The following is a 53,949-nucleotide window of genomic DNA, read 5'->3' as shown; positions in this document are numbered from 1 at the left end:
GCTGGGCCTCATGGCCGCTGGTGACCGGGCGATCGGCGCGGCGGCCGCCCTCATCTGCCCGCTCTACCGGCCGCCGACCGCCGAGGTGACGTGGCGGATGCTCGACCGCTCCCACCACACGTTCGTGGAGAACATCCGCGAAGGCGTCCGCGCCCGGCTCGGCCCCCGCGCCGCGCGCACCGACGTCGAGGTGCTGGACGGCATGCTGGCCAAAGCCGTGGACCGGGTTGGCCCGCTGGGGCTGCTGGCGACGTTCGACCAGTTCGTGGCCAGCGCCGACCTGCCGCTGCACGCAGTGGAGCAGCCCACCATGATCCTGGCGGGCGGTGCGGACCCCGTCCTGTCGACCGCCACCGCCGAACGGCTCGCCGAGCGCATCCCGCGGGCCACCCTGCGCACCCACCAGGACTTCGACCACTACTGCCACATCCGCCAGCCGGCCCGGGTGGCCGAACTGCTGGGCGGGTTCCTCGGCACGCTGCCCGTGCTCGGACCCGCGTTCAAGCCCGTGCTCAAGCCCGTGCTCAAGAATGCCCGTGCTCAAGAATGAAGGAAGGGCGAGATGACCAGTGCCGCCGCACCGCCGGTGACGGAGAGCATGCACCGGCCGCGCTACGAGGGCGCGAACATCCGCACCTGGATCGGCTTCAAACACTTCATGTACATCGTGGAAGAGGCGGTCCTCGACTGGTTGCGGGAGCACACGCCGGGCGCGCGGCGCCTCTACCACGAGCACGGGCTCGGGGTGGAGATCGTGGACTGCAGCGTGCTGCTGCCCTCCGTCATGGAGGTGGACGACGAGGTGCGGGCGCGGGTGACGCCGGCCGGGCCGGGACGGTTCGCCGTGCAGCTCCACGTCGATCGGCTGGTGCTACGCGGCAAGGTCACCGTCGCCCTGGTGCCCGAGGCCGATCCGCCCGCGCGCCTGCCGTACTCCGGCGACCTCCCGATCGCGAACCTCGATGGCGCGGGGGAGCGGGTGGAGCGGTTGCCGGACGGGTTCGCGTGGTCGTGGCGGGCCCCGTACTTCTACTGCCACTTCTCCGACCGGGTCCAGCATTCCGGATATGTCAGGGCGTTGGAGGAGGTGGTGGACAGGTTCCTGGTCGATCGCGGCATCTCGGTCGGCAGGCTGCTGGCCGAGCGCGGCTGGATCCCCGTCGTCTCCAGGGCCAGAGTGACGATGCTCGGCGCCGCCCATATGGAGGAAGAGATCCACACGACGTTCACGGTCGAGGAGATCCTGCGCGGCTCCGTGTTCGACGGCAGGATGGACTGCTTCGTCCGGCGGGGCGAGGAGGTGGTGCGGGTGGCCACGGCCAAGATCCTGCACGGCTACGCCCTCAGCAGGGGGCCGCGGGCCGGGCAGATCGCCGAGCTGGATGACGCCGTCATCGCCGCCCTCACCGGGGGTGGCCCGGCGTGAAGCGGCGGCCCCGGCTCTACTTCTCCTTCCGCAGCCCCTACAGCTGGCTCACCGTGCACCGGCTGCGTGCGGCCGTGCCCGACGCGTTCGACAGCCTCGACTGGTTCCCGTACTGGGACCCGGACAAGCGGACCGAGGACGCGCTGGCCGAGCGGCAGGCCGAGTTCCACTACGTGCAGATGAGCCGGGCCAAGCACCTCTACCTGCTCATGGACACCAAACGGCTCGCGCAGCGCCTCGGCCTGGCGATGGCCTGGCCGGTCGACGTGGACCCGTGGTGGGAGCTGCCCCACCTGGCGTTCCTGGCCGCCAGGAGGCAGGGCCTGGCCGCGCCGTTCTACGACGCCGTCATCCGGGCGCGCTGGCAGCGCGGCGAGAACATCTGCACGCCCGAGGTGGTGGCGGCGGCCGCCGCGAACGCCGGGCTGGACCCGCTCCTCGCCACCGGCGCACCGCAGGACCCCGACATCCGGGCCGAGGCGGTGGAGTGCCTGGTCACGGCGTACGAGGACGACGTGTTCGGCATTCCCTACCTGAAGTGGGGGCGGCACCGATTCTGGGGCTACGACCGCCTGGACGACTTCCTGGACGCGTGGCGCCCACCCGCCGCCGAGGGCGCGCCGTACGACACCGACACGGCTGGAGGCTGCGGATGACACGCAGGACGCGCACCCCCGAGGAGGAACGGCTGCACCGCAGGCAGCGGCTCGCGGCGGCGCTGCGGATCTTCGCCGACCGCGGGTTCGACGAGGGAGTGGGCGGCCACATCACCGCGAGGGACCCCATCCTGCCCCACTGCTTCTGGGTCAACCCCTTCGGCATGCACTTCGGCCATGTCAGGGTGAGCGACCTGCTCCTGGTCGACGAGACGGGCACAGTCGTGCAGGGCGACGGCAAGGTCAACCCCGCCGGGTTCGTCATCCACTCCCACGTCCATGCCGCCAGGCCGGACGTGGTCGCGGCCGCCCACACCCACTCGACGTTCGGCAGGGCCTGGTCGACGCTCGGCCGGCGGCTTGACCCGATCACGCAGGACGTGTGCGCCTTCTACGAGGACCACGAGCTGTACGACGACTACACGGGCGTGGTGCTCGACGACGAGGAGGGCAAGCGCATCGCCCAGCGGCTGGGCGGCGCCAAGGCGGTGATCCTGCGCAACCACGGCCTGCTCACCGTCGGCGGCAGCGTGGAGGAGGCCGCCTGGTGGTTCGTCACGATGGACCGCTCGTGCCAGGTCCAGCTCCTCGCCGAGGCCGCCGGCGAGCCGCGCCTCATTCAGCCCGCCGAGGCGCGCACGGCCAGGGAGCAGATCGGCACACCCGGCATCGGCCGGCTCAACTTCCGCCCGCTCTACGCCGACATCGTCCGCCGCCAGCCCGACCTGCTCGACTGAACCAGAGGAGTGCCCAGCCCATGGCCGTCCTGCTGACCGGTGGCCCCGCCGACCGGCCCACCATCGCCGACGAGGACCTCGCGCTGACCAGAGGCGAGCTCAACGCCAGGGTGAACCGGTGGATCCGGTTGCTCCCCGGGGGAACGGCGCCGGTCGCCGTCGTCGCCGGCAACCGCGTCGACACCATGGGCGTGGTCCTGGCCTGCCTGCACGCGGGACGCACCGCCGTGCCGATCAACTGGCACCTGACCGCGCCCGAGATCGCCTACCAGCTGGACGACTCCGGCAGCGCGGTCGTGGTGTGCGACGAGACGCGGGCGGCCGTGGTCGCGGAGGCCATCCGGCGGACCGAGACAGCCGCGCCGGCGATGCTGGTGCTCGGCCGGGTGGACGCCGAGCTGGCCACGCTGCCGGACGCCGAACCCGCCGCGCAGGTCTGCGGGGCGCTCATGCTCTACACCTCAGGGACGACCGGGCACCCCAAGGGCGTGGTGAACGGGCTGTTCGCCACCGGCGCCCCGTTCCGGCGGGTGGACAGCCTGCTGGCCTTCTCCGAGAGGGCGCTGGGCGTCCCGGGCGACGGCACCATGCTGCTCGCCGGCCCGTGGTACCACTCCGCGCAGCTGTTCTTCGGCCTGCTGCCGCTGCTGCGGGGCAGCAGGCTGCTGATGACCGACCGGTTCGACCCGGAACGGACCCTGGAGTTGATCGACAAGGAGGGGGTGACCGAGACCCACCTCGTCCCCACCCAGTTCGTCCGGATGCTCCGCCTGCCCGCCGACATCAGGAACGGCTTCGACGGCCGCACCCTGCGGCGCGTGTGGCACGGCGGCGGCCCGTGCTCCGTCGAGGTCAAACGGCGGATGATCGAGTGGTGGGGCCCGTGCCTCGTCGAGTACTACGGGGCCACGGAGGGCGGGGTGGCCACGCTCATCGACTCCGCCGAGTGGCTCGCCAGGCCGGGCAGCGTGGGCCGCGCCGTGCCCCCCACTGAGGTGCTGGTCGTGGACGACGACGGCAGGCCCGTCGCGCCGGGGGTCGAGGGGCGCGTGTTCGTGCGCAGGCCGCCCAAGAACGACTTCCACTACCACAACGCCCCGGACAAGACCGCCTCCGTCCACCTGGCTCCCGGCGTGTTCACCTACGGCGAGCTGGGCCGCCTGGACGAGGACGGCTACCTCTTCTTGACCGGCCGCCACCAGGAGCTCATCGTCTCGGGCGGGGTCAACGTCTATCCGGCCGAGGTGGAGGCCGTGCTGCTCACCCATCCCGCCGTGCGGGACGCGGTCGTCGTGGGCGCGCCGGACGAGGAGTACGGCGAGCGGGTCGTCGCCTTCGTCCAGCTGGACGCCGACGTCCCGGTGGCGGAGCTCGACGCGCACTGCCGTACCAGCCTGGCCGGGTTCAAGGTCCCGCGCGACTACCGCAAGCTGGCGGAGCTGCCCCGCGAACCGACGGGCAAGGTACGCAGGCAGGTCCTCGCCGAGGTGCTGACGTGACGGGGATCGCGCATCCGGCCACGTTCGCCGCGGGCGTGCCGCACGACACCTTCGCCCGCCTGCGCAGGGACGAACCGGTCGCCTGGACGGAGGAGCCCGTCCTGGTGCGCCACAGCGCGGCCGGCCGCATCGCCGAGCGCGGCAGCGGATACTGGACGGTGACCCGGCACGCCGCGGTGGCCGAGGCCTCGCGCCGGACGGATGTCTTCTCCTCGGGCGAGCGCGGCGCGTTCCTGGTCGATCCCCGGACCAAGGCCGACTTGGCCAGGACGCGGGAGCTGCTGGTCAACATGGACGCGCCGCGGCACACGCGCATCCGCCGCCTGGTGACGTCCGTGTTCACCCCCAGGGCCGTGCGCGCTCTGGCCGACGGGATTCGCGCGCACGCCCGTGGTCTGGTGGCCTCGGTGGTGGAACGCGGCCGGTTCGACGCCGTGGACGACCTGGCCGCCGAGCTGCCGCTGCTGGTTCTGGCCGACCTGCTGGGCATGCCGCGGGCCGACCGGCACCTGCTGTTCCGGTGGAGCAATCACCTGGTGGGCTTCGACGACCCCGAATACGGCGGCGGCGACATCGACGCCTACCGGCAGGTCTTCGTCGAGGCGTTCTCGTACGCGCTGGAGCTGGCGGCCCAGCGGCGGGCCAGGCCGGGCGAGGACCTGGTGAGCCTGCTGGCCACGGCGGAGGTCGACGGCCGGCGGCTGTCCGACCGGGAGTTCTGCCACTTCTGGATGCTGCTGGTGGTGGCGGGCAACGAGACGACACGCCACCTCATCTCCGGAAGCCTGCACGCCCTGGCCGAGCACCCCGACCAGCTCGCCCGCCTGTGCGCGGAGCCGTCGCTGGTGCCGGCGGCGGTGGAGGAACTGCTGCGCTGGGTCACCCCGATCATGCAGTTCCGCCGGACCGCCACCTGCGACACCGAACTGGACGGGCAGAAGATCGCCAAAGGCGACAAGGTGGTGCTCTACTACGTCTCCGCCAACCGCGACCGCGCGGTCTTCGCCGACCCTGACCGCCTCGATCTGGGCCGCGACCCGAACCCGCATCTGTCTTTCGGGGTGGGGGCGCATTTCTGCCTGGGCGCGAGCCTGACCAGGCTGGAGGCCAGAACGCTGCTGGAGGAACTGCGCCCCCACCTCGCCGGGCTGGCGCTGGACGGCGCGCCGGAGCGGCTGGAGTCCAACTTCGTCAACGGCCTGAAATCGTTGCCCGTCCGCCTGTGAGGAGCCGGGCGGCCGGCCGCTGGGCAGGCATCGCCACCGCGGGGGGAGACCGGTTGCTAGGAAGGGACGACGCCGCGCTTGCGGAGCCGGCCGATCCAGCCCTGTGCGGTGTGCGCGGGGACGTTGTAGTGCTTGGCCACCCCGGCGATGCTGCCGACGTCGCCGTAGACGCGCTGGAGTTCGTCGGGGTCCGGCATCTTGCGGTAGGCGCGCGCTCCGGGCACCGGTGTCTTGGGCCGCGAGACGGTGCGCTTGGAGCGGTGCGGGCGCTCAGCCTCCTTGTCCTGCGGCTCGGGCACAACCGGTTGGGACACGGCCGGCTGAGGCGCAGCCGCCTGGGGCGCAGGCACCTCAGGGGCGGGGACCTCAGGGGCCGGGACCTGGGGCGCGGCCGGGGTGGAGACCGTCGGCTGGGCCGCGGTGACCGGCACAGGGGCGCGGGACGCCGCCTCGCCGGCGAAGGCGCGCGCGAGGCACTCCAGATCCACCGAGGGAAACGGTCCACTGGTCAGATCGGCCCCCGCCTGGGCCCGCATGGTCATCTCGACGACGTGAGCCTGGCCGTCCACCACCTCGATCCGGACGGTCATCTGCGGACCGGCCTTGAGGACCGACCCCTCGTCGGTCTCCTGGGTGATCGCCACTGAGTATTGCTTCACCACGACCTCTTCCACTATGGCAGCAGAGCGTAAACCTGGACAGCGACCCTGCTGCGAGGGGTGGCGGGGAACCTCAACTCAACTGCACGGTGGGGCTACTATTCAAACATCAATCATGATAGTAGCGTGCGTCAGCCTTATGTCAACGCTACATACCCAAGAACCCATCAGGGCTGCTAGGAACACGAGGCGCACTGCGGGGCGACCAGCGCGGAAGCCACATGGGTGCACTCGTATTGCTCCGCCGGCCGGCACTGCATCGAAAGCAGGCCCGCGCTGGTGAGAGTGGTCAGGTGCCTGCGCGTGCTCTGCGGGTCCATGTGGTGGCGGTTGGCCAGCTCGTCGGCCGTGCGCGGCTGGCGCAGGTCCTCCAGAAGCGAGAGGCGGCAGTTTCCGACCAGCCTGTGCAGGTGGTCCAGGGAAGCCCATCCGGCGGCCCCGCGCGCGGGATAGAGGAGGACGGCGGGCTTGGGCGGCTCCGCGGCCAGCAGCACGACCCGGTTCGACAGGAGCGTGGGCATCAGGATCAGGCCGTTGGTGCAGGCGCTCGGCTCGGCGTCGCAGCGGGTGTCCACCCGCAGGATCTCGCCGTCGAAGTGGACCCACGGGTGCAGGTCGGCGAAGAAGTCAACCAGCCCGCCCTCGGCCAGCCGCCGCATCCGGTGTCTCAGGTCGGCTTCCAGGAGGTCGCGGAGCCTGTCCCAGAGAGGGGGCGAGAGGGGCACGTCGTCGGGGCGCGGCACCCTGCCGTGGTGCTGGTGAGGGCGGGGCGGCGCCGGGCGCTGCCGCTTGAGCCGCCTGGCGCAGCCGAGGCGGGCGACTCCTGATGGGCGGCGCAGGGTGATGTGAACGAGCGACGACCTGTGCGTCGCGCTCTCGCCGCTCGCCAGGGGGAAGATCCGCGGGCTGTCGGCGAAGCGCATGCCGGTGAGCGCGGCGACGATGGGCGAGACCTTCAGCTGGATGCTGGCGGGCTGCCGGCGGTCGAGGAGCAGGCGTACGGCCATCGTCACCGCCATCGGGCGACGAGAGAACGCATAGCAGAAGCTACAGTGCCTTTCGCGCGAGGTAAGAAGACGTCGCAGGCCTTCACCATTCCCCCTTTTGTCAAGTGGCGCTCTCCCCGTCGGCCAGGCTCTCACCCCTACCAGCCACGGGTCAATCCCCTATAAAGGGCACACGTCTCCAGCATGTGTGTCGTTCTCGGGTTTTGGGGCATATCGGTCTGCATTCTTCGATGTCTCGTCAGATACGGCAGCCGTAGATCGTAACTTCCAAGGCGTTGCCGCTGGTCGTGTGCCGTGACGTGAAGAGCCGCCGCGATAATGTCAAGGTGTGACTCAAGATAGGCCGCGGCGGCTCGTGCCGTCACGGTAGCGCATGACGACCACACCGCTCTGGTAAGGCGTGCTGGTGTCCTGGTTCGTGCCTGTTTCATCCGGAAGGACTCGCCCTCGGTGGCCACGACGATGCTGTGGTGCAGCAGCCGGTCGAGCAGACTGACGGCGGTGGTGTGTTCGGGCAGGAAGCGTCCCCATTGGTCGAAGGGCCAGTGCGAGCCGATGCCGAGGGCGCGGCGTTCGTAGGCGGCGGCGACGAACCGGAACAGCAGCTGGGCGCCGGTGTCGTCGAGCGGGGCGAAGCCGACCTCGTCGATGACGATCAGGTCTGCGCGTAGCAGGTTCTCGATCACGCGGCCGACGGAGTTGTCGGCCAAGCCCCGGTAGAGGGTTTCAACGAGTTCGGCGGCGGTGAAGTAGCGGACTTTGTGCCCGGCCTGGATCGCGGCGATGCCGAGCGCGATGAGGCTGTGGGATTTGCCGGTGCCGGCCGGGCCGACCGCGCAGTAGTTCTCCGCTGCCCGAATCCACTCCAGCGAGGCGAGGTAGTCGAAGGTCGCTTTCGGGATCGAGGAGGCCGCGACGTCGAACTCCTCGATGGTCTTGAGCACGGGGAAGGCGGCGGCCTTCATCCGGGCGCGGGCGTTGGAGGCATCACGCGCGGCCAGTTCGGCGTCGATGAGCGTGCGCAGGAACTCCTCCGGATTCCAACGCTGTGTGCGGGCGGTGATCAGCAGCTCGGGAGCCAGCCGGCGGATCGCCGACAGCTTCAGGCGGCGCAACCCGCCATCGAGATCGGCGGGCAGCGGGGCGGGCGCGGTCATGACACCTGTCCGATCTTGTCCAGGGTGTCCTCGGCCAGCGAACGGGTCGGGACCGGAGGCAGTTCCAGAACCAGCGCATCGCCGGCGGGTGCCGGGTGCGGTGTTCCGGACCCGGCGGCCAGGATCGAGCGCACGTCCTCGGCCCGCCAGCGGCGAAAGGTCACCGCCCGCTCCAGTGCTGCGGTGAGTGCCTGCTCGCCGTGCGCGGCCTGCAGCGCGGCCAACTCGACCAGGTCGCGGCGGAGGTCGAGCGTCGGCTGCAGGTTCTCCTGCGCCACATCGGATACCAGCCCTGATCTCCTAGGCTCGATCTTCGCCTCTCATGCTCCCCGCCTCCGGCCCGCCGCCCTCAATTGTCAACAGCGGCCCATGCAGCGGCGCGATAGCGCTACCTGGGCGCGGGCGAGCCCGCGGGTGGCGAGCAGCAGCGCCGCGACGGCGAGCAAGGCTGCGGCGTCGGGGAAGATGGCGGCCGGCGTCTGGAAGAGTCGCGTCCCGTCGTCGGCATCACACTCCTCGCGCCGAGTGCCGGGCAGGAAGTTCTCGAGACGCGGTCGCGACCAGCGAACCTTCCGGTGGGACTTTGACGAAACGGCCCTGACTCGGCGGGTTTCTCAATCTGCGCATCGCGTGGCAGCCGCATCGTGTGGGCAAGCTGTTCAACGAAGGTCGAGGATACGTTCGCCACCCTTCGCAGAGCGCCGGGTTGGCGATGAAGCTGGCCACGCGACGTCGTCGATCGCGAGCCACGGCGCGCCGGCCAGGGCCGTGGGTGTGAGCCCGGCAAACGTCGTGACCTCGCGGTGAAGGTGGGACTGGTCGACGTAGCCGCTCTCGGTGGCAACGTGGGCGGCGGCGTGACCCGCCGCGAGCAGGTGGGCGGCGTGGTCGAAGCGCACCAGTCGGGCGGCGCGTTTGGGTGTGATGCCGAGCTGGGACCGGAAGCGGGACCACAGGCGCTTGCGGCTCCAGCCGACCTCGTCCGCCAGGCCGTCGACCCGCACCCGCCCCCGGCTGGTGAGCGTCCGCCGCCAGGCGTAGGCGACCTGCGGATCGACCGGTGGGTGGGCGCCCAGCCGTCGGGCGAGGATGTCCACCGCGATCGTGAACCGTTCGTCCCACGACGCGGCGGCGCGCAGCCTGTCCTCGGCTCGCCCGGCGTCGCGGCCCCAGACATCCTCAAGGGCTACCACCGTCCCGCTGAGCTCGGCCGATGCGCCGAACAACGCAGCCGCCGTGACCGCCTCCAGCCGGATCTGGAGGCACTCGCCGACTCCCCGGCCAGTTGCCCGGAGATCGCCGGGGAGGAGCCCGACGACGACACTGCCGCGCTCGTACCGGCCATGGCTTTCGTAGACGACGCCTTCTCCCTCGCTCAGATCGACGAGCAGGGTGACGGACGGGTACGCGACCATGTCGATGTCCACATCGGCCGGGGCACGATGGCGGAAGCCGGCCATGCTGACCCCGGGCAGCCGAACCGACGGGCGCGGGACTGCGACGTCCACCCACGCCCAGTCAGGTGGCGTCCCGGTCGACAACACGTGACCAGTCTAGGCCTCAGGGATCACGGGTGGGCTGTCAGCGGCCCGTTGCCGTGAAGCCCAGCAGCAGTTTGCCGGTCGTCTCGGGCGCTTCCAACATGGGTAGGTGCCCGACGCCGGGCAGCAGCTCGACCCGCGCGTTCGGCACCGCGTCGTACTGGCGCGCCGACGACGGCTCCCAACGGGGGTCGGCGGCGCCGAAGATCGCCAGCACGGGGACCTCGAGGGCGGCGAGACGCTCGGGCACGCTCCGCTCGGCGATGTACGCGGTGTTCCGGCGCAGCACCGTCCTCATCACGCGGTAGGTGATGCCCCGTACGTCGGCGACCACGTCGTCCGGGACGTCCACCGGGCGAGCGGCCGTCGCGCTGATCCCCCTGCGGATCATCGCGTCCGAACGCCTCGACCACAGGAGCGGGCCCAAGGGCGGGGCCAACAGGACCCGAAGGATGAACGGCTGCCGAAGGAGCGCATCCGGACTTGGGCCACTACTGATCAGTGCAAGCGAACCCACGAGGTCGGGACGTTGTTCGGCAAGCGCGGTGGCGACGTAGCCGCCGCTGGAGTGCCCGACCGCGGCGAGGTGACGAAGTCCGAGGTCGTCCAGCAGCGCCGCCACCCGGCCCGCCTGCGCAGGCACGTCGTACGACGGCGCGGGCGGTGACTTGCCGCAGCCCGGGAGGTCGACCCGGATGACGTGATGGTGGCCGGCCAGTGCGGGGACCACCGGGTTCCAGAAGCCGCCCGAGGCCCCCGATCCGTGGATGAGCAACAACGGCGGCGCCTGCCGCGGGCCGTCATGGACCACGTGCATCCCATGCGAGTGCTCAATGTCGTACTCACTCATGCGGAGACTATGCACGGGCGGTCGACTATCAGTCTTGGACAAATGTTCCCGCGGAGGTGACGACCTACGTCCGTCGAGCGAGCCGTTCACGTGGAAGGCGAAGAACACATCCACGGATTCGACGGTTAAGGTGGCGGGCAGGTCGGTGCGCGCGGTCGTTCGCCTCTGGTCGCTTCAACCCCAAGCTGTTCCCGCTGATCAAGCGCCTGTCCCTGAGCAAGTACTGCTGACCCGTCGCGCTCCCTCACGAGGCGTAGCTGCGCGCCACGGCCCAACGGCGGGCGTTCGAGCGGATCGCGTCGCACGTCCGCCGTCCTACGCGCATCACGGCCCGCTCGTACAGGACGAAGGTCCCGGCGCCTGACACCCTACGACCCTGTCCCTCCCGGCTGCCGGACAAGACGCTGGAGGCCCGAGGGAGAGGAACCCGAGATGTCCGCAGTGGTGGTCACAGGACTGCGCAAGGAGTACGGGACGGTCAAGGCCGTCGACGGAGTGAGTCTCACCGTCGAGCGGGGCGAGGTGTTCGCGCTGCTCGGCCCGAACGGGGCGGGCAAGACCACGACCGTGGAGATCCTGGAAGGGCACCGGCGCCGCGACGGGGGAGAGGTGTCGGTGCTCGGCTTCGATCCGGCCACCGGCGGCCGGGCCTATCGTGAGCGCATCGGGATCGTGCTGCAGGAGGCCGGGTTCGAGGAGGAGTTCTCCGTCGTCGAGCTGGTCCGCCTGTACGCCGGCTTCTATCCCCGGCCTCGCGACCCGGACGAGGTCATCGAGCAGGTGGGACTGAAGGACAAGCGTGACGCCCGGGTACGGGCGTTATCCGGGGGGCAGCGGCGCCGCCTGGACCTGGCGCTCGGCCTGGTCGGCGCGCCGGAGCTGCTGTTCCTGGACGAGCCCACCACCGGCTTCGACCCCTCGGCCCGGCACCACGCCTGGGAGCTGATCGACGGCCTGCGCTCGTCCGGCACCACGATCCTGCTCACCACCCACTACATGGACGAGGCCCAGCACCTGGCCGACCGGGTGGCGGTGTTGCGCGCGGGCCGCCTGGTGGCGGTCGGCGCGCCGGACACCCTCATCGCGGCCGAGCGCACGAGCGTGCTGTCCTTCCGGCTGCCCGAAGGGACGGCTCTCGCCGATCTGCCGCCGCTGACCGGTCACATCGAGGCGCACGGCACGGCGGTGTCGGTCCAGACCGACCAGCCCGCCCGTGACATGCATGCCCTGACCGGCTGGGCGCTGGAGCGCGGCACCGAGCTGACCTCTCTGACGCTGGCCCGGCCGTCGCTGGAGGACGTCTATCTCGACCTGGTGAACGAGGCGACATCATGATCGGCAGGCTGGTCTGGCACGAGACCCGATCCTTCTTCCGCACGCCGATCGCGGCCGGCTTCACCGTCGCGATGCCGCTGCTGATGGCGGTGATCGTGGGTGCCGCGGTGGGCAACCAGGTCGTCGAGCCCCGGACGGGCGTGCGGGTGATGCAGTTCGTCATCCCGGTCATGGCCGTGTTCGGCGTGGCGCAGGGGTGCTTCGGCGCCCTCGCCATTCACCTGGCCGACCTTCGCGACCGCGGCTGGCTGAAGCGGCTGCGCGGCACGCCGGTGCCCGCCTGGGCCGTGCTGGCCGGGCTGGTGGGCGCGTCGCTCGTGATCGCGGCGGCGACGGTCGCCGTGCTGCTGGTGGTGGGTGTGGTCTTCTACGATCTGCAGATGGTGTGGCGGACGCTGCCCGCGCTGCTGGTCACTTTGCTGCTGGGAGCGTTCTGCTTCACCGCGCTCGGCTTCGCCGTGGTCGCGCTGGTGCGCAGCGCGGCGGCGGTGCAGTTGATCGGCACCGGGCTGCTGCTGGCACTGGCGTTCATCTCCGACATCATCCTGATCGGTGCCCGGTTGCCGGCCTGGCTGGACACGGTGGGCTGGGTGTTCCCGCTGCGGCACCTCGGCAACGCCGTCCGCGACGACCTCAACCCGTTCCTGACCGGGTCCGGTTTCTACGGCGATCACCTGGCGGTGCTCGCGGCGTGGGGGATCGGCGGCGCCGCCGTGGCCGTGTGGCGCTTCCGCTGGGAACGGCCCCCGGCTCGGACGACAACCGGCCGGGCGGCGCGCGGACGCGTTGCGCGACGGGAGGGCCGGCCGGCGCCGTGGCGGCTCCTGGCCGGTCAGGCGGGGCACGCGGTGATCCGGCTGCGCCGTGACCTGTCCACGGCGTTCTTCACGGTGATCCTGCCGGTGCTGCTCCTGGCGCTCATCTCGCTGATCTTCGGCGAGGCCCGGGTCTCGGGTGTCCGGCTGCCGGTGTTCATGCTCGCCGCGATGATCACGTACACGGTGGGGGTCGCGTCGTACGTCAACATCGCCGAAGCCGTCGCCGGCGACCGCGAGCGCGGCGTGCTCAAGCGGCTGACCGGCACGCCGCTCCCGCGCTGGGCCTACCACGCGGGCTATCTGACCACCGCGCTCCTCGTCACCGTGGCCACCGCGATCGTGCTGGCGCTGGTCGCCGCGCTCGGGTACGACGTCACGATCGAACCGGCCATGATCCCCGGGATGCTCGCCGCGATCGTGCTCGGGGGCGCGTGCTTCGCCGTCTTCGGTGCTCTCGTGGTGGCGTTCGTGACCAAGCAGCAGACCGCGAACGCGGTCACACTGGGCACCTTCCTGCCGCTGGCCTTCGTCTCCGACGTGTTCGTCATCGGCGGGGAACTGCCCGGGGTGCTGCGTACGATCGGCGACGTCTTCCCGCTCAAGCACATCTCCCACACGCTCCTGGCCGTGCTGGATCCGGCGGGCCGGCCGTGGCCCTGGACGGATCTCGCCGTGGTGGCGGCCTGGACGCTGGCCGGCGGCGCGGTCCTCGCCCTCAAGGAAGGACGTTAGACCCCGTTCGGTGCCGTGCCTCCAGCATGCTGATGCGGTGATGTGCGGTACGACAGGCGCTCCGGCGGCATGAACGGCCGAAAGCTCAAAGGACCGTCCGCAGTGGACTGTCTGATGTCCGCTTCAACCCGGGGACCGTTCTGAGCGCGTCCCCAGCCGTGGGTGGCGGGGGAGAGGGGGCAGGTGATCCGCATCCGCCCGGAGATCATCACCGAGCTGGTTCGCGCCGCCGTCCCCGGGTGATCCGGCGCGGGGACTCAGGGACGGTCCCACGTGAAGGGCAGCTCCAGGATGTCGTCCTCCCGCCAGTCGAAGGCCCCCTGGACGTCGACGACTCCGTCGAGCCGTTCGGCCGCGTGGACGGCGGCGGCCGCCTCGCTGCGTCGACCCGGGTATCCGGACAGCGTGACGATGCCGTCGCGGACCTCGACGATGATCCCGTCGCGATCGTTCCACCTGGCATGCGCCGGGATCCCCTCGACGACGCGGCGCCGGAGCTCGTCGTCGTCGCGCAGGTACATCCTGAGCAGGTCCCGCCGGCTGACGATGCCCTGCAGCCTGCCCTCGGCGTCGACGACGACCAGCCGCTTGACGCCGCTCTCGTCCATGACGCGGGCGGCCCTGACGGTGGAGGCGGACGCGGGGACCGTCACCGCGGGCGTGGCCATCAAGTCCGCGGCGGTATGCCCCGCCGCCTTCCTGCCGTCCGCTTCACCTTGGCCGGTGACGCGGCGGCGCAGCCGGGCGCGCAGCGGCGGCTGGTAGCTCTCGCCGCAGTACTGCTCCCGGAACTCCTCCTTGCGCATCAGGTCTCCCTCGGAGACGACGCCGACGACCCGGCCGTCCTCATCCACCACGGGCACGGCGCTGATCGCGTTCGTCACCAGCACCTCGGCGACGTCCTTGAACGGAGTGTCCGCCTTGACCGAGGTCACCTGCGCGGTCATGACCTCTCTCACCGTGATCCGCATCATGGTCCTCCTTTTTCGGTTCTCCCCTCCATCACATCGCCGTCTCGGGCCGATTCGTAGGGACGGAAGCCCTTGGGCACCTGGACTTTTGGAACGCAGAAGGTCCCGGAAGCTCGTACCAGCGTGAGGTCCGGCATTCGGCGAGGAGGCGACGAACCGGAACCGTGTGGTCCACGAAGTACGGGACCAACGCCCCTAGGGCGCGGGGACGGATGCGGACATGATCTGCATCATGACGACGATGCAGCACATCGACGCCTACCGGCGTGCCGCGAACCACCTGTCGGTGGGGCAGATCCACCTGCTGGACAACCCGCTGGACCTGGTCATGATCTGAAGCGGTCGATGACGTCCCTGGTGCGGGCGGCTGGGCCGGGAGGCTCCGATGAGTGATGCTCAACTGCACGAGGAGACGCTCGCCCGGCTCGATGAGGATCGGGCCGGCGTGGGCGACGTGTTCAATCTGGCCGTCGACATCGGTCCCGTCCCCATGCAGGTCGGCGCCTGCCTGATCCTGGACGCGGGGCCGGGCTTCGACCTGACGCGGGTGCGACGGTCGATCGCCGAGCGGGTCTGCGCGGTGCCGCGGCTCCGCCAGCGGCTGGTCCCCACCCCGCTCGGCTGCGGCCGGCCGCTGTGGATCGACGACGCGGCGTTCGACCCGGACCACCACATCCACACCGCGGTGTGCCCGTCACCGGGTGGCGAGGACGTACTGCTCGACCTTGCCGCCACGACGATCGGCCGGCCGCTGGACGCGTCCCGGCCCCTGTGGTCGATCACCCTGGTGACAGGTCTGGCCGATGGCCGGATCGGCATGATCGTCTGCTTCCACCACGTGCTCGCCGACGGCATCGGCGGTCTGGCCGTGCTCGGCCGCCTGGTCGACGGGATGGCGGCGCCGGCGCCGCGAGCGTTCCCCGTCCCCGCGCCATCCCGTCGCCGGCTCGCCGCCGACGCGTGGAGAACCCGGCTGCGCGCGCTCACCGGCCTGCCCCGGGCGTGGCCGGCCGTCAGGCGCGCCGCCGCCGAGTTGGGAGCCCCGCGGCCGTTGACGCGCTGTTCGTTGAACGCGCCCGCAGGTGTGCGTCAGCGGCTGCTGACTGTCACCGCGAGCCTGGCCGACGTCCGCCGGTTCGCGCACGTCCATGGCGGTACGGTCAACGACGCCGTGCTCGCCGCGATCACCGGTGCGGTGCGCACGCTGCTGGCCCGCCGTGGAGAGAGCATCCCCGATCTGGTGGTCTCCGTGCCGGTGTCGGCACGGGCATCCGCCACCACTGCCCGGCTCGGCAACCAGGTCGGCGTCATGCCACTCCGCCTGCCCACCCGAGGCGCTCTGGGGCAACGACTCGAACGCACCGCGACGATCACCCGGGCCAGGAAGTCCACGACCCCGGGAGCCTCGTCCCACCTGCTCGCCAGAGTGGGCGCAATCCTTGCCCGCGTGCACCTCATGGGCTGGCTTCTCCAGCACCAGAATCTGATTCATACCGTCGTCACCAACGTGCGAGGACCTGAGGAGCCGTTGTTCTTCGACGGCGCAAGGGTGGAAACGATCATTCCGATCTCGCTCGTCCGGGGGAACGTGACCGTCGCCTTCAGCGTGCTGTCCTACGCCGGAAGCCTGGTCGTCACCATCGTGGCCGACGCGGAGCGCGTGCCTGACGTGCCGTGCCTCACTCGCGCGCTGGAGGAAGAGTTCGCCGCGATGAGCTGACGCCTCGACAGCGCGCCCCCTGGCACGGACAGAGGACCAAGGTCCTGGCGCATCAGTGGCATAAGCCTCGATCCCCCGACCGCCCCGGATTGATGTGCTGGCGGTGATCATACGAGAGGGGATCCCACCATGTCCGTCACCGCGTTACCACGACGCCGCAAGCTGGGGCCGTGGATGGCGACCGCGCTGGTCGTCGGCAACATGATCGGCTCAGGGGTGTTCCTCCTGCCCGCGTCGCTGGCCACCTTCGGCAGTGCGAGCCTGCTCGCCTGGGCGCTCACCGCGACCGGAGCGCTGCTGCTGGCGATGGTCTTCGCCCGGCTCGGCCGCGCCTACCCCCAGACGGGCGGCCCGTACGCCTACGCCCGCCGCGCCTTCGGTGACTTCATCGGCTTTCAGACCGCGTGGGGCTACTGGATCGCGGTGTGGGTGGGCAACGCCGCCATCGCAGTGGCGTTCGTCAGCTACCTCGGCTACTTCTGGCCCGGGCTCGCCGACACCGCCCTGGCGGCCGCGAGCGTGGCGCTGGCGGCGATCTGGCTGCTGACCGCCGTCAACGTCCGGGGAGTACGCCTTGGCGGCTGGATCCAGGCCGTCACCACCGTCGCCAAGCTCCTGCCGCTGGTCGGACTGGCCGTGGCCGCGCCGTTCTTCATCGACGCCGCCGACTTCACCCCGTTCAACCCGAGCGGCCAGAGCACGTTCGGGGCCGTCACGGCCGCCGCCACGCTGACCCTGTGGGCGTTCATCGGCATCGAGTCGGCCACTGTCCCCGCCGAGGACGTCGAGGACCCGGAGCGAACGATCCCGCGCGCCACCGTCATCGGCACGATCGCCACCGCGGCCGTCTACATCCTGGGCACCGTCGCGGTGTTCGCCGCCGTGCCCCGTGCGCTGCTGATCGAGTCCACGGCGCCGTTCGCGGACGCCGCCGAGGCGATGTTCGGCGGCTGGGCCGGCACCGCGGTCGCGATCGGAGCGATCGTCAGCGCGTTCGGCGCGCTCAACGGCTGGATCATGCTGCAGGGCCAGGTCCCGCTGGCCGCGGCCCGCGACGGGCTGTTCCCGCGGGTGTTCGCCAAGACCTCGCGCTGGGGCACTCCGGCCGTGGGGCTGGTCGTCTCCAGTGTCCTGGTCACCGGGTTGATGCTGCTGAACTACAACGCGGGCCTGGTCGAGCAGTTCAACTTCGTGATCCTGCTGGCCACGCTCACCACTTTGATCCCGTACGCCTACGCGGCGGCGGCGCAGCTCCTGCTGGCCCTCACCGACCGGGAGCGCTTCTCCGGCAGGCGGCTCACGGTCGACGGCACGATCGCCGTCGTGGCGTTCGGCTACGCGCTGTGGACCATCGCCGGATCCGGCTACGAGGTCGTCTACAAGGGCACGCTGCTGATGCTCGCCGGCGTCCCGGTGTACGTGTGGCTGAAGTATCGCGACCGTGACGACAGTGTCAGCATCGACAGGAAGGCGGCATGAGCGTGTTTCACGTTGACAGCGAGGTGGGCACGCTTCGGCAGGTCATCCTGCACCGCCCCGGGCTGGAGCTGATGCGGCTCACGCCGTCCAACTGCGATGAACTCCTCTTCGACGACGTGCTGTGGGTCAAGCGGGCCCGCCAGGAGCACGACGCCTTCGCCGACGCCCTGCGCGAGCGTGGCGTGACCGTCCACCTGTTCGACGAGCTGCTGGCCGAGACGCTCAAGCTGGCCGAAGCCCGGGCGTGGGTGCTGGACCGGGTGGTCACCGAGCCCGCCTTCGGCCCCACGCTCGCGCCGCCGCTGCGCCGGGAGCTGGAGGCGATGCCGGCGGACGTCCTGACCCGCCATCTCATCGGCGGGCTGACCAAGCGCGAGCTCGGCCTGGCGGCCGACAGCCTGTGCCTGGCCGGGCTCGGCGAGGACGACTTCATCCTCCCGCCGCTGCCCAACCACCTGTTCACCCGCGACGCCTCGGCCTGGATCTACGGCGGGGTGTCCCTGCATCCGATGGCCAAACCGGCCCGCCGCCGCGAGACCACGCACGTGGCCGCCGTCTACGCCTTCCACCCCCTGTTCGCCGGACAGGCGCCGTTGTGGTTCCCGGCGGAGGCCGAGCAGCCGGCCAGCATCGAGGGTGGCGACATCCACGTCGTCGGCGACGGCACGGTCCTGGTGGGGATGAGCGAACGCACCACACCACAGGCGATCGAGCTGCTCGCCCGCCGCCTGTTCGAGGCGGAGGCCGCCGACCGGGTCATCGTCGCCGCCCTGCCGCGGAAACGGGCCTTCATGCACCTGGACACCGTCATGACCATGGTCGAGCGCCGCGTCTTCGTGGTCTACCCGGAGCTGCCGCCGCTGCGCTCGTTCACCCTCACGCCGGGCCTGCGCGTCCGCGAGAACGACGACCTGTTCGCGGCGCTCGGCGCGACCCGCGTCCTGCGCGCCGAGCAGGACGTGTGGGCGGCCGAGCGCGAGCAGTGGGACGACGGCACCAACGTGCTGGCCATCGCCCCCGGCGTGGTCGTCGCCTACGAACGCAACGTCACCACCAACACCATGCTCCGCAAGCACGGCATCGAGGTCATCACCATCCCCGGCGCCGAGCTCGGCCGCGGCCGCGGCGGCCCCCGCTGCATGAGCTGCCCCATCGAAAGGACCGCGTCGTGAAAGACCTGCTGCGCATCGCCGACCTGACCCCGGACGCCCTCGTCCACCTGCTCGACCGCGCCGGCCACTTCCAGCGGCATCCCCACGACTCCGGCGAGCTGCTGCGCGGCCGGACCGTGCTGCTGTACTTCGCCAAGCCCTCCACCCGCACCCGCCTGTCCGCCGAGACCGCCGTGGTACGCCTCGGCGGGACGCCGCTCACCGTCGGCCCCGCCGAGCTGCAGCTCGGCCGCGGCGAGACCATCGCCGACACCGCCCATGTCGTCAGCTCGTACACGGCCGCCGTGGTCATCCGCACCTTCGACGACGAGGAGGTGCGGAGCTTCGCCCACGCGGCGCACGTCCCGGTGATCAACGCGCTCACCGACGGCCACCATCCGCTGCAGGCGCTCGCCGACCTGATGACGTTGCGTGAGGTCTTCGGCGACCTGCGCGGGCGGAAGATCGCCTACGTCGGCGCGGCGACCAACGTCACGCACAGCCTCATGGAGGCCGCCGCCCTGGCCGGGCTCTCGATGGCCGTGGCCACCCCGGCCGGCTACGCGCCCGATCCGGCCGTCGAAGCCATGGCCAGGAAGCTCTCCACCGGAGGGGAACTGGTGCTCACCGACGACCCCCGCGAGGCGGTCCACGGGGCGGACGCCGTCTACACCGACGTGTGGCTGTCCATGGGCGACCCGCCGGAGGAGAAAGCCGCCCGCGTGGCCGCGCTGGCCCCGTACCGGGTCACCGCCGGCCTGATGGCCGCCGCCCGCCCCGGCGCGATCTTCCTGCACTGCCTGCCCGCCCACCGAGGCGAGGAGGTGACGGCCGAGGTGATCGACGGGCCGGCGTCCCAGGTGTTCCGCCAGGCGGCCAACCGGCTGCCCACGGCACAGGCCGTACTCGAGGCACTGCTCACCCGCGGCCTGGCAGGGGCGCTGTGAGGATCGTCATCGCGGTCGGCGGGAACGCGCTGCTGCACCGCGGCGAGCGCGCCGACGCCGCGACGCAGCAGCGCAACATCGCGGTCGCCGCCGAACAGCTCGCGTGGGTCGCCGAGCGGCACCAGCTCCTCATCGTGCACGGCAACGGTCCCCAGGTGGGGCTGCTGGCCGAGGAGAGCGAGCACGACCCCACCCTGGAGCGGGGTTACCCCCTGGACACGCTGGTGGCCGAGACACAGGGCATGATCGGTTACTGGCTGGCGCAGAGCATCGGCCGCCGCCTGCCGGACACGCCGGTCGGCGCGCTGATCACCCAGGTCGTCGTGTCCGCTGCGGACCCCGCCTTCGACCGGCCGGACAAGCCCATCGGGCCCTACTACCCGGCGGAGGAGGCCAAGCGGCTGGCCGACGAACGCGGCTGGGAGTTCACCGAGGAAGAGCTCGGCATGCGGCGCGTCGTCCCCTCGCCGCGTCCGATCCGGGTCGTCGAGCTTCCCATCATCAGGCGCCTGCTGGACGACGGGTGCGTGGTGATCGCCGGCGGGGGAGGCGGAGCGCCCGTCACGGCCGACCGGACAGGGGTGGAGGGGGTGGTGGACAAGGACCTGGTCACCGCGCTGCTCGCCGAGCAGGTCGGGGCCGACTCGATGGTCGTCCTGACCGACGTGCCGTACGTGTACGCCGACTACGGCACTCCGCGCGAGCGCCCCCTCGCGCTCGCCTCGCCGGACGAGCTGGACGCCATGTCGTTCGCGGCAGGTTCCATGCGGCCGAAGATCGAGGCGGCCTGCGCCTTCACCCGGGCCACCGGGCGGCCGGCGAGCATCGGCTCTCTGACCGAGCTCGCGGCCGTGATCGCCGGCACCCGCGGCACGCACATCCGCGAAGGGGGAGCGATCGGGCCGAGGTAACGATCCAGGACGAACGCGCGCTGCCCCACGGCGGCTGAAGTTCCGGACCGGGTGCCCCTTTCGGACTGCTCGTCCGATCACGGCGGGACGAAGGTCCTTGCGCCCTGGGGGCGTCCGGCACTGCTCTCAGAACGCCGCAGACGGTGTGCTTGAGGCGCGACAACAAGGACGACGAATCAGCACAGAAAGGGGGCCGTCATGACCGCCACCGTCAACAGGCCCATCAACGAGACGAGCGCCACCGCCGCACGCCGCCCGGTCGACTACGTCTGGGCGATCGCCCGGATCTCGATCGGCTGGATCTTCCTGTGGGCGTTCCTCGACAAGACCTTCGGCTGGGGCTTCGCCACTCCGGCCAAGCGCGCCTGGATCGAGGGCGGCAGTCCTACGACCGGCTTCCTCAAGGGCACCGGCGAGAACGCGCTCGGCGGCTTATTCAGCTCGCTGGCCGGCCAGGTCTGGGTTGACTGGCTGTTCATGGCCGGCCTGCTCGGCATCGGCCTGGCGCTCGTTCTCGGCGTCGGCACCCGCATCGCCGCCGTCACCGGCAGTCTGATGCTGGTCCTGATGTGGGCGGCCGAGCTGCCCCTGCCCAACAACCCCTTCATGGACGACCACATCATCTACTCGATCGTCCTCGTCGGCCTCGCCCTCGCCAACGCGGGCACCACGCTCGGACTCGGCAACCTGCCGATCGTCCAGCGCAACCCCTACCTGAAGTAGTCCCAACGGCCAAGCGCCCACCTCCGGCCACCTCGGTGGCCGGAGGTGGGCGCCGCCTTGTCCGGTCACGGGGTACCGAGCTGAACGTGCAGGAGGCCCGGCACCGGCTCGCCCGGAAGATCGCCTTCGGCGACCACGACCGGCGCGCCCTGGTAGGAGGCCAGCGCCTCCTCCAGTTGCTCCGCGAGCATCGGTGACAGGTGGTTGGTCGGCTCGTCGAGCAGGAGCAGGTCCACGGGCTCGCTCACCAGCCGTGCCAGCTCGATCCGGCGCCGCTGCCCGTAGGACGGCTCCCGAATCGCAGCCCCAAGGTCGGACAGCCCCAGGGCGAGCAGCGCATCCGCGTGCTCGTCCAGGCTTCCCGGACGCCCGTGTGTGTAGGCCTGCAGCACGGGCCGGTGCGCCGCGCCGATCGGCAGGTCCTGCCGGAGGGCCCATCGCATGTCGTCGGTGTCGGGTTCGTCCTGCCGGAAGAACCCGACCCGGCCGGTCCGTCGTACCTCGCCCGCGTCCGGTCGTAGTTCTCCGGCGCGCACCCGCATCAGGGTGGTCTTGCCCGCCCGTGCCGGCCGCTGCCCGGCACGGGACCCTTCGCCTCGCAGGGGTGGTGGCCACGTCGGGCGGATGCTCATGGCACGGCGGTCCAGGGCGGGGGGTTAGGTGCTTTCCGTGGTGGGCGGGGCGCTGTCCGCGGGTTCCTGAGCGTGGAGAGCTCTCCGACGAGTGCGGTGAGGTCGTCCTTGAGCGGGTCGCGTCCGGCTTCGAGCCGCAGCATCGCGGCGGTCATTCTGCGGGCAAGGGGCCAGTCGACGTAGAAGTCCCGAGCGCGGGGGTCGAGGAAGACGAACCGGGCCAGGTTCGGCTTGTCGGCCTCGAAGTGCGGGGCGAACAGCGCGCGGCCCATGAGGTTCGCGGCGATGAGGTCCTGCTGCGCGTTGAGCACGACAGCAGGCACGGCCATGTTGTCCAGGACCCGTTGCACCGAGGCCCGCACCGACGGCTTCGCCCGTCGCCGGCCGCGCGTGGCCGGCGTCACCCGGGAGATCATTACTGTCGCCCGGCGTTCCGGGCGGCCAGGCTCTGCCGCCACTGCTCCATGACCTGCCGGAAGGCCTCGCTCAGGAGGACAAGAAGTGCGGCGGAGGACTCGAAGCGGGCACCCGCCGGGGTTGTGACCCCGAGAATCTCGGCTCCGCGCTGCGATGCGGCCGCCAGGGCGTCGTTCATCTGCCGAGCTGCGAGGAGAGACGGGAGCCAGATCTCATCGTCGATGACATAGCGTTCGCGCCGCGCGCCGGGAACCCGTTCGCGTCTGAGCATTCCCTGCTGTTCGAGGAAGGCTACGGCGTGCGAGATCGACGCCGGGCTGACGCGAAGCCGCTGGACCAGGTCGGCGGCGGTGAGAGCGCCGGAGTCGGTGATGTACAGGCAGGCCAGCACCCTGGCCTCCATCCGGGGCAGGCCCTGCTGGACGAGAAGATCGGTGAAGGACTGCGTGAAGTCCTGCACCGCCTGGGGGTCACGCCCATGGCCGCTGTCGGGGATCGGCGGCGCCGGAGGCTGAGTCTGCTTGTGCCGGCGCGCACGATGGCGTGTGGCCTCCTGCGCCCGGTCCGCCCCGTAGCCGTCGGGTCCGCCGTTCCGGGTGACCTCGCGCATGATGGTCGAGGCGGGCCGCCCCAGGCGCCGGCCGATCTCCGCGTATGCGAGACCCTCGGCCAGCCACGCGGCGATGTGCTGTCGATCCTGGCCGGTCAGTCTGTCTCCGGGCATCGGTGCTTGGCTCCTGTCTGTCGACGTGCGCGAAGCTCGGCGCCCCGGCACGCTCCGCTGCACAGTATGCATTCACACCCAGCCCATTGCAATGTCCATCCTGATCCACCATTGCATTCAGTGTCATAGTCATTGCAATGCTAGTCCAGCAAGCCGGATTTAACAGGCAAGATGCACCTTCTTCGTCTGTTGACGAATTTATGAATGCAATGTACCGTCGCAGACGTTCAGCGATTCCCGAACGTTGTTGAGTGCCGGTGGCGCCGCGGAGGGAGTCCTGTGACCGAGCTTCAGCTCGCCGAGGCCATGAGCGCCACGCCGGGACGGGTCTCGCAGATCGAACACTGTGCGCAAGGAGATCATGATGGAAAAGGGCAACAGCGGCTTCTCAGAAGCAGGGCTGCGCAGACTGCGCGAGGTGCTGGCACGGCATGTCGAGTCCGGGAAGATCCCCGGTCTGGTCGCCCTGGTCAGCCGGGGCGAGGAGACGCACGTCGAAGCGATCGGGACGATGCGCCATGACGGTGGCGCGCCGATGCGCCGCGACACGATCTTCCGGATGGCATCCACGTCCAAGCCGGTCGCGATGGCGGCGGCGATGGTCCTGCTGGATGAGTGCAGGCTGCGGCTGGACGACCCGGTGGATTCGTGGCTGCCCGAGCTGGCCGACCGGCGGGTGCTGACGCGGGTCGACAGCCCGCTGGACGACACCGTGCTGGCGCGGCGGCCGATCACCGTGCGGGACCTGCTGACCTCCACGTTCGGGCTCGGAATAGATCTGACGGCGCTGAGCTTTCCGATCATGGCCGCAGTTTTCGAGCGGGGCGTCTTCACCCAGGGAGCGGAGCCGGCGCCCGAGCCCGACGAGTGGATGCGCCGCCTCGGCACGCTTCCGCTGATGCGCCAGCCCGGTGAACACTGGCAATACCACATCAGCCACGACGTACTCGGCGTGCTCGTCGCCAGGGTCACCGGCCAGCCGTTCGAGACGTTCCTGCGCGAACGCATCCTCGATCCGCTGGGGATGCAGGACACCGGTTTCCACGTGCCCGTCGGCAAGATCGACCGGCTGCCGCCCAGCTACGCCCCCGACCCGCAGACCGGACAGTTCATCGTGTGGGACGAGGCGGCAAGCGGACAGTACAGCCGGCCGCCGGCGTTCCAGTCAGGCGGCGGTGGGCTGGTCTCCACCGTCGACGACTATCACGCCTACTTCCGGATGCTGCTCAATGGCGGCATGCACGGGAACCAGCGGATCCTGTCCCGGCCCGCCGTCGAGCTGATGACCACCAACCGCCTCACGCCCGAGCAGCAAGCCACCCGAAACGCCCTGGCCCGCAACAACATCCATGTGTCGCACGGCCAGGGGCTGCACGGCGGCTGGGGCTTCGGGATGGCGGTGCGCACCTACCGCGGCGACTACGCCCCCATCGGCCAGTTCGGCTGGGACGGCGGAACCGGCACCACGACATACGCCGACCCGCACAACCAGCTCACCGGAACCCTGCTCACCCAGGTCGGCATGACCACCCCGGATTCGGCGCGGCTCATCCACGACTTCTGGACCACCCTCTACCAGGCAATCGACGACTGACACCGAGCCCGCGCCCGGTACGCCCACCTGGCCTCAGCGATCGAGACACCCCGGGCACCAGCCGGACCGCATTCCACCATCCGTCCGTTCACCTGACTTTCAGAACAGCTGTAAAAGGGAGCACACCACCATGTCCATCACCCTTACCGACCAGGACAAGCTCACCCTGCGCACCGCCGCTTACGGCGCCGTCTCCTTGCTGGCCGCCGCCGATGCCGCCGGCAAGCCCCACAAGATCGCCACCACCGGTTCCATCGCCCTGGCCTCCGCCACCGGCCTGGTCGGGCACGTGCTCGCCGACAAGTCGATGGGCGTCAATCTGGTCGGCAAGTCCGTGGCCGAACTCGCCGATCACGTGCTGCCGGCCCTGACGGCGGCCATGAGCCTGCTCAAGCAGCAGGCTCCGGCAGAGGCCGGCAACTTCCGCAGCACCGTCATCGTCGCCATCGAAGCAGCCGCCGGCACCCACCAGGGCCGGCCCAGCCCCACCATGGCCGAGATGACCCGCAAGATCACCGAAGCCCTCGACGCCGCTTGAGGGCATGTCGACCCGTGCCGGATCCGGGCGAGGCCGCGTTGGAGCATCTCGTCGCCGCCGTAGTGGCCTTCAGGGGCGGGGCGTCGGTGCGGTGTGCGTGGTCTCAGGGACGGGGCTTCCGGTCAGGCGGATGCCGAACAGGATGAGCACGACGCCGGAGATCAGCAGGATGCCGGTCGCGACGAACAACCAGGTGGTCAGCCCGTCCAGCCACGGAAGCGTGGCGGACAGCCGGAGGTCGGCCGAGATCGTGGGGCTCGCGTCCGCGTTCATGATCACGATGGCCCACTCACCTGGCTCGATGTCCCATTCGAGGCTCCCGGACCCCGTCGCCGTCCAGAAGGTCTGCGTGGCGGGAGGCGTGGCCGGCTGCCCTCCCGGGTGCCACGTGTAGGCGGTGTCGTCGGGACCCGGGCCGAAGGTCAGGCGGGTGATGCGGTCGTGGCCGACGCCCTTCAGGTAGGTGTCGACGTCGGCCCGGGGACCGATGCCGACGAACAGCGGGTTACCGGCGGTTGACGTCTCGATGCGTACCTTGCCGGTGAAGCTGCGCAGGTACTCCACGCCCTGGCCGCTGATGGCGATCTGGTCGGTGGTCAGCGCGTACGCCGGGGTGGAGACACGCTCGCTGGTCGTGCTGACGAAGCCGCTGCCGGCGCGGGACTGGGCGAGCACCGCCGAGAGCGAGCCGGCCGCGGCGGTGCCGATCCCGCCGAACGCGAGCAGCGCGCCCACGACGATCGCGGCGATCGAACCGGCGCCGTGCCGCACCGGCGCGTGTCGCGGTTGCGGCGGCGGCTCCAGGCGCGGCAGCTCGTGGCCGCCCTGTTCGAGCCGGAACGGCGGGTAGGCGTCGGTCATGAGCGTCGCGTACGCGGCCACCCTGAGCGCCCACCGGTTCATCCCGAGCACGAGGTCGTAGAGGCCGTGCGGGTAGCGGCCGGTGAACAGCAGGGACAGGGCGGCGATGAGAACCAGCAGTCCGATGAGCCCGCCCCAGTCGAGCGTGTAGAGCACGCCGCCGCCGTCAGGCAGGCCGCCGCGCCAGGAGATGACGCTGCCGCTGGTGAACAGGCCCACGATGAGGTAGTGCGGGATGGCCAGCAGCCACCACTTGATCAGCACCAGGCCGCGCGAGAGCCGTTCGGGGTAGTCGATCTCCAGCGTGGCCGGGTAGTCCGGCGCCGGGCCGAGGGTGAAGGGCGGATAGCGGTCGGTCCCCAGGGCGCCGTAGGTGTAGTAGGCCACCCGCCAGGTCCAGCGCAGCACGCCGAGATTGAAGTCGAACAGCACGCGAGGGTAGTGGCCGGTGAACAGGATCGCGAAGAACGCGATGACGGTGAGGACGCCGAAGGCGATCCACAGGAAGCCGAGCACGATGTAGTGGGGGATCGCCAGGAACCATTTGACGATCCAGAGGCCCCGGTTCAGCGGTTCCTCGAGCCGGGCCTCGACTCGTACGGGATGGGTAGCCATAGCTCCAGCGCATCATCATCCCGCACGCGCGCCTGCGGTCGAAAGTCCCCGCCTACGCGCCGATGGACACCTGTCACGGCGGGCGGCGCGGGTCCCGGCGACCTCGCGTATTCAATGCCGAGGGCGATAGCGACGGCGCGGTGCAGGGCGGGTTGACTATCCGGACCGCGGTCCGTTAGTTTGAGTACGCCAACAAGCGGACCATAGTCCAGTTAGGAGCGAGTATGTTTCGGATGGCCATCGCGGCCGCGGCGCTCGCCGTCATGACGGCGGGACCTGCGGCGGCAGTATCGGACCCTGCGTCGGCCCAGGACCGGGTCGTCTTCAAGCACGCGGGCAAGCGTGGCACACCCTGCGAAGGACTCCCCGGCTGCACGTTCGTGCAACTGAAGGGCAACCCGAGGACCGGCCCTTCGGAGGCGATGTTCACGCTCAAGGCCGGTACGCCGTTCGCCCCGCACTGGCACACCAGCCCCGAACACGTCGTCGGCGTCTCCGGCACGATGCTGTGGAACGTCAAGGGCCACAAGACCTACAGGGTGGGCGCGGGCGACTTCCTGTACTACCCGTCCAAGGCGGTGCACTCGGGCCGGTGCGCCCCTGGAGCCGACTGCGTCTACTACGTCTACGACTCCGAGCCGTACGACATCCACCCCGCCGAGCGATAAGCGGCTCACCCTTCGCCGGGCAGTCGCTGGCGCAGCGCGAGGTACTCGCAGCTTGCGGTCCCGCCTGTCCCGAGATCCGGGGAAAGCCGGCCATGAGTCGATCTTGAGTGCGGTTTCGCGGTAGAACCGCGATGAGCGGTCGATCGTGATCAGGTTGAGGACCTCTTCCTTGTCCTTGTCGGAGGGCAGGCTGTAGCGGCGGGTGGTTTCCAGGCGGGCGTGGCCGAGGATCTCGGCGACCAGGACCAGGTCGGTCTTGCCGCGGACCAGCGTGGTGGCGAGCGTGTGGCGCAAAACGTGCGCGGTGGTGAGGTCGCCCAGCCCGGCCGTCTGGGCGATCGTGGCGATGATGCCGCCGGCGGCGCGGGTGGTCAGCCTTCCGCCCTTGGCGTTGAGGAACAGGGGTGGGGCCAGTTGGGGCGTTCGTCGAGCCAGAGTCGCAGCCGCCGCTTCGTAGTCTCGGAAGCACCATGGCGAACGCGGCCGGGCGTGGCTGGCGCCGCAGTCGCCAGGGCGGCTTCGGAGCGCAGCCGGTCAGGGTTGTCGCTGGCGGTGGTGAGCAGTTGCGTGGCTGAAGACCCTCGGGTTCATCCTGAAGAGCCTTGAGCGGGCCTGACCTCTGGTTCGGCGCGGGTGGCGGAGCCCCTTGCCGGCTCCCGGTCCCGCAGCGTTGCCAAGGCCTTCTCGATCCGCCGTATGCGCGTCTCGGGCTTCTTCGCGCTTTCGACGGCGATCACGTGCTCGCGCTTGCGGCTGTAGGCCAGGCGGTCGTAGGCGGCGCGGGCGACCGGGTCGGCGTCCAGGGCGCGGGCGAAGTCCGCGGGCTCGACCACGACAGGAGGCTCGGCATCGATTTCCAGCTCGACCTCGACCTCGTCGCCGGTCACGACACCGGCGGCTTGCCGGTTGGCGTTGCTCAGGCCGAGCAGGTAGCGGCCGCGCATGATGGCGACCCTGCTCTTCCACGAATGCCCGTTGATCGTGATGGTCACCCTCGGCCGCCTGCCTCCACCGAGCGCCTCCACGACCTCTTCGGGAACTTCCAGCCCCATCATGGGCTCCGCAGGCTCGACGTAGGCTCGAAACTTCATGATCTGCTCCCGCTGTCATGCCGGCTCAACTGCGGATCCAGCCAGCCCTGCCGCCGAATACCGGTCCCACGTTCACTAACCGAGGCTATCGCCGTGCCCGGGCTGGTCCCCGGCCTCGCCGGTGTGGCGTGTCCGGGGACCCAGTGGGTCAGGAGGCGGCGTAGGTGGTGACCTTCCACAGATAGCCGTCCGGGTCGCTGAAGTAGCCGAAGTACCCGCCCCACTGGGCGGGGGCCGCCTCCTTGACCACGCTGCCGCCGGCAGCCACCGCGTTGCGCATCATCTCATCCACCACTTCCCTGGAGTCGGGGTTGAAGTGGAACGAGGCGCCGCGGAATCCGGATTCCTCAGCGGAGACGCCGGCGTCCTGTGCCGCCGCCTCCCATTCGTAGAGAGCCAGCCGCGGGGATCCCTCGCCCAGGCTGAAGGAGACGAAATTGCGGGTGTCCTTGTCGATCTTGCAGCCCAGGCCTTCGCCATAGAACTTCTTGGCGCGGGCCAGGTCCTTGACGCCGAGCATGATGGCGCTCACCTGCAGTGACACGGTTCTCTCCTGGTGATTTCGGTGTATGTGCTGCCTGAGCCGGCAGGCCGGACATCCGGGCCGGGCCCGGATGTCACATCGGCGTGGGTCGTCACCCACACTCGCCAGAGCCTCTCCTCGGCGGCTACTCCGCGTAGGGCTGGTCCGTTCCCTGGGCGCTGTAGCCGAGACTCCAGATGTAGCCGTCCGGGTCCGCGAACGAGCCGCCGTACCCGCCCCACGGCAGGGGGCCGGCGGGCTTGAGGATCGTGGCGCCGGCCTTCCCGGCCTCCTCGATGATCTCGTCGACCCGCGCCTCACTACGGACGACGTAGGTGAGGACCAGCCCGCTGAAACCGCTGCCTTCCGGGCTCGTGCCCACCTGGTCGGCCAGGCCGTCGCGGCCGTAGAAACCGACGAGCGAGCCTGCGTCCGATTCGAAGAAGACCGAGATGCCGTAGTCGTCCTTGACCTTCCAGCCGAGCCCCTCCGTGTAGAACTGCTTGGCCCGGTCCAGGTCCCGGACGCCGAGGAGGATCGAGCTGACGTGCGCTTTCATGCCTTGTCTCCGTTGTTCTCGAGGTGTGTGCGCTGCCTGAACCGGCAGGCGTGACATCCGGGCCGGGCCCGGATGTCACATCGGCGTGGGTTCGCCGGTCAATTGGTATGACAGGCCGTGACGGAGGAATGTGACAGATGATCGAGCAGGACTGGCTGAGCGAGCGGTTCGCCGAGCACCAGGGCCGCTTGCACGCGGTGGCCTACCGAATGCTCGGCTCACCCGGCGAGGCCGAGGACGCGGTGCAGGAGGCGTGGGTGCGGGTCAGCCGCGCCGACACCGGGCAGGTGGAGAATCCGGCCGGGTGGCTGACCACGGTCGTCGCCCGGGTCTGCCTGAACATGCTCGAGGCGCGCCGGGCCCGGCGTGAGGAGTCGGCCGGCGCGTTGCCGCCCGAGCCGGCCGACCCGCACGCGACGAGCATCCACCCGACCGGCCAGGCCGGCCCCGAGGACGAGGCGCTGCTGGCCGATTCGGTCGGTGTCGCGCTGATGGTGGTGCTGGACACGCTGACTCCCGCCGAGCGGCTCGCGTTCGTCCTGCACGACGTCTTCGCTGTGTCGTTCGGCGAGATCGGGTCCATCATGGACCGCTCCCCGGCGGCGGCCCGGCAACTCGCCAGCCGGGCCCGGCGCAGGGTGCAAGGAGCGGCCGGGGCATCCGACGCCGCGCGATCACAGAAGCGGGAAATCGTCGCCGCCTTCCTGGCCGCCTCCCGAAACGGGGATTTCGCCGCCCTGCTCGAGCTGCTCGATCCGGACGCCGTGGTCGGCGAGGTCCGCGGCGGCCACGAGGTGGCGGCCTTCTTCGCCGGACGAGCTCAGGCCGCCCGGCTGGCTCTGGTCGACGGCGTTCCGGCGGCCGTCTGGTCGCACCGCGGCCAGCCGAAGGCCGTCTTCACGTTCACCATCGGCGACGGGAAGATCACCCGCATCGCCATCGACACCGACCCGGACCGGCTCCGCGACCTCGACATCGTCTTTCTTCGCGCCAACAAGGAGCAGTGATGAGCCACACCCCCCGAACGGTCGTCCGTAGCGTGACCGGCTTGAATCTCAAGCTCTCGTCCTGCACTCTCGCGGTCCACGACGTTGACGAGGCGCTCGGCTTCTACCTTGACGTGCTCGGCTTCGAGGTACGCGATGACGTCGAATTCGAGGGGATGAGGTGGGTGAGCGTCGGCCCGCCGTCGCAGCCGGACGTGCAGATCTTCCTCGAATCACCCGGCGCGGACCCGGGTGTCTCGCCGGCCGACCGGCAGGCGATCGAGGACCTGCTGGCCACGGGCCTGCTGGGTCGTCTTTCCTTCGTGACCGACAACTGCGACGCCACCTTCGAGCACCTCGAGGCCGCGGGCGCCGATGTGATGCAGGAACCGATCAACCAGCCCGACGGCGTCCGCGACTGTGCCTTCCTCGATCCCTCTGGCAACATGCTGCGATTCACGCAGCCGCGGCAGGCCGGTTGAGGGACTCCTGGACGAGGCCGCCAAGGTGTTGCCGCGGCTGCTGGACGGACGCAAGAAGAAGGTCACCGAGGCCGACATCGACGCCGGCCCGGTGACCGGGTCGTGGAAGCGGCTGGTGCACCGGCCCGGCCCGCACGGCAGCACCGTGGACAAGAACGCCTGCACCATGTGCGTGCTGACCCAGTTCCACCGCCACCTCAAGCGCCGCGACATCCACTCCCATGCCTCGGCACGCCGGCGCGACCCGCGCGCCGAATTGCTGACCGGGGACGCCTATATGGCGGCCAGGGCAAGGTGCTGACCGGCCTTCGGCTGCCCGCCGACCCTGCCACGCTGCCGGCCGAGAACGCGCTGGTGCTGCACATGGCGCTGCGGGACGTGTCGCAGCGGGTGGGCGGCGAGGGCGGGCTGAGCGTGGACGCCGAGGGGCGGCTGCACGTGGCCAGGCTGGTGGCGCTGCCCGATCCAGCGTCGTTGATCGACCTGCGCAAGCGGGTGGCCGGGATGTTGCCGCTGGTGGACCTGCCCGAACTGCTGCTGGAGACGATGGGCCGGGTGAAGGGATTCGAGGCAGCGTTCACCTCGGCGGCCGGCGGGGTGAGCAAGCTGGCCGACTTCGACATCTCGGTGGCGGCCTGGTGGCCGCGATCGACGGGATGCGGTTCGTGGTGCCGGTCCCCTCGATCTACACCCGGCCCAACCGCAAGTACTTCGGGAACAAACGCGGCCTGACCTGGCTCAACATGATCAACGACCAGGGGGTGGGGCTGGGCGCCAAGGTCGTCACCGGCACCGTCCGCGACTCGCTGCGCATGATCGACGTGCTGTTCCGCCGCGACGGCGGCCCCCGTCCCGAGGTCATCGTCACCGACACCGGGTGCTACTCGGACGCGGTGTTCGGCCTGGTCCACCTGCTGGGCATGCAGTCCCGGCCCGCGCTGGTCGACCTGCCCGACCAGATGGGCTGGCGGATCCAGGGACGCCGACTGCGGGCCGCTGACCCGGTTCGCCCGCGGCAAGATCGACCTGGACAAGGTGCGGCGGCGCACCGTCGACCAACAGATCCACTTCGATGCCGAGCACCTCTCGGCGATCGTGCTGCCCGTCAGATCTACCTGACAAAGGTCGCCGTCGTGCCCGGCGGCGAGCTGTCGTCCTCTGGTGACCGGGTGGTCTCCGCTCATCGGGCATCGGAATCCTCCCGCGCTCCCGACCGGTCGACCTCGTAGCGACCGGGACGCGGCCGGGACGATGAGCGGGCAGGTCTGGGCAGGCGCCGGTGTCACAGGAGTGCGGCACGGATCGCTGCGGCTCGTTCGGGGGTGAAGACGCCGGTGTTGAGCATGTCGTGGATGGAGGTCACGCTCCCGCTGGAGCCCCAGCTGCCTTCGTCGATGGTGCGGAAGTTCACCCACCAGGTCGGGGCGGGGGTGTCAGTTCCGCAGGCTTGGGCCATGGCGGCCAGGACGCGCTCGATGACCTCGGCGCGGACCTTGGGATTCCAGTCGGCGTCCATGACGGCGATGTCGATGTGCATGATGTCCTGGCCGGAGTCGGCGGCCAGGACGCCGCCGATGGCGATCATGTCGGTGGCGCGTTCGACGAAGTGGACCTGGAAGCCGACGCGGGCGAGTTCGACGAACTGGCCGATCTCCGGGACCAGGACCGCGTCGGTGAGGGTACGGGCCAGGGTGCGGCGCTGTTCCAGGCTGAGGCGCCCGGCGGTGGCATTCACGGTGATCACTGTCATGGTGTTGTTCCCCTTCTGCGGTGTCCCGGTCGGCGCGGGGCTCAGGTGAGCCGGGGCCGTTGCAGGACGAGCTTGGTGGTGCGGGCGGTGTAGGCGGCGGGCGCGTCGTCCCAGTCGGCCAGCAGGGTGGTGACGCGTTCGGCTGGGAACGCGGTGCGCTGGAGGAAGTCCAGCAGGGCGGGGAGGGCGGCGCGGGCGTGGGAGACGCCGATGCGCAGGGTGGCGTCGGTGGCATACATGCGCATGAGGGGGACGCGGGTGCCGGTGGACAGGTAGTAGCCGACGGCCGTGCAGATCCCGCCGGGCGCCAGGGAGGTGATCGCTCGGCGTAGCCCCGGAGCACGGGAGGTGGCCTCGACGACGATGTCGTAGTCGCGGCGGACGGTCTGGATGACGGTCGCGCCGAGGGATTCGGCGATCGCGCGGCGTTCGGGATCACTGTCGAGGTAGTGGACGGCCGCGGCCCCGTGAGCGGCGGCCAGACCGGCGGCGTACAGGCCGATGCTCTTGGCTCCGCCGCCCAGGACGAGCACGGAGCCGCCGTCGCGTTCGGTCAGCGGCGCCACCACGGCGCGCCAGGCGTCGGCGAGGTTGTCGCTGGCGGCGGCGACCCGCAGGGGCGGGATGTCGTCGGGGACGGGGACGAGCATGTGGTCGGCGTGCGGGACGCGGATCCGGTCGGTGATCATGCCGCCCCAGGGGCCGCTGGAGGGCCCGAAGCCGTAAGCGGCCAGCGTCCCGTCGGACATGGTGGTGGCCATGGTGGCGCACTTGGAGGTGAGGCCGCGGCGGCACTGTGGGCAGGCCCCGCAGGAGATCGCCCACGGCACCACCACCGTCTGGCCGATGCGGACCTGCCTCACGCCGGGTCCGACGGCGACGACCTCGGCCACGCATTCATGGCCGATCGCAAACGGCCCGCGGAAGGGGACCTTCCCGCAGATGGCGCCGACGACCGGGTCGACCAGCCCCAGAGCCATTCCGGCCTGGAGCGCCCGGGAGACCGGCTGGTGGATCGGCAGGGTGTCACCGTCGCAGCGTCCGGCCAAGAACGGCCGGACGATCGCGTCACTGTGCTCGGCCAGGACGGGCTCGGGTCGTTTCCGCCAGTCCAGGCGCCCGCTCCGCACGAAAATCAACTCTTTCATGCGGGGTCCCGCAGGCTGGGGAACAACGCGCGTGCCTGGTCGGGCGCTGGGGCGAAGAAGACCGCTTCGGCTTCCACCAGGACGGTGCGCGGCGCCGCAGTGGTGGCGATCGTGCCGTGTACGAGATTTGTGCGGCCGTGGCGTTCGGTGACGCGGGCGGTCACCCGCAGCGGGGTCTCCAGCACGACCGGCCGCTTGTAGCTCAGATTCAGTTCGATGGTCATGCCCGGCTGCCCGGCGTAGCTGCAGGCCCAGCCCATGACCTCGTCCAACAGCAGGGCGCTGACACCGCCGTGCCCGTAGCCGGGTGGGCCCTCGTGGGCGACGCCGAGCGTGCAGGTTCCCACAACGGCCCCATCATCGACCGTCTCGATTTGCAGGGGTGGTGCGAGCGGACTTCCGGCCCCGGTGACCGGGCTGTACATGCGGATTCCGCCGGGGAACACATCCACCTCGGGCACCTCGGCCCGGCCGCGTGGCCGGACCGTCAGCAGCGCGGTCAGATGCTGCGCCTCCTTTGCGGCGAGCAGCAGGACCTCGTCCGGTGCGCCGGTGCGGACGGCGGCCTCCACCAGGGCCCGCAGGTCGGCGCCGAGCGCGGCGATCGCTGTTCGACGGTCGTGCAGCGCGTCGGTGGCGGAAGGGGGGTCCAGCGGGGACAACAGTTCACTCCTGGGGAAGGTCGCGGACGAAGACGGGTTTGAGGTGGCGTTCGGGGAGCGCTTGGGGGAGCTGCTCCCAGTCCAGGACGGTGGACACGACACGGGCCGGGGCGACCAGGCCGCTGGCGGCCAGGCCGAGCGCGTCGGGGATGTGGGTGCGGACGTTGTCGCGGGCGATCCGCAACGTCACACCGGTCAGGTACATGTCGAGCAGGGGCAGCTCACCGGGGCGGAAGTGGTTGCCTGCGCTCTCGCACATGCCCTCCGGCACCAGGCAGCGCAGGGCGAGCGTGAGCTGGTCGACCCGTCCGGTGGCCTCCACCGCCAGCTCGAAGCCGTGGTGGACCGGTTCGATCGCCTCGGCCGTCCGGGCGCCGTAGCTTTCGGCGATCTCGCGGTGCGCCGGATCCGGGTCGACGTACAGGACGTCGGCGGCGCCGAGCGCGCGGGCGATGTCACAGACGTACAGGCCGATGCTGCCGCGGGCGATCACCAGCACCCGGGAGTGCGGGCGGGCCTGGAGATGCGGTGCGACCAGGCGGTAGGCCAGGGACCAGTTGTCGCTGGCCGAGGCCATCGCGACCGGGTCCAGCCCGGCCGGCAGCGGCACCAGCATCGTGTCCGCGTATGGAACGCGCACCAGGTCGGAGAACAGGCCGCCCCACGCGCCGCCGATCGGCGCGCCGTACATCGCCATGTGCGGGACCGCCGAGCAGTGCGCGGTCAACCCGGCCGAGCAGTGGTCGCACCGGCCGCAGGAGATCGACCAGGGGACCACGACGAGATCACCGGGCGTCACACCTGCGGCGTCTCCGACCTCGACGACCCGGGCCACGCACTCGTGGCCGATCGGGAACGGCGGCTCTATCGGACCGTGCCCGGCCAGGATCGCCGAATCGACATCGCACGGTGTGGCCGCGACCGGTGCCACGATCGCCTCCCGGTCGGAGCCCAGCTGCGGATCCGGAGCCTCCCGCCACTCGACCCGCCGCCGTTCGACGTAGGTCAACCCACGCATCGGCCCCGCCCGCGGCCAGCGCTTTGAGGTCCGCGTACCGGATCACCGATCCGCCGGCACCCCAGGTTCCGTCCGCCTGCTCGTGGATCAGCACCCACACCCGCAGGGCCTCGGACTGGCCCAACCCCGCTGCGGCCAGAATCACCTTGGTGACGTCCTCCACCAGGCCGCTCTTGCGCCGCTCCGACAGCGCGCCCGCCGGGACCGTGACCTCGGCGAGAATACGCGGCTGACCGTCCTCGGCTGTGACCTGGGCGCCCTCGGGCAGCTCCAGCAGGTAGCTCCACGCCTGGGCGCGGAAGAACGCCGTGTCCGGCGCGCCCTCCCAGCACAGCAACACCCGCGCCAGCTCGGCCTGAACGCCGTCGCGGCCCTCGGCCGTCAACGCTTTGGCCGGGACGGTGAGCCTGATCATCGGCATAACGCAACCTCCGGTCATCTTCGGGAGACATGCCCCTCCCGCGGTTATAACGATCGTTATAACCACAGTTCACGGTACTCTATAACGAGCGTCATAAACAAAGGGGGACGTCAGATGCCACGGCACGAGCCGCAGACACGAGAGCGGATCATCATGGGCGCCGCCGACCTGATCCGCCGCCGCGGACTGGCCGGAAGCACCGTCCGCGACCTGGCCACCCACTCCGGCGCCCCGCTCGGCTCGACCTACCACTACTTCCCGCGCGGCAAGCAGCAACTCGCCGCCGAAGCCGTCCGCTACGCCGGCGACCTCGTCTCACGCTCGCTGAGCCGCGAACTGCAGGCCGGGCCGATCGCCGGGCTGCGTGCCTTCCTCGCGCTATGGCGCCAGATCGTGTTCGACAGCGACTTCACTGCCGGCTGCCCCGTCCTGGCCGTCGCCGTCGAGGAACCTCCCGCCGACACCGACCCCGAAGCGATCAACGCCGGCGCTGACGTCTTCACCGCCTGGGAGAACCTGCTCGCTGGCTCCCTCCACGACCACGGCGTACCAACTGGGCAGGCCGCCCAGCTCGCGACCCTGATCGTCGCCGCCGTGGAGGGAACCGTCGCGATGTGCCGCGCCAAACGCGACATCGCCCCCCTCGACGCCGTCGCAGCCCAGCTCGAAACCCTGATCACCACCACGATCCGCACGTGAGCGGGAGCTCCGAAAAGTAGACCGGCTCCCCGACAGGTCGCGTGACAACTGTTCATCCGGCAAGGCAGGTCCCGAGAGCGGGACGCGACCTGGGCGGCAGCAACCGAGCGCGGGCGGCTCGTCTCCCGGTTATCTGGCAACTAAGGGAACGAGGCGGGTGCACACATGGATCCAGTCATCGCCGAACGGCTCGGACACCACCACCCGCTCGCGGCGCACCTGGACGACTTCCTCACCGACCACCGCAACGCCGCAGCCGCCCCGTACACCGTCCGCGCCTACCGTGGAAACCTGCTCCATTTCGCCGCCCATGCCGGCGAACCGATCGGCGAACTCACCGCCGCGACGGTCCGCGCCTACCTGACCGACGTCGCCGACCTGGCGGCCGCCAGCCGCAAACGCAAACGCGCCGCGGTCGCCTCCTTCTGCACGTGGGCGGTGCGCCACGACCTGCTGGCCGCCAACCCGATGGACAAGATCGACGCCATCAAGGTCCCCAAGACCCTGCCCCGCCCGGCCGCCGCCACCGACGTGGCCAAGGTGCTGGGCACCATCCGCTCGCGACGCCCCCGAAAAGACGTCCCCCTCGACCGGCTGCTGTTCGAGACTGCCTACACCTGCGGCGCCCGCGCCTCCGAATCGTGCGGGCTGTATGTGGAGGACTTCGACCTGCGCCAAGACGACGAACACGCCCGCATCCACGGCAGAGGCGGCACCGTACGCACCGTACTGCTGGACGATCGCGGCTACGTCGCTCTGGTCAAGCTGTACCTGGCCCGTGCCGGATACACGTCGGGGCCGATGTTCCGCGCCTCCATCAACGGCACCGGCGGTCCGCTGTCCTACGACGCCGCCCACCACCGCTGGAACAGCTACTGCCAGCAGGCCGACGTCGAGATCGACATCCACCAGCTCCGCCACGCCCACGCCACCGAACTCATCAACGCCGGCGTCTCCCTCGAAGCCGTCCGCCGACGCCTCGGCCACGCCAACGCCGAGACCACCCAGCTCTACACGCTCTTGGACGACAAGGTCGCCGACACCGAGATCCGGGCGGCACGACGACGCCGTGACTGGCGTTGACCTCGCCCAGAACCGACACCTGCCCTGCTCCAGCAACGCCCCAGACGCATCGGAACGAAAGGTCACGCCAACGTCAGCCGCCACGGCCCACTAGCGCGGATCTTCGTTCCGATGCTGACGGCGGCCGAACGGTGCACGGCCACCGTGTAGAGCGCCGACAGCGGCCCCATGCTGTTCTGCCCGTAGTGGTATCCGAGCTGGTGGTAGGCGAGCGCGGCCAGTGAAGACACCACCAGCACCGCGAACGGGGCCGCCAGCGGCAGGTTGACCACGGCGGGAAACCGCCGGAACAGGGACGGCGCCACCGATCACCAGAGGGTGCCAACCCGCGCCCCGCATGCGTACGTTCAACCTTCGACTGACATCGACTACCGCAGAAGGTTGACGCCGCTTCACCTGGGCCTCCTCCAGCAGCGCCCTCGCAGTCTTACGGGTGTAAGGGTAGCGTCGACCGTGTCCTTGCACATGTGAAGAACGGTGCGGCCGGCCCGCGCCGGCACGTAACGGGAACGGTGTCATGCCCAGGGGCCACCTCCATCGCGATAAGGGCCGATGGAGGACCGAGGATAAGTCGACCGTCAGCGCGTCAGCACGGCGCCCAGCAGGCGGATCACATCGGCCTCGCCGGGGTTGACGTCGTCGCTGGATGGCGCGTGTTCGGTGATGGCTGCCCCGATGACCTCGTCCACCTGGGAGATGAGGTCGATCAGTCGCTGCGGCTGCACGCCGTTCGGCTCCGGGTAGCAGGTTGCGCCGAAAGCGGTGGGCTCCAGGACGTCGAGGTCGATGTGGACGTACACGGGGCCGCGCAGACCGTCGAGTGCGCGCTCCAGGTCGTCGACGCCATATCTGCGCAGGCCGGTCTTTGCGAGGTACTCGTGCTCGGACGCGTCACCCGCTCGCTCTCCGGCGATGATCACCTGATGGGGTGCCAGCGGTTGCTCCGGCGTGAGGCCGGTCGGCCCGTCTCCTAGTGCTGTGACCGGAAACGATCACCGGGTTGGCGTGTAGAGCGTCCCTGCGGGTTGGATGGGTGCTGATCACGTTCAATCGGCGCTCGGGAGGCCAGGTGACGCAACCGGTCAAGGTCCGCAGACTCACGGACCCGGAAGGGCAGAAGCTGCAGCGCATCGTACGGCGCGGCACGATGAGCACGGTGCGCTATCGGCGGGCGATGATCCTGCTGGCCTCGGCCGGCGGCAACACCGTCCCGGTCATCGCTCGGCTGGTACAGGCCGATGAGGACACCGTGCGCGATGTGATCCACCGCTTCAACGAGATCGGCCTGGCCTGCCTGGACCCTCAGTGGGCGGGAGGCCGTCCCCGCCTACTGAGTCCTGACGACGAAGACTTCGTCACGGCGACGGCCACCACCCGACCTGCCAAACTCGGCCAGCCCTTCACCCGCTGGTCCATCCGCAAACTCCACGACTACCTGCGCCGCCTGCCCGGCCGCGCCATCACCATCGGCCGCGAAACCTTACGCACCCTGCTGATTCGCCACGGCATCACCTTCCAGCGCACCAAGACCTGGAAAGACTCACCCGACCCGGACTTCGAGACCAAACTCGACCAGATCGAGTACGCCCTCACCCGCCGGCCCGAACGGACCTTCGCCTTCGACGAGTTCGGCCCGCTCGGCATCCGCCCCACCGCCGGGACGGGCTGGGCACCTGCCGGCGCGCCGGACCGATTGCCGGCCACCTATCACCGCACTCACGGCGTGAGGTACTTCCACGGCTGCTACTCCGTCGGCGATGACCTGCTGTGGGGCATCAACCACCGGCGCAAGGGCAGCGAACCCACCTGGTCAGCCTTGAAGTCCATCCGCGCCGCCCGCCCGGACGGCGCCCCGATCTACGTGATCATGGACAACCTGTCGGCGCACAAGAACCGGCGCATCCGCGCCTGGGCGGACAAGCACAAGGTCAGGCTGCTGTTCACCCCGACGTATGCGTCCTGGGCCAACCCGATCGAGGCTCATTTTGGACCGCTGCGCCAGTTCACCTTGGCCAACTCCAACCACCCGAATCACACCGTCCAGACCCGGGCCCTACACGCCTACCTGCGCTGGCGCAACGCCCACGCCCGTCACCCCGACGTGCTGGCCGCTCAACGCCGCGAACGCGCCCGCATCCGAAGCGAGAAGGGCATCCGCTGGGGAGGTCGGCCTCTGGCTTCCGCAGCCTGAAGCCTGTTACCCAACCCGGTGATCGTTTCCGGTCACAGCACTAGCAGAGCACGCACCACCATCCCGTGGAAGGCGCCCGATGGCAGCGTGTGAGGGCTGTAGACGTCCGGGTGGGCATCGATCCACAACACCGTCAAGGCATCCCCATAGCGAGCGTGGGCAGTGGCGATCGGCGGGATGTCGACCGCGCAATCGCCGCCGACAGTGATCACACGGTCGTCGATGCCGTCCAGTGTCTTCTGCGTCAGCCGCTGGTTCTCCACGAGCACGTCGTACGCGCGGATCCCGGCGGCCTTGTCCCCGCTCGTTTCAAGCACCGGCACGGTCACCACCGTGTCTGCCGGAACGAGCTCGGAGGCACGGCGAGCGCCGGCCATCAGCCGCGGTGCCCTGCTCGACGCCGATCCTTGCCATTGTGGTACGCAGAGTACGGTCGTCATGCGGTGACAATACGAGATATCAGAATCAAGATCTAGATCTCTCTCTTGTTTCATCAAGGAAATTTCCGCCAGATCGGCGCGACGGCAGGAATCCATGCGGCAGGTTCTCGTCACCCCCCGAATGCCTTCCGCGTCAGAGTCAATGAACCAGATCCGGTCCGAAACACCTATCGGCCGCGAGTGGTTGATCACTCCCGTGGAAGAGGTTGGCGCAGGTGGCAGGACCCAAGCAGTCCCCGTCGCAGGCGAGTCAGGCAGATAGACGTAAGCAACTGGGGCCGTCGGTGAAGTACCAGGTGTTCGTCGAGGTGCTCACCGGCCATGCCACCCAGGGCGAGGCGGCCGAGAGGTACGGCGTGAACCGGATGACCGGGCGCGGACGGGTGGGGATGCCTGGAGGGCCGCGGGAGATGGAACCCCGGCTCGGAGCCAGGCGGGGGATATGCCGTCGCCTCTCCTGTCGTGCGAGCCGGCCGGTCAGAGCACGGAGCACGTTTCCGCCTGAGGCTCTCTGATTGTTTTACGCCGTTTGCCCCTATCGGTCTGCCGTACGAAGCGGATCATCACCGGCCGGCGTGGGGCGGTTCTCCGGGCTCGTCGCCGGAGATGACGACGATCTCCGGGTTGACCTGGTCCGGCGCCTCGGGTGCCCAGCGCTGCCACGCGTCGATCAGGTCAGGGTGATCAGCGGGCCGTCGCGGCTGCGGGGTCCTGGTAGCCGGACCGAGTGGGGATGCCGGCATCGGGCTGGCGGGTGTGTCGCGCCGGCACGTGTGGTGGGTGGTCACGACCGCGGGCCGAGTCCAGTCCGGCGAAGCGGATCACGCCGTCGCGGGACGATGGGGCCCACGACGGCGTACCCGCGCTACCACAGTGCCCTGATCGCGGGCCCAGCGAGTCCGGGACGGCCGGTTCGAGGTCAGGCGCCGCCCCAGACGGGCAGTTGGACGATGTCGTCGTTCTTCCAGCTGAGGTCGTCGTGCACGGCGACGACGCCGTCGATGTTCTCGGCCAGGCGGACGGCCTTGATCGCGTGGCTGTGCTCGTCGACCGTCCCCGACAGGGTGACCACGCCCTCGGACACCGAGACCCCCAGCTCACCGGGGATGACCTCGTGGATCTGGCGTTCGATGTCGGAGTCCCGGCGCAGGAAGACCTTGATCAGGTCGCGGCGGCTGACTATGCCGACCAGGCGGCCGCTGTCGTCCACCACGGGCAGGCGCTTGACGCCGTACTTGTCCATCAGCCGTGCGGCCAGCACGACGGAGGCGTCCGCGGTGGTGGTGTGAGCGGGTGAGGTCATCAGCGCGCCGGCGGACTCGCCGAGCGCCTTGTGGAAGCCGCTGCCCTCGCTGCCGACGGTGCGGCGGATGCGGGCGCGCAGGGGCGGCATGTATCCGTCGCCGTAGTAGCGCTCCTTGAACTCCTCCTTCGCCAGCAGGTCCGCCTCGGACACGACGCCCTTGACCCGGTTGTCGTCGTCCAGTACGGGCACGCCGCTGACGCCACGGCTGATGAGCAGGTCCGCTACGGTGTGGAAGGAGTCGTTCTGGTTGACGGCGGCCACGTCGGTGGTCATCACGTCCTGGACAGTTGCTCTCATGGCGATCTCCTGAGATTCCTGACCCGGACGATACCGGGCACGGTGCGGGCGAGCAGATCGGCGATGTGGTCGGCGATGTGGTCGGCGTTCTCGTGGGGTGGCCCGGTCAGCTCCGCCACCCCGTCGTGCACGGCGACGTCCCAGCTCGGGCCGGAGGGATACTGTTCGCGCAGCGCGGCGATGACCGCCTGGCGCAGGTCTTCGTCGGGGCGGGCCAGCATCGCCATCAGGTCGCGGCGGCTGAGCATGCCCACCACGGCGTCACCTCTGACGACGGGCAGGCTCTTGATCCGCTTGTCCACCATGAGGTCGATGGCGGTGGTGACGTCGGTGGTCTCGGTGACGGTGACGACGTCGCCTGTCATGACCTCCATGACGCGGCGCGGCGGCGGTTCGTCCGGGGGACTGGCGGGCCTCACAGTGGCGCGGGGGTCGGGCCCGAACTCGCCGCGCAGCAGGTCCAACTCGCTGACCACGCCGACGAAGTGGTCGCTATCGTCGACGACGGGGGCGGCGGTGATGTCGTGGGCGTACAGGACCCGGATCGCCCGCCGCACCGGGTCGGCCCGGCGGACGGTGATGGCCGGGCTGCTCATGACCTCACGGACGAGCATGGCTACCTGGCATCCCACGTGCTGTCGTCCTGCTTCCAGGTCAGCTTGTCGACGACGTCCACCACGCCGTTGACCCGGGCGCTCATACGGGCGGCGATGCCGGTCTCGGTGCGGCGGTCCATCCAGCCGGACAGCGTCACAACGCCCTGGTGCACCTCCACCTGGACGCCGTCGGTGTCCACCCACAGGGCGCGGTCGAGGATTTCGTCGCGGATCTCGGCGGCGATCTCCTCGTCGCCCCGCAGGAACAGTTTGACGAGGTCGCGGCGGCTGACGATGCCCTGCAGGCGGCCGTCGTCGTCGACGACGGCGAGCCGCTTGACGTCGTGGGCTTCCATGACACGGGCGGCCGAGACCGCCGACGCCTCAGGAGAGATGGTGATCGCGGGGCTGGTCATCAGCTCGGTGGCGGTGTCGCCGTCGGCCTTCTGCCGGCCCTTGGGGTGGCGCAGCCGGGCGCGCAGCGGCGGGCGGTAGCCCTCGCGGTAGAACTCCTCGCGGAATTCCTCCTTACGCAGCAGGTCGGCCTCGGACACCATGCCGATCACGTGCTGGTCGTCGTCGACGACCGGGACGGCGCTGATGCCGCCCGCGATGAGCGCCTGGGCGATGTCCTTGAAGGGGGTGGTGGCGGTGACGGAGACGACCTTGCTGGTCATCACGTCCGCGACGGTCATGCGCATGATGGTCGGCTCATTTCTCGCTTCTGTGGGCTTCGGCTGCCTTCATCACATCTCGCGAGAGAGCCATGGATTAGGGGAGGAAGTCCCGAGCGGGGTAGTCGTTGGTCAGTGGAGGCGGCCCGCAGGCAGGCGTCTCGGCCAGGGCCTGTATGGAGTTGACATCAGTGGGATCGGCTGCGCTGCGGTTTCCGGTCCTGACAGGCCATCGCGATGGCGCGTGGAGACCTCACCGAGGACGAATGGTCCTTGATCGAGCCTCACTTGCCGCTGGGAGAACGAGACCCGATCCCCGACCTGCGACAGCAGTTCAACGCGGTGATGTGGCGGTTTCGGACCGGCAGCCCGTGGCGGGTTCTTCCCGCGGAGCATGGGCCGTGGTCCACGGTCCGGTCGTGGGCGACGACGGGCGTCTTCGAGCAGTCGATGCAGACCGTGATCGCTGAGGCCGCGGCTCGTGCGGCGTATCGACGCCTTCCCGAGGTCTGGGGCGGCCGCGGCGAAACCTCGTGCGTGTCCCTGGTCTGAGCCGTGCTCGACCGCGCCGCCCGAGGTTGGCGCGGCTTCACCCTGACCAGCAAGGGCCTGCGCATCCTGCAGGACCTCCGCCGCGCACTACTCCACCCACCCACACAGCTCCGCCCGACCGGCGACCCGGCCTTGGCAACTGTGACCGAGGCCGCCTAAGATCCACCCACGGCACCTACCTCGTCGAGGCATTTACACCGCTCCGAGGACGCGCCCCGTTTGCGGAAGGCAGAGGGCGCGGGGCACGGTAAACGGATGACGGGTACGATAGGCGGTCCGATGGTACAAGACACGACGTCGCGCCAAGCGATTGACTTACGGGTGCACCGCTGGCTGATGATCGTTGGGGCGCTCCTCACCGCCGTCGCCCTTCTGCTGTTGTCGCTGCTCCCAAGCGCGCCTTCCGAGGCGGTCGCAATGGCGGCGTGGGTCGAACGCGGTCACTCGCTACTGTCGTGGAGCGACGAACTGCTGTTCTTCGCGGTCATCTGCTGGGGAGCCGGTGCCCGCGGCCTCTTCGGCGCGCGCAAGCCCGAACCGTCGGTGCGGATCAACGTGGGAGTGACCGCTCTCACGACCGCCCTCGTCGCCCTCGTCGTCCTACTGCTCGAGGTGGGGCGTCTGGTCTACCCGGTGTTTGAGATTCAACTGTCAGCCGAGGTTCTAGCCCTGGTCGTCAGCTCGACGTTCGGCGCCCTGCATCTGGCGTTCCTAGGTTTCGCCGTTGCTGCGGTCGCGCTCAGCTGGTCGACACGCGCCGGACTGATCGGGCGAGTTGTCGGCATCTTTGCCGCAGCCGCATTCATCGTCGGCTCTTTCCCCTGGCTGACACCGAACTGGTGGAACTCATTGGTCGCGGTATCGGTCGCCGCGTGGGGCGTGTTCCTCGCCCTTGCTACCGTAACTCGCACCGAGAATCCCGGCGACGCAACGGACAGGATGAGTACCACCGTCTAGGGGCCTTCCTCGCGCCCGACGAGCTGAACGTTCCCGCTGAGGTTCATCCCTCGCAAGGGCGGTCAAGGATGGGATCCAGGGCCTGTTCGGAGTTCGGATCTTCAGCGGGAACGCAGGCTCCGGATCCACAAGATGGCTCCGCGTAGGTGGAGGCCTTCGCCCCTTTGGTGCAGCCCCCTTTCCTCGTCGGCGGCCTTCTCCAGCGCCGTCATCAGCTCACCGTCCATCACCATTCCCGCGGCATGGTGATGCGCGCGGGCCGTGGTGGAGTCCACGTCGACCAGATCGAGGTCGACCTCACCACGAGCCGCGGCGTCAGCGATCACGGTCTGCATCGACTGCTCGAAGACGCCCGTCGTCGCCCGCGACCGGACCGTGGGCCACGGCCCGTACTCCGCGGGCACATCTCCGCCACGGGCTGCCGGTCCGAATCCGCCACATCACGGCGTTGAACTGCTGTCGCAGGTCGGGGATCGGGCGTCGTTCTCCCAGCGGCAAGTGAGGCTCGATCAAGGACCGCTCGTCATCGGTGAGGTCTGCACGCGCCATAGCGATGGCCTGTCAGGACCGGAAACCGCAGCGCAGGCGATCCCACTGATCTCAACTCCATACAGGCCCTAGTGGCACGGAAGGTCACATATCAGGCATCTGCGATGCCTCTGACCTGACGATTGCGCCTTTGGCGCTTACTTGGTCTGCCCCCTCCGCATCTGGCATCCCCCGTTCGTCGGGCTCTCAGAGCTCAGGCGGCAGGACATCGAGGCTCAAGGCGCCGAAGTAGCCTTGGGCAGCGAATTGGACGATCGTCTCGGCCATCTGCCGTGCGGGTAGAGGTCGGTCGTGTTCCAGCCACCAGGTGATGGCTCCGAGGATCAAGTTGGCCGCGAGCACGAGCACAAGGTCCTCAGCCGTCCCGCCCTGTCCCGTGCCAGGAGTATCGCGGTCCCGGACGGCGCGCAGCCGATCGCGAGCCAATTCCACGCAGCGTTCCCGCAGCCGGGCGATGAACCACGGGTCCCCGCGTCGCCCGAGCAGCGCCGCGTACAGCCGATGATGTCGACCGACATGCTCGAACAGCTGCTCCCAGCCGGCGAGCCGTTCAGGCACGGGCACGTGGCCACCTGGGCCGAGTCCGGACGGCAGCTCGGCGATGACCTCCTCGACTATCTCCTCGACCAGCGCGTACTTGTCCTGGTAGTAGCGGTAGAACGTGGCCCGGTTGATCATTGCACTCCCGGCGATGTCCCCGACCGTGGTCTCGGCGAATCCCTTCTCCTCCACGAGCTCGATCAGCGCCTGGCGGATGAGCTTTCGGGTGCGCGCCGCCTGAAGCCCGCCCGGGCGATGCGACATTTGCCGCCTCGTGTTGCCTTCCGCCACATCCATACCTTCCTGCCGGTGGTGGGTCCGCGATCAGCAGCCGAAGCTGAGGTGCGCAAGCGCCCGATCGACGAAGGGGAACTCATGGCCACCAGCGCCGTAATGACGATCAACCGGCTCGGATTCGCCGACAGCGAGATGCAGGATTTCGCCTACCTGCGTACCCTGGCCTACGCCGACCAGGATGCCGCATCGGCAGGCGAGGTCGTGTACGTCGCGCGGAAGATCGCCCGCGAGGGAGGCGACCGCGAGGCCTTCATCCAAGCCTGGACCGAGCAGGGCCGCACCGCGGCCCAGATGGCCGACGACGCCCTCACCGCCGGCCGTGAACTGACCGCACGCATGTTCCTGCACCGTGCCTACAACTACCTGCGGACCGCCGAGTTCTACTTCGATCGCACACAGGCCGAGGAGTTCGCCGCCCTCTACGACGAGAGCGTCTCCCACTTCGACCGCGCGTTGCCCTTGCTCAACACAGCGGCCGAACGCGTCACCATCCCCTACCTGGACGGCATCGACCTGCCCGGCTACTTCTTCGCCGCCGACGACTCCGGCAGGCCGCGCCCGACCGTCGTCATCTCCGGTGGCGGCGACGGCCACGGCGAAGAGCTGTACTTCCTGGCCGGTGTACCCCATGCGCTGGCCCGCGGACTCAACGTGCTGTTGTTTCACGGGCCAGGCCAGCGCGGCCTGCTGCATCACCACCCCGGCCAGGTCTTCCGCGCCGACGCCGAGGTCCCTTTCGGCTCCGTGCTGGACTACGTGACCGCCCGGCCCGACGTCCGGGCCGATCGCGTCGCGCTGTACGGGCTGAGCTTCGGCGGCTACCTCACGCCGCGCGCCGCCGCCCATGACCGGCGCGTCGCCGCCCTGGTCGCCAACGCCCCGATCACCGACTTTCACGCCCTGATCGTCGACGCGCTCGTCTCGGCGCTACCCACCCCACCACCCGCCGACGCCCCCGCCGAGTTCTGGAACGGCCTCTACGAGCAGATCGGCGCCGCCGACTGGGCCCTCCAGGCCACCATGGACAACTACATGCTCTGGACCACCGGCGCCGAGACCTTCGCCGACTACCTCCAGAACATGTCCCGGTCCTTCACCCTCGACGGGCTCCTGCCCCAGATCTCCTGCCCCACCCTCACCCTGTCCTCCGACGGCGAGAACGAAGTCGCGCACCGCCAAGCCCGCCATTTCCACGAGCAGCTCGATGTCCCCCACAAGACCTTCTACCGCCTGACCACCGAACTCGGAGCCGACAGTCACTGCGGGATCAGCAACATCGCGCTGACGTCCACACTGGTCTACGACTGGCTCGCCGACGTGCTGAGCAGCTGACGCCGCCGGACTTTCCTGCGGTCCGTCCTGGTCTGCCATCCGCCGGTGCCCTCCACGTACCAGCCGACGAGCACCACGGTGACTGCATTGCGGACCACCGGCCTACAAGGAGGATGATCCCACCGCGGTGCCGGTGACTGCCCATGCTCATCTGCGACAGAGGTGAACGAGCCCGCCGTCGCGGCAGCCGGAAGCGCCGGAAGAGTAGGAGAAGCCGATGGAGCGCATCACGCGCGATGAACTGGCCGCGCTGCTGAAGACCCCCCGAAGATTCGAACTCCATACAGGCCCTCGGCCTGCAGGGGGCGGACCAGATGGATCACGTTCTCGCCGCCCAACTGCTGCCGCCGGCCACTCGGTCGGAATCCGGCACCCTCGTAAAGGCGGCGGGCACGCTGGTTGCCCTGCCCCGGCCATAGCTGGAGGAGCTGGTGGCCACGGTCGGCGGCCAGGCCGGACACCGCGTCGAGCAGCTGGCGCCCGATCCCTTGGGCCCAAAGATCGGGGTCGACGAAGACCATTGACACGTGGCACAGGTCAGGCCACGCTTCCCCGTTGCCGTCGCCCGCATGTACCCCGCATGTACAGGGTGAGCGCGTCGCCGGCGCCGTGCGAGCCGGCCCGGTTGATCGTGTAGACCAGCGAGCCGAGGGCGAGGGTCACGGTGGCCGCACCTGACCGTTCCGCGTCGAAGCGCGAGAGGGGGCGTGGCCGGGAACCGCGCCCGCGCCGGGGTTGCCGGGCGGGCGCCGGGAACGCATCCGCAGCCCCAGGACGACGGCCAGGCCGAGGGCCACCAGGGCGGCCGAGACGGCGAAGGCCCCGTTGGCTCCGCGAGCCACGTCCCCCGGCGCCGCCGCGGCGACGTCACCCGTCCCGGCAGCGAGAGCGAAGATCGCCCCCATGACCGATGCGCCGGTGATGAGGCCGAGGTTCCGGGAGAGGTTCAGCATGCCGGAGACCAGGCCACGCTGGTACGGCGCGACGTCCCTCATGACGGCGGTGTTGTTGGCCGCCTGGAACAGCGCGTAGCTTGCGGTGGTGGCGACCAGGGGCAGGACGTACCCGAGGACACCGGCTGACGCGGGGACCAGGGAGAGCGCGACGGTGCCGCCGATGATGCCGCTGAGCCCGACGATCACCATGGCCCCGGTGCCGAAGCGATCGGTGGCGCGGCCCGCCGGGACGCCGGTGAGGGCGGACACCACGGGGCCGGCCGACATCACCAGGCCGACGAGGGCCGGGTCGAGGCCGAGGCCCCGGGCCAGGTGGAAGGGGCCCACGACGAGAGTGGTCATCATGACGGTCGAGACCAGTGCGCTCGTCGTCAGGCCGGAGGCGAGGACGGGGTCGCGGAGCATCGAGAGGGTGAGCAGCGGGGACGAGACCCTCTTCTCGGTGATGACGAACGCGGCGAGACCCGCGCCCGACGCGATGAGCAATCCGATGGGGAGCGGTCCGAACGAGCCGGCCGCGGTCGTCATGGCCAGCGCGTAGGCGCCCAGGGTGATCGCCAGCAACACCGTACCCGCGATGTCGAGGCGCCGGCGTGCGGAGGTCGCGGCCGGTGGCGAGCCGGGCAGCACCCGCGTCGTGAGCGTGAGCGTGAGAAGGCCGAGCGGCACACCAGCGAGGAAGATCGCCCGCCAGCCGAAGACCGCGATGAGGACCCCGCCGAGGGAGGGGCCCAGCGCGGTGCCGATGGCCGACATCGTCCCGAGCAGCCCCATGACGCTGCCGGTGCGGTCGCCGGGCACGGTCTCGCCCGCGAAGGCCATGGTCAGCGCCATCATGCACGCGGCGCCCGCTCCCTGGAGGGCCCGGGCGGCGACCAGGAGGGGCAGGTTCGGGGCGAGACCGCACAGCAGCGTCGCGATCGTGAACACGGTGATGCCGCCCAGCAGGAGACGGCGCCGGCCGACGATGTCGCCGAGCCGACCGGCGCCGACGATCAGCGTCGTGATGGCCAGGAGATAGGCGATCACCACCCACTGGATCTCGTCGAAGGGAGCGTCGAATGCCTCGGCCAGGCTCGGCAGGCCGACGTTGGCGATGCTGATGCTGAGCGAGGGCAGGAGCATGGACAGCGACAGCGCGATCAGTGCCCAGGCCAAGGGTGGGCGGCGCGCGGGCGATGCCGGCACAGGTTCGGGGCCCGCAGGTGTTGCCGGTGTCAAGACGATGGCCTCTTCCTGGAGTCGAGAGGGGGTCGCAACGGACAGTAGGCGCCCTCCCGACCTGGCGGAAGACGCAAAGATGGCAAGCTATCCATGCATGCGACGCCATGTCCGGGCTGATCTGTGAGATCGTGTGCGCATGGCACGGCCCGATCTGAACTTGCTGGTCACGCTGGACGTCCTGCTTGAGGAGGGCAGTGTGACGCGGGCGGGGGAACGTCTCGCGCTCAGCCCCTCGGCGATGAGTCGCGCGCTCGCGCGGCTGCGGCGGGCCACCGGTGACCCGCTGCTCGTGCGGGCCGGCCGCGGGCTGGTGCCCACGCCCCGCGCCCTTGAACTGCGTGACCGCGTACGGGGCCTGGTCCGTGAGGCCGAGGAGGTGCTGCGGCCGGCCGGGAAGCTGGACCTGGCGACGCTGGAGAGGACGTTCGCGCTGCGCAGCAGCGACGGGTTCGTGGAGAGGTTCGGACCGGAGCTGGTGGCCAAGGTGGGCGACGAGGCGCCCGGCGTGCGACTGCGGTTCGTGCAGAAGACCGACAAGAGCACGGGCCTCCTGCGGGACGGCGCCGTCGATCTGGAGACGGGTGTCGTCGAGCTCGCCCTGCCTCCGGACGTGTTGAGCCGGCCTCTGTTCACCGACCGGTTCGTCGGGGTGGTGCGGAACGAGCACCCGCTGAGCGGCGGGAAGGTGACGACGGCACGGTACGCCTCCTCGCGCCACGTGCACGTCTCGCGGCGCGGCCTGACCGAGGGCCTGGTGGACGAGGCGCTTCACCCGACAGGCAACCGGCGGGAGGTCGTGACGGTCGTGGACGGCTTCGGCGCCGCCCTGGCGCTGGCGAGGGCCTCGGACCTGGTCGCCACGGTCCCGGAGCGTCACACCACTGACCTCCGGCGCGGCATGCACTCCTTCGAGCTGCCCTTCCCCGCTCCAGAGGTGACCGTGTCGCTCCTGTGGCATGTCCGGCTCGACGCGGACCCCGCTCACCGGTGGCTGCGCGACCGCGTGCTCGGTGTGTGCCGGCAGACTCTCGGCCGCGCCGGGCACAGGCCGCCGAAGACCTGCCGCGGGAGCTGATCGCAGCCCCGACCCGGCCGCTCGCTCCCGGGTTCCCCGCGCGCCCACAGCGTCATGCCGTGGGCACGCGGGCCGGTGAGTCCGGTCGAGCCGCCCCTACGCGTCGCCCTCGCAGGAGTTCTCCGCCTCGGCGTTGCAGAAGTCGGTGCCCGCACCGCCGAAGACCTGGTCGAAACCACCCTCATCACCGATGAGGATGTCGCTGCCACCCTTGCCCTCGATCAGGTCGTTGTCCCCGTTGCCGTTGACGAAGTCCCGGGCCGAGCCGCCCGAGAAGATGTCGCCACCGGGGCCGAGGAACACACGCGACGGCAGCGCGGTGTTGTTGGTCACCGTGTCGGCGCCGCCCTGCGCGTTCACCAGGATGTTGGTGATGCCGGTGCTGGTGCACCGGACGGTCTGGGCATCGACGTTCGTGCAGGTGAAGCTGCCCGCTGTGATGGTGTCCTTGAAGTTGCGCACCACCAGGAACCCGTTCTCCAGGTTGATGGTGATGTGGTCTCCGACGTTGCCGGCGTTGACCGACAGCTTCCCGCTGATCGCCGTCACATTGGTGAACGCCTGCGCGGGTGTGGCGGTGACCGCCGTCACCGGGACGGCGAGCAGTGCCCCCGTCGCCAGAGCGCGGAGGCCGATCCTGCGCGAGATGTTGAGATTCACGATGTCTCCTCGTGTGTCGTGGGCCCCCTGGCCTCCCAGGAAGTACATCGCGACCCACCGTCGAGGAACACGTCCAAATGCACGCTGCGTCACGGGTCATGTACGTGGACATCGGCCCGCGAGGCTGTCTCCATGCGCTGCCCGCGCGCCGGCTCGCCCGCCGACGGCAGTCGGCCGATCTCGGCGGCGTCCGACGCCGACGGGGACGAAAATGCAGGCGACCACGGCGCGGAAGGTTTCAGATCGTGGCCGGACGATCGAAGGAGATCAGGATCATGCTTGAGATGCGCGATGAACCCGAAGGCGGCAGTTGGTGATGACGCAAGGGGCGAACCCGGTCTCGATGGTTGGCACGTCGAGGGCCTCTTAGCGAGGTTTCGGGAGGTGCGCCGTGGCCAGCCAGCCGTGGCCGGCGTCGGCGCGGGCGGGATCGAACGCGGGCGGAATCGGGCGTTCGCAGGCGGCCGCGGCCTCGGCGATGTCTGTCACCGTGGGCTGCCAGCCGCGGTGGGTAAGCCAGGCATTGAGGTTCTCGGTGGGGCCGCCGCGCCACAGGTCGACGAGCTCGGCGGAGATGTCCGCGCGGGCGCTGCGAAGCAGCTCGGAGTCCTTCATGTGATCCAGGGCGAGCATGCTTGCTGGGGCGGAGAGGGTGGTGATCCGGTCGAGGAGCAGGTCGGCGGCTTCGGGCGGGAGCGCGTACAGGATGCCCTCGGCCAGCCAGGCGGCCGGCCGCCCCGGGTTGAAGCCGGACTCCGCCAGCGCGCGCGGCCAGTCCTGGCGCAGGTCGGTGGCGACCTCGACGCGGTGGCACGCGGCGGTCGCGCCGCGGCCGTCAAGTACGGCTGCCTTGAATGCGAGCACGTCGGCGAAGTCCAGCTCGAAGACCTTGGTGCCGGCCGGCCAGGCGAGCCTGAACGCGCGGGCATCCATGCCGCACGCCAGCAGGACCACCTGCTCGCATCCTCGTTCGGCGGCATCCAGTAGCGCGCGATCGAGGAACCGGGTGCGGACGGCGACCTGCTCGGCCATGACCTGCAGGAAACGTGCGGTTGCCGGAGAAGGCCCTGCGGCCCAAGGGGTGAACGCCGGATCGACGGCCTGGAGGAAGTGTCGCGCGTAGGGGTCGTCGAACAGCCGGTCCGGTCGGCTGCTCTCCTGGGCGCGCAGGAGAGCCACGCCCAAGGCGGTCGTGCCGATTCCGGCCAGGCTCCTGGGGACGGTCGGTTCTTGTGTCACGGGGTTGTCCAGCTCCTCTTCTTGGCAGGCGGTGTCACGGGCGGGCGCCCAGGGCACGGAAGTAGTCGCTCACGGGTGCGAAGTCGACGCTGTCGCCGCGGAAGCCGACGTACTTGTCCGGGCGGATCAGGTACAGGCTGGGGCGGCGCACGCCGTAGCGGTTGTGCGCCTCACTGCGCAGGTCGGCGAAGACTCCGTCCATGGGGTCGTGCGGCAGGTGGCCGCGGGTGATGACATGGACCTCGCCGTGCCCGGCCATCGCCTCGTGCGCGGAGGGCTGCCAGGCAGCCAGGGTGGCGGAGTCCGTCGTGTCCGCCGCGAACAGGACGAGGTGGTGGCCCGGCGTCCGGAGGATGTGGCGGAGCGCCACCGGCCCCTCACGGTTCTCGACGTAGGCGTCCCGTACCAGCTCGCCGGCTTCCGGTCCGGTACAGGCGACGTCACTCCACGCCCTGGCCTGTGACTCGTGCCAGCGTTCGAAGACGAGGTCACTGTCGCGGTAGTGGACGAGGTGTTCGCCGAAGGCGTTCGACAGCCGCTGCTGCACGGGATTGAGCCGGCCGAACAGGCGCAGCGCGTGCCGCCTGGCTCTGCGGGCGACCAGGGCGGTGCCGGTGGCGACTTTCGTGGTGGTCGAGGTGGCGTCGACCACGGCCTTGACGATGGGCCAGCGTTCGGCCTGGTAGCTGTCCAGGAGGGAGTCCTCGGCGCGCCCGGTGACGACGAGCGCGAGTTTCCAGCCCAGGTTGTAGGCGTCTTGCATGCCGGTGTTCATGCCCTGGCCGCCCACCGGGCTGTGGCTGTGCGCGGCGTCGCCGGCTAGGAGGATCCGGCCGTGGCGAAGGCGGTCGGCCAGGCTCTCGCGGGCCACGAACGACGAACTCCACTGCAGGTCGCGTACGTGAGAATCCAGGGGTGTGCGTTCGGCGACGTAGGCGGCGAAGTCGTCCAGGCCTGGGGTGGCCGGCGGCCGGTCGTCCGGCGCGCTGGCCAGGATGCGCCAGTAGCCCCCGATCATGGGGAAGACGGCCACCAGGCCGGAGGCGTC

The 53,949-nt window shown here is 70.0% G+C and carries 61 protein-coding genes and 5 pseudogenes (2 of these 66 cut by a window edge); 30 read left to right on the top strand and 36 right to left on the bottom strand.

Translation table 11 applies throughout. The annotated features are described in order from the left end of the window. The 6 genes in view from FHU36_RS21070 to FHU36_RS46445 are tightly spaced (at most 20 nt apart) and all read left to right on the top strand, a layout consistent with a single transcriptional unit that may run on beyond the window. Nucleotides 1–550, top strand: partial view of an alpha/beta fold hydrolase gene (locus FHU36_RS21070; RefSeq protein ID WP_185085649.1) — the 3' portion only. Its footprint begins 275 nt before the window's first position; only the last 550 of its 825 coding nucleotides appear in the window; its start codon lies beyond the left edge, outside the window; the stop codon is at nucleotides 548–550. 12 nt (nucleotides 551–562) lie between these two features. Continuing rightward, nucleotides 563–1,426 carry a thioesterase family protein gene (locus FHU36_RS21065; RefSeq protein WP_185085648.1) on the top strand — a complete coding sequence of 288 codons (864 nt, stop codon included), beginning with the start codon at nucleotides 563–565 and terminating at the stop codon, nucleotides 1,424–1,426. Further along, nucleotides 1,423–2,082 (top strand): 2-hydroxychromene-2-carboxylate isomerase, encoded by a 660-nt coding sequence (locus tag FHU36_RS43645; protein ID WP_221496490.1) that lies wholly within the window; start codon nucleotides 1,423–1,425, stop codon nucleotides 2,080–2,082. The genes FHU36_RS21065 and FHU36_RS43645 overlap by 4 nt, the downstream gene beginning before the upstream one ends. Continuing rightward, nucleotides 2,079–2,819: a class II aldolase/adducin family protein gene (locus FHU36_RS43640; protein WP_221496489.1), complete on the top strand. Its 741-nt coding sequence runs from the start codon at nucleotides 2,079–2,081 to the stop codon at nucleotides 2,817–2,819. The genes FHU36_RS43645 and FHU36_RS43640 overlap by 4 nt, the downstream gene beginning before the upstream one ends. A gap of 20 nt (nucleotides 2,820–2,839) precedes the next feature. Then, nucleotides 2,840–4,318: an AMP-binding protein gene (locus FHU36_RS21055; protein WP_185085647.1), complete on the top strand. Its 1,479-nt coding sequence runs from the start codon at nucleotides 2,840–2,842 to the stop codon at nucleotides 4,316–4,318. After that, nucleotides 4,315–5,544: a cytochrome P450 gene (locus FHU36_RS46445; RefSeq protein ID WP_185085646.1), complete on the top strand. Its 1,230-nt coding sequence runs from the start codon at nucleotides 4,315–4,317 to the stop codon at nucleotides 5,542–5,544. The genes FHU36_RS21055 and FHU36_RS46445 overlap by 4 nt, the downstream gene beginning before the upstream one ends. 56 nt (nucleotides 5,545–5,600) lie before the next feature. Here the strand turns inward: FHU36_RS46445 and FHU36_RS21045 are convergent, their stop codons facing one another. From FHU36_RS21045 to FHU36_RS21020, 6 genes and pseudogenes are all read right to left on the bottom strand, one after another. Next, nucleotides 5,601–6,203, bottom strand: coding sequence for a hypothetical protein (locus FHU36_RS21045; protein ID WP_185085645.1), 603 nt, complete (start codon nucleotides 6,201–6,203; stop codon nucleotides 5,601–5,603). Nucleotides 6,204–6,379: 176 nt separating this feature from the next. Next, nucleotides 6,380–7,222: a helix-turn-helix domain-containing protein gene (locus FHU36_RS21040; protein ID WP_185085644.1), complete on the bottom strand. Its 843-nt coding sequence runs from the start codon at nucleotides 7,220–7,222 to the stop codon at nucleotides 6,380–6,382. Nucleotides 7,223–7,347: 125 nt separating this feature from the next. Continuing rightward, a complete protein-coding gene (gene istB / locus FHU36_RS21035; protein WP_185085643.1) occupies nucleotides 7,348–8,367 on the bottom strand; it encodes an IS21-like element helper ATPase IstB in 1,020 nt (339 codons plus the stop codon). Beyond that, nucleotides 8,364–8,585 (bottom strand): annotated as a pseudogene (locus FHU36_RS21030) (hypothetical protein); the annotation flags it as partial. The pseudogene FHU36_RS21030 and the gene istB, both read right to left, overlap by 4 nt. A 441-nt stretch (nucleotides 8,586–9,026) precedes the next feature. Next, nucleotides 9,027–9,875, bottom strand: coding sequence for a helix-turn-helix domain-containing protein (locus FHU36_RS21025; protein WP_185085642.1), 849 nt, complete (start codon nucleotides 9,873–9,875; stop codon nucleotides 9,027–9,029). A 73-nt stretch (nucleotides 9,876–9,948) separates the two neighbouring features. Beyond that, nucleotides 9,949–10,758, bottom strand: a complete 810-nt coding sequence (locus FHU36_RS21020) for an alpha/beta fold hydrolase (protein ID WP_246502521.1) — start codon at nucleotides 10,756–10,758, stop codon at nucleotides 9,949–9,951. A gap of 432 nt (nucleotides 10,759–11,190) precedes the next feature. Between FHU36_RS21020 and FHU36_RS21015 the strand changes: the two genes are divergently transcribed. Together FHU36_RS21015 and FHU36_RS21010 are read left to right on the top strand one after the other, a co-directional pair. Continuing rightward, entirely contained in the window at nucleotides 11,191–12,093 is a 903-nt protein-coding gene (locus FHU36_RS21015; RefSeq protein ID WP_185085641.1) for an ABC transporter ATP-binding protein, read from the top strand. Further along, a complete protein-coding gene (locus FHU36_RS21010) occupies nucleotides 12,090–13,643 on the top strand; it encodes an ABC transporter permease (RefSeq protein WP_185085640.1) in 1,554 nt (517 codons plus the stop codon). Before FHU36_RS21015 ends, FHU36_RS21010 begins: the two co-directional genes overlap by 4 nt. A gap of 257 nt (nucleotides 13,644–13,900) precedes the next feature. Here the strand turns inward: FHU36_RS21010 and FHU36_RS21005 are convergent, their stop codons facing one another. Then, entirely contained in the window at nucleotides 13,901–14,617 is a 717-nt protein-coding gene (locus FHU36_RS21005; RefSeq protein WP_246502520.1) for a CBS domain-containing protein, read from the bottom strand. A 382-nt stretch (nucleotides 14,618–14,999) separates the two neighbouring features. Here FHU36_RS21005 and FHU36_RS21000 point away from each other — a divergent pair, with 382 nt between their 5' ends. The 6 genes from FHU36_RS21000 to FHU36_RS20975 all read left to right on the top strand — a co-directional run bounded on the left by FHU36_RS21000 (nucleotide 15,000) and on the right by FHU36_RS20975 (nucleotide 21,545). Continuing rightward, nucleotides 15,000–16,334 (top strand): wax ester/triacylglycerol synthase domain-containing protein, encoded by a 1,335-nt coding sequence (locus FHU36_RS21000; protein WP_185085639.1) that lies wholly within the window; start codon nucleotides 15,000–15,002, stop codon nucleotides 16,332–16,334. Between the two features lie 129 nt (nucleotides 16,335–16,463). Further along, nucleotides 16,464–17,813: an amino acid permease gene (locus FHU36_RS20995; RefSeq protein ID WP_185085638.1), complete on the top strand. Its 1,350-nt coding sequence runs from the start codon at nucleotides 16,464–16,466 to the stop codon at nucleotides 17,811–17,813. Next, complete coding sequence (locus FHU36_RS20990) at nucleotides 17,810–18,985, top strand: arginine deiminase (protein WP_185085637.1); 1,176 nt, start codon at nucleotides 17,810–17,812, stop codon at nucleotides 18,983–18,985. The genes FHU36_RS20995 and FHU36_RS20990 overlap by 4 nt, the downstream gene beginning before the upstream one ends. Then, nucleotides 18,982–19,911, top strand: a complete 930-nt coding sequence (gene argF / locus FHU36_RS20985; RefSeq protein WP_185085636.1) for an ornithine carbamoyltransferase — start codon at nucleotides 18,982–18,984, stop codon at nucleotides 19,909–19,911. Before FHU36_RS20990 ends, argF begins: the two co-directional genes overlap by 4 nt. After that, on the top strand, nucleotides 19,908–20,822 hold the full coding sequence (locus tag FHU36_RS20980) for a carbamate kinase (protein ID WP_185085635.1): 915 nt from the start codon (nucleotides 19,908–19,910) through the stop codon (nucleotides 20,820–20,822). Before argF ends, FHU36_RS20980 begins: the two co-directional genes overlap by 4 nt. Nucleotides 20,823–21,020: 198 nt before the next feature. Then, complete coding sequence (locus FHU36_RS20975; RefSeq protein WP_185085634.1) at nucleotides 21,021–21,545, top strand: DoxX family protein; 525 nt, start codon at nucleotides 21,021–21,023, stop codon at nucleotides 21,543–21,545. 131 nt (nucleotides 21,546–21,676) lie between these two features. Here the strand turns inward: FHU36_RS20975 and FHU36_RS20970 are convergent. The 3 genes and pseudogenes from FHU36_RS20970 to FHU36_RS20960 all read right to left on the bottom strand — a co-directional run. Beyond that, nucleotides 21,677–22,129 (bottom strand): annotated as a pseudogene (locus tag FHU36_RS20970) (ATP-binding cassette domain-containing protein); the annotation flags it as partial. Between the two features lie 44 nt (nucleotides 22,130–22,173). Beyond that, on the bottom strand, nucleotides 22,174–22,581 hold the full coding sequence (locus tag FHU36_RS20965) for an MmyB family transcriptional regulator (protein WP_312891724.1): 408 nt from the start codon (nucleotides 22,579–22,581) through the stop codon (nucleotides 22,174–22,176). A gap of 11 nt (nucleotides 22,582–22,592) precedes the next feature. Beyond that, nucleotides 22,593–23,318, bottom strand: coding sequence for a GbsR/MarR family transcriptional regulator (locus FHU36_RS20960; protein ID WP_185085631.1), 726 nt, complete (start codon nucleotides 23,316–23,318; stop codon nucleotides 22,593–22,595). 361 nt (nucleotides 23,319–23,679) lie between these two features. Here FHU36_RS20960 and FHU36_RS20955 point away from each other — a divergent pair, with 361 nt between their 5' ends. Then, on the top strand, nucleotides 23,680–24,912 hold the full coding sequence (locus FHU36_RS20955) for a serine hydrolase domain-containing protein (protein ID WP_185085630.1): 1,233 nt from the start codon (nucleotides 23,680–23,682) through the stop codon (nucleotides 24,910–24,912). Between the two features lie 130 nt (nucleotides 24,913–25,042). After that, on the top strand, nucleotides 25,043–25,450 hold the full coding sequence (locus FHU36_RS20950; protein ID WP_185085629.1) for a hypothetical protein: 408 nt from the start codon (nucleotides 25,043–25,045) through the stop codon (nucleotides 25,448–25,450). 69 nt (nucleotides 25,451–25,519) lie between these two features. Here the strand turns inward: FHU36_RS20950 and FHU36_RS46440 are convergent, their stop codons facing one another. Beyond that, nucleotides 25,520–26,926 carry a DUF4389 domain-containing protein gene (locus FHU36_RS46440; protein WP_185085628.1) on the bottom strand — a complete coding sequence of 469 codons (1,407 nt, stop codon included), beginning with the start codon at nucleotides 26,924–26,926 and terminating at the stop codon, nucleotides 25,520–25,522. A gap of 233 nt (nucleotides 26,927–27,159) precedes the next feature. Here FHU36_RS46440 and FHU36_RS20940 point away from each other — a divergent pair, with 233 nt between their 5' ends. Beyond that, complete coding sequence (locus FHU36_RS20940) at nucleotides 27,160–27,594, top strand: cupin domain-containing protein (RefSeq protein ID WP_185085627.1); 435 nt, start codon at nucleotides 27,160–27,162, stop codon at nucleotides 27,592–27,594. A gap of 201 nt (nucleotides 27,595–27,795) precedes the next feature. On the opposite strand, the pseudogene FHU36_RS45770 reads toward FHU36_RS20940, so the two are convergent. From FHU36_RS45770 to FHU36_RS20920, 4 genes and pseudogenes are all read right to left on the bottom strand, one after another. Next, nucleotides 27,796–27,996, bottom strand: a pseudogene (locus FHU36_RS45770) (tyrosine-type recombinase/integrase); the annotation flags it as partial. A gap of 185 nt (nucleotides 27,997–28,181) precedes the next feature. Beyond that, nucleotides 28,182–28,685, bottom strand: coding sequence for a YdeI/OmpD-associated family protein (locus FHU36_RS20930; RefSeq protein WP_185085626.1), 504 nt, complete (start codon nucleotides 28,683–28,685; stop codon nucleotides 28,182–28,184). 148 nt (nucleotides 28,686–28,833) lie between these two features. After that, the gene (locus tag FHU36_RS20925) at nucleotides 28,834–29,229 is read right to left on the bottom strand and encodes a VOC family protein (RefSeq protein ID WP_185085625.1); all 396 of its coding nucleotides are present in this window, start codon (nucleotides 29,227–29,229) and stop codon (nucleotides 28,834–28,836) included. 124 nt (nucleotides 29,230–29,353) lie between these two features. Then, nucleotides 29,354–29,767: a VOC family protein gene (locus FHU36_RS20920; RefSeq protein WP_185085624.1), complete on the bottom strand. Its 414-nt coding sequence runs from the start codon at nucleotides 29,765–29,767 to the stop codon at nucleotides 29,354–29,356. A gap of 137 nt (nucleotides 29,768–29,904) precedes the next feature. Between FHU36_RS20920 and FHU36_RS20915 the strand changes: the two genes are divergently transcribed. The 5 genes from FHU36_RS20915 to FHU36_RS20895 are packed head-to-tail and all read left to right on the top strand — an operon-like array spanning nucleotide 29,905 to nucleotide 32,464. Then, nucleotides 29,905–30,774 (top strand): sigma-70 family RNA polymerase sigma factor, encoded by an 870-nt coding sequence (locus FHU36_RS20915; protein ID WP_185085623.1) that lies wholly within the window; start codon nucleotides 29,905–29,907, stop codon nucleotides 30,772–30,774. Then, nucleotides 30,774–31,235, top strand: a complete 462-nt coding sequence (locus FHU36_RS20910) for a VOC family protein (protein ID WP_221496488.1) — start codon at nucleotides 30,774–30,776, stop codon at nucleotides 31,233–31,235. The genes FHU36_RS20915 and FHU36_RS20910 overlap by 1 nt, the downstream gene beginning before the upstream one ends. A 28-nt stretch (nucleotides 31,236–31,263) precedes the next feature. Next, entirely contained in the window at nucleotides 31,264–31,536 is a 273-nt protein-coding gene (locus FHU36_RS20905) for a hypothetical protein (protein ID WP_221496487.1), read from the top strand. After that, nucleotides 31,530–31,967 (top strand): hypothetical protein, encoded by a 438-nt coding sequence (locus FHU36_RS20900; RefSeq protein ID WP_185085621.1) that lies wholly within the window; start codon nucleotides 31,530–31,532, stop codon nucleotides 31,965–31,967. Before FHU36_RS20905 ends, FHU36_RS20900 begins: the two co-directional genes overlap by 7 nt. Continuing rightward, a complete protein-coding gene (locus FHU36_RS20895) occupies nucleotides 31,892–32,464 on the top strand; it encodes a Tn3 family transposase (RefSeq protein WP_185085620.1) in 573 nt (190 codons plus the stop codon). Before FHU36_RS20900 ends, FHU36_RS20895 begins: the two co-directional genes overlap by 76 nt. Nucleotides 32,465–32,517: 53 nt before the next feature. On the opposite strand, the gene FHU36_RS20890 is transcribed toward FHU36_RS20895, so the two are convergent. The 5 genes from FHU36_RS20890 to FHU36_RS43635 are packed head-to-tail and all read right to left on the bottom strand — an operon-like array spanning nucleotide 32,518 to nucleotide 36,228. Beyond that, nucleotides 32,518–32,985: a tautomerase family protein gene (locus tag FHU36_RS20890; protein WP_185085619.1), complete on the bottom strand. Its 468-nt coding sequence runs from the start codon at nucleotides 32,983–32,985 to the stop codon at nucleotides 32,518–32,520. A gap of 41 nt (nucleotides 32,986–33,026) precedes the next feature. Next, nucleotides 33,027–34,133, bottom strand: a complete 1,107-nt coding sequence (locus tag FHU36_RS20885; RefSeq protein WP_185085618.1) for an alcohol dehydrogenase catalytic domain-containing protein — start codon at nucleotides 34,131–34,133, stop codon at nucleotides 33,027–33,029. Next, nucleotides 34,130–34,795 carry a PaaI family thioesterase gene (locus tag FHU36_RS20880; protein ID WP_221496486.1) on the bottom strand — a complete coding sequence of 222 codons (666 nt, stop codon included), beginning with the start codon at nucleotides 34,793–34,795 and terminating at the stop codon, nucleotides 34,130–34,132. Before FHU36_RS20880 ends, FHU36_RS20885 begins: the two co-directional genes overlap by 4 nt. Before the next feature lie 4 nt (nucleotides 34,796–34,799). Further along, nucleotides 34,800–35,681, bottom strand: a complete 882-nt coding sequence (locus tag FHU36_RS20875) for a zinc-dependent alcohol dehydrogenase (protein ID WP_246502732.1) — start codon at nucleotides 35,679–35,681, stop codon at nucleotides 34,800–34,802. Further along, complete coding sequence (locus tag FHU36_RS43635) at nucleotides 35,581–36,228, bottom strand: tautomerase family protein (protein WP_221496485.1); 648 nt, start codon at nucleotides 36,226–36,228, stop codon at nucleotides 35,581–35,583. Before FHU36_RS43635 ends, FHU36_RS20875 begins: the two co-directional genes overlap by 101 nt. A gap of 120 nt (nucleotides 36,229–36,348) precedes the next feature. Between FHU36_RS43635 and FHU36_RS20865 the strand changes: the two genes are divergently transcribed. Together FHU36_RS20865 and FHU36_RS20860 are read left to right on the top strand one after the other, a co-directional pair. Then, nucleotides 36,349–36,933 (top strand): TetR/AcrR family transcriptional regulator, encoded by a 585-nt coding sequence (locus FHU36_RS20865; protein WP_185085616.1) that lies wholly within the window; start codon nucleotides 36,349–36,351, stop codon nucleotides 36,931–36,933. 165 nt (nucleotides 36,934–37,098) lie between these two features. After that, a complete protein-coding gene (locus tag FHU36_RS20860) occupies nucleotides 37,099–38,016 on the top strand; it encodes a tyrosine-type recombinase/integrase (RefSeq protein ID WP_185085615.1) in 918 nt (305 codons plus the stop codon). A 62-nt stretch (nucleotides 38,017–38,078) separates the two neighbouring features. On the opposite strand, the gene FHU36_RS20855 is transcribed toward FHU36_RS20860, so the two are convergent. Next, entirely contained in the window at nucleotides 38,079–38,321 is a 243-nt protein-coding gene (locus tag FHU36_RS20855) for a hypothetical protein (protein ID WP_185085614.1), read from the bottom strand. A 273-nt stretch (nucleotides 38,322–38,594) separates the two neighbouring features. After that, the gene (locus FHU36_RS20850; protein WP_185087490.1) at nucleotides 38,595–38,951 is read right to left on the bottom strand and encodes an arginase family protein; all 357 of its coding nucleotides are present in this window, start codon (nucleotides 38,949–38,951) and stop codon (nucleotides 38,595–38,597) included. A 134-nt stretch (nucleotides 38,952–39,085) separates the two neighbouring features. Between FHU36_RS20850 and FHU36_RS20845 the strand changes: the two genes are divergently transcribed. Continuing rightward, complete coding sequence (locus FHU36_RS20845; protein ID WP_312891493.1) at nucleotides 39,086–40,207, top strand: IS630 family transposase; 1,122 nt, start codon at nucleotides 39,086–39,088, stop codon at nucleotides 40,205–40,207. Nucleotides 40,208–40,239: 32 nt separating this feature from the next. Here the strand turns inward: FHU36_RS20845 and FHU36_RS20840 are convergent, their stop codons facing one another. From FHU36_RS20840 to FHU36_RS20820, 5 genes are all read right to left on the bottom strand, one after another. Then, on the bottom strand, nucleotides 40,240–40,647 hold the full coding sequence (locus FHU36_RS20840; protein WP_221496483.1) for an arginase family protein: 408 nt from the start codon (nucleotides 40,645–40,647) through the stop codon (nucleotides 40,240–40,242). A 563-nt stretch (nucleotides 40,648–41,210) separates the two neighbouring features. After that, on the bottom strand, nucleotides 41,211–41,390 hold the full coding sequence (locus FHU36_RS20835; RefSeq protein ID WP_185085613.1) for a hypothetical protein: 180 nt from the start codon (nucleotides 41,388–41,390) through the stop codon (nucleotides 41,211–41,213). 176 nt (nucleotides 41,391–41,566) lie between these two features. Then, a complete protein-coding gene (locus tag FHU36_RS20830; protein WP_185085612.1) occupies nucleotides 41,567–42,250 on the bottom strand; it encodes a CBS domain-containing protein in 684 nt (227 codons plus the stop codon). After that, nucleotides 42,247–42,864, bottom strand: coding sequence for a CBS domain-containing protein (locus FHU36_RS20825; RefSeq protein ID WP_185085611.1), 618 nt, complete (start codon nucleotides 42,862–42,864; stop codon nucleotides 42,247–42,249). Before FHU36_RS20825 ends, FHU36_RS20830 begins: the two co-directional genes overlap by 4 nt. A 2-nt stretch (nucleotides 42,865–42,866) precedes the next feature. Continuing rightward, the gene (locus FHU36_RS20820; protein WP_185085610.1) at nucleotides 42,867–43,541 is read right to left on the bottom strand and encodes a CBS domain-containing protein; all 675 of its coding nucleotides are present in this window, start codon (nucleotides 43,539–43,541) and stop codon (nucleotides 42,867–42,869) included. Nucleotides 43,542–43,757: 216 nt separating this feature from the next. On the opposite strand from FHU36_RS20820, the pseudogene FHU36_RS47050 reads away from it, so the two are divergent. From FHU36_RS47050 to FHU36_RS20810, 3 genes and pseudogenes are all read left to right on the top strand, one after another. After that, nucleotides 43,758–43,955 (top strand): annotated as a pseudogene (locus FHU36_RS47050) (transposase); the annotation flags it as partial. Between the two features lie 84 nt (nucleotides 43,956–44,039). After that, a pseudogene (locus FHU36_RS47045) lies at nucleotides 44,040–44,231 on the top strand (IS256 family transposase); the annotation flags it as partial. A gap of 162 nt (nucleotides 44,232–44,393) precedes the next feature. Next, a complete protein-coding gene (locus tag FHU36_RS20810) occupies nucleotides 44,394–45,029 on the top strand; it encodes a hypothetical protein (RefSeq protein ID WP_185085608.1) in 636 nt (211 codons plus the stop codon). Between the two features lie 101 nt (nucleotides 45,030–45,130). Here FHU36_RS20810 and FHU36_RS20805 read toward each other — a convergent pair whose 3' ends face one another. The 3 genes from FHU36_RS20805 to FHU36_RS20795 form a co-directional block, all read right to left on the bottom strand. Beyond that, nucleotides 45,131–45,364: a hypothetical protein gene (locus tag FHU36_RS20805; protein ID WP_185085607.1), complete on the bottom strand. Its 234-nt coding sequence runs from the start codon at nucleotides 45,362–45,364 to the stop codon at nucleotides 45,131–45,133. After that, nucleotides 45,345–45,578, bottom strand: coding sequence for a transposase (locus FHU36_RS46875; protein ID WP_185085606.1), 234 nt, complete (start codon nucleotides 45,576–45,578; stop codon nucleotides 45,345–45,347). The genes FHU36_RS20805 and FHU36_RS46875 overlap by 20 nt, the downstream gene beginning before the upstream one ends. Before the next feature lie 186 nt (nucleotides 45,579–45,764). Next, nucleotides 45,765–46,409: a TetR/AcrR family transcriptional regulator gene (locus FHU36_RS20795; RefSeq protein ID WP_221496482.1), complete on the bottom strand. Its 645-nt coding sequence runs from the start codon at nucleotides 46,407–46,409 to the stop codon at nucleotides 45,765–45,767. 51 nt (nucleotides 46,410–46,460) lie between these two features. Here FHU36_RS20795 and FHU36_RS20790 point away from each other — a divergent pair, with 51 nt between their 5' ends. Beyond that, nucleotides 46,461–47,747, top strand: a complete 1,287-nt coding sequence (locus FHU36_RS20790; protein WP_221496481.1) for an alpha/beta hydrolase — start codon at nucleotides 46,461–46,463, stop codon at nucleotides 47,745–47,747. A gap of 227 nt (nucleotides 47,748–47,974) precedes the next feature. On the opposite strand, the gene FHU36_RS46870 is transcribed toward FHU36_RS20790, so the two are convergent. Genes FHU36_RS46870 through FHU36_RS20780 form a run of 3 tightly spaced genes read right to left on the bottom strand, consistent with a single transcriptional unit; the run spans nucleotide 47,975 to nucleotide 49,861 of the window. Further along, nucleotides 47,975–48,274 carry a GNAT family N-acetyltransferase gene (locus FHU36_RS46870; RefSeq protein WP_185085603.1) on the bottom strand — a complete coding sequence of 100 codons (300 nt, stop codon included), beginning with the start codon at nucleotides 48,272–48,274 and terminating at the stop codon, nucleotides 47,975–47,977. 10 nt (nucleotides 48,275–48,284) lie between these two features. Beyond that, nucleotides 48,285–48,410 (bottom strand): hypothetical protein, encoded by a 126-nt coding sequence (locus FHU36_RS45765; RefSeq protein ID WP_281394317.1) that lies wholly within the window; start codon nucleotides 48,408–48,410, stop codon nucleotides 48,285–48,287. Further along, nucleotides 48,407–49,861: an MFS transporter gene (locus FHU36_RS20780; RefSeq protein ID WP_221496480.1), complete on the bottom strand. Its 1,455-nt coding sequence runs from the start codon at nucleotides 49,859–49,861 to the stop codon at nucleotides 48,407–48,409. Before FHU36_RS20780 ends, FHU36_RS45765 begins: the two co-directional genes overlap by 4 nt. Nucleotides 49,862–50,063: 202 nt before the next feature. Between FHU36_RS20780 and FHU36_RS20775 the strand changes: the two genes are divergently transcribed. Next, nucleotides 50,064–51,002, top strand: coding sequence for a LysR family transcriptional regulator (locus tag FHU36_RS20775; RefSeq protein WP_185085602.1), 939 nt, complete (start codon nucleotides 50,064–50,066; stop codon nucleotides 51,000–51,002). Nucleotides 51,003–51,098: 96 nt separating this feature from the next. On the opposite strand, the gene FHU36_RS20770 is transcribed toward FHU36_RS20775, so the two are convergent. The 3 genes from FHU36_RS20770 to FHU36_RS20760 all read right to left on the bottom strand — a co-directional run. After that, entirely contained in the window at nucleotides 51,099–51,662 is a 564-nt protein-coding gene (locus FHU36_RS20770; protein ID WP_185085601.1) for a hypothetical protein, read from the bottom strand. Nucleotides 51,663–52,028: 366 nt separating this feature from the next. Continuing rightward, nucleotides 52,029–52,901: an SAM-dependent methyltransferase gene (locus tag FHU36_RS20765; protein ID WP_312891720.1), complete on the bottom strand. Its 873-nt coding sequence runs from the start codon at nucleotides 52,899–52,901 to the stop codon at nucleotides 52,029–52,031. 34 nt (nucleotides 52,902–52,935) lie between these two features. Further along, on the bottom strand, nucleotides 52,936–53,949 hold the 3' portion of the coding sequence (locus FHU36_RS20760) for an FAD-dependent monooxygenase (protein ID WP_185085600.1). Its footprint extends 612 nt past the window's final position; 1,014 of the gene's 1,626 nt are visible here — the last part of the coding sequence; its start codon lies off the right edge, out of view — the gene reads right to left on this strand; it ends in the stop codon at nucleotides 52,936–52,938.

This window comes from Nonomuraea muscovyensis, from assembly GCF_014207745.1.
GTDB lineage: Bacteria > Actinomycetota > Actinomycetes > Streptosporangiales > Streptosporangiaceae > Nonomuraea > Nonomuraea muscovyensis.
Note: the sequence above shows the minus strand (reverse complement) of the source record. Positions and strands in the feature narration are given on the sequence as shown.

What these genes read in the sequence shown, in the direction of transcription:
- FHU36_RS21065 (WP_185085648.1), top strand. Translation starts at nt 563, where the DNA reads ATGACCAGTGCCGCCGCACCGCCGGTGACGGAGAGCATGCACCGGCCG.
- FHU36_RS43640 (WP_221496489.1), top strand. Translation starts at nt 2,079, where the DNA reads ATGACACGCAGGACGCGCACCCCCGAGGAGGAACGGCTGCACCGCAGG.
- FHU36_RS21055 (WP_185085647.1), top strand. Translation starts at nt 2,840, where the DNA reads ATGGCCGTCCTGCTGACCGGTGGCCCCGCCGACCGGCCCACCATCGCC.
- FHU36_RS21040 (WP_185085644.1), bottom strand. Translation starts at nt 7,222, where the DNA reads ATGGCGGTGACGATGGCCGTACGCCTGCTCCTCGACCGCCGGCAGCCC.
- istB (WP_185085643.1), bottom strand. Translation starts at nt 8,367, where the DNA reads ATGACCGCGCCCGCCCCGCTGCCCGCCGATCTCGATGGCGGGTTGCGC.
- FHU36_RS21020 (WP_246502521.1), bottom strand. Translation starts at nt 10,758, where the DNA reads ATGAGTGAGTACGACATTGAGCACTCGCATGGGATGCACGTGGTCCAT.
- FHU36_RS21015 (WP_185085641.1), top strand. Translation starts at nt 11,191, where the DNA reads ATGTCCGCAGTGGTGGTCACAGGACTGCGCAAGGAGTACGGGACGGTC.
- FHU36_RS21010 (WP_185085640.1), top strand. Translation starts at nt 12,090, where the DNA reads ATGATCGGCAGGCTGGTCTGGCACGAGACCCGATCCTTCTTCCGCACG.
- FHU36_RS21005 (WP_246502520.1), bottom strand. Translation starts at nt 14,617, where the DNA reads ATGATGCGGATCACGGTGAGAGAGGTCATGACCGCGCAGGTGACCTCG.
- FHU36_RS21000 (WP_185085639.1), top strand. Translation starts at nt 15,000, where the DNA reads ATGAGTGATGCTCAACTGCACGAGGAGACGCTCGCCCGGCTCGATGAG.
- FHU36_RS20995 (WP_185085638.1), top strand. Translation starts at nt 16,464, where the DNA reads ATGTCCGTCACCGCGTTACCACGACGCCGCAAGCTGGGGCCGTGGATG.
- FHU36_RS20990 (WP_185085637.1), top strand. Translation starts at nt 17,810, where the DNA reads ATGAGCGTGTTTCACGTTGACAGCGAGGTGGGCACGCTTCGGCAGGTC.
- FHU36_RS20975 (WP_185085634.1), top strand. Translation starts at nt 21,021, where the DNA reads ATGACCGCCACCGTCAACAGGCCCATCAACGAGACGAGCGCCACCGCC.
- FHU36_RS20960 (WP_185085631.1), bottom strand. Translation starts at nt 23,318, where the DNA reads ATGCCCGGAGACAGACTGACCGGCCAGGATCGACAGCACATCGCCGCG.
- FHU36_RS20955 (WP_185085630.1), top strand. Translation starts at nt 23,680, where the DNA reads ATGATGGAAAAGGGCAACAGCGGCTTCTCAGAAGCAGGGCTGCGCAGA.
- FHU36_RS20950 (WP_185085629.1), top strand. Translation starts at nt 25,043, where the DNA reads ATGTCCATCACCCTTACCGACCAGGACAAGCTCACCCTGCGCACCGCC.
- FHU36_RS46440 (WP_185085628.1), bottom strand. Translation starts at nt 26,926, where the DNA reads ATGGCTACCCATCCCGTACGAGTCGAGGCCCGGCTCGAGGAACCGCTG.
- FHU36_RS20940 (WP_185085627.1), top strand. Translation starts at nt 27,160, where the DNA reads ATGGCCATCGCGGCCGCGGCGCTCGCCGTCATGACGGCGGGACCTGCG.
- FHU36_RS20930 (WP_185085626.1), bottom strand. Translation starts at nt 28,685, where the DNA reads ATGAAGTTTCGAGCCTACGTCGAGCCTGCGGAGCCCATGATGGGGCTG.
- FHU36_RS20920 (WP_185085624.1), bottom strand. Translation starts at nt 29,767, where the DNA reads ATGAAAGCGCACGTCAGCTCGATCCTCCTCGGCGTCCGGGACCTGGAC.
- FHU36_RS20915 (WP_185085623.1), top strand. Translation starts at nt 29,905, where the DNA reads ATGATCGAGCAGGACTGGCTGAGCGAGCGGTTCGCCGAGCACCAGGGC.
- FHU36_RS20910 (WP_221496488.1), top strand. Translation starts at nt 30,774, where the DNA reads ATGAGCCACACCCCCCGAACGGTCGTCCGTAGCGTGACCGGCTTGAAT.
- FHU36_RS20895 (WP_185085620.1), top strand. Translation starts at nt 31,892, where the DNA reads ATGCGGTTCGTGGTGCCGGTCCCCTCGATCTACACCCGGCCCAACCGC.
- FHU36_RS20890 (WP_185085619.1), bottom strand. Translation starts at nt 32,985, where the DNA reads ATGACAGTGATCACCGTGAATGCCACCGCCGGGCGCCTCAGCCTGGAA.
- FHU36_RS20885 (WP_185085618.1), bottom strand. Translation starts at nt 34,133, where the DNA reads ATGAAAGAGTTGATTTTCGTGCGGAGCGGGCGCCTGGACTGGCGGAAA.
- FHU36_RS43635 (WP_221496485.1), bottom strand. Translation starts at nt 36,228, where the DNA reads ATGATCAGGCTCACCGTCCCGGCCAAAGCGTTGACGGCCGAGGGCCGC.
- FHU36_RS20865 (WP_185085616.1), top strand. Translation starts at nt 36,349, where the DNA reads ATGCCACGGCACGAGCCGCAGACACGAGAGCGGATCATCATGGGCGCC.
- FHU36_RS20860 (WP_185085615.1), top strand. Translation starts at nt 37,099, where the DNA reads ATGGATCCAGTCATCGCCGAACGGCTCGGACACCACCACCCGCTCGCG.
- FHU36_RS20840 (WP_221496483.1), bottom strand. Translation starts at nt 40,647, where the DNA reads ATGACGACCGTACTCTGCGTACCACAATGGCAAGGATCGGCGTCGAGC.
- FHU36_RS20835 (WP_185085613.1), bottom strand. Translation starts at nt 41,390, where the DNA reads ATGCCGGCATCCCCACTCGGTCCGGCTACCAGGACCCCGCAGCCGCGA.
- FHU36_RS20830 (WP_185085612.1), bottom strand. Translation starts at nt 42,250, where the DNA reads ATGAGAGCAACTGTCCAGGACGTGATGACCACCGACGTGGCCGCCGTC.
- FHU36_RS20825 (WP_185085611.1), bottom strand. Translation starts at nt 42,864, where the DNA reads ATGCTCGTCCGTGAGGTCATGAGCAGCCCGGCCATCACCGTCCGCCGG.
- FHU36_RS20820 (WP_185085610.1), bottom strand. Translation starts at nt 43,541, where the DNA reads ATGACCGTCGCGGACGTGATGACCAGCAAGGTCGTCTCCGTCACCGCC.
- FHU36_RS20805 (WP_185085607.1), bottom strand. Translation starts at nt 45,364, where the DNA reads ATGCAGACCGTGATCGCTGACGCCGCGGCTCGTGGTGAGGTCGACCTC.
- FHU36_RS46875 (WP_185085606.1), bottom strand. Translation starts at nt 45,578, where the DNA reads ATGGCGCGTGCAGACCTCACCGATGACGAGCGGTCCTTGATCGAGCCT.
- FHU36_RS20775 (WP_185085602.1), top strand. Translation starts at nt 50,064, where the DNA reads ATGGCACGGCCCGATCTGAACTTGCTGGTCACGCTGGACGTCCTGCTT.